Annotated in this window: 54 protein-coding genes and 1 tRNA gene (1 of these 55 cut by a window edge); 3 read left to right on the forward strand and 52 right to left on the reverse strand. The window is 69.2% G+C overall.

The genetic code is table 11. The features are described from left to right. Window positions 1–554, forward strand: the 3' portion of a protein-coding gene (gene acs, locus ACLHG5_RS04250; protein ID WP_411318409.1) for an acetate--CoA ligase. The gene continues 1501 nt to the left of window position 1, outside the view; 554 of the gene's 2055 nt are visible here — the last part of the coding sequence; the start codon falls outside the window, past its left edge; its stop codon occupies window positions 552–554. A 28-nt stretch (window positions 555–582) separates the two neighbouring features. Here the strand turns inward: acs and ACLHG5_RS04255 are convergent, their stop codons facing one another. The 5 genes from ACLHG5_RS04255 to polA are packed head-to-tail and all read right to left on the reverse strand — an operon-like array spanning window position 583 to window position 7157. Continuing rightward, window positions 583–1944 (reverse strand): LLM class flavin-dependent oxidoreductase, encoded by a 1362-nt coding sequence (locus ACLHG5_RS04255; RefSeq protein WP_411315440.1) that lies wholly within the window; start codon window positions 1942–1944, stop codon window positions 583–585. A gap of 59 nt (window positions 1945–2003) precedes the next feature. Further along, on the reverse strand, window positions 2004–3686 hold the full coding sequence (locus tag ACLHG5_RS04260; protein WP_411317955.1) for a DUF885 domain-containing protein: 1683 nt from the start codon (window positions 3684–3686) through the stop codon (window positions 2004–2006). A gap of 52 nt (window positions 3687–3738) precedes the next feature. Next, window positions 3739–4008 (reverse strand): HPr family phosphocarrier protein, encoded by a 270-nt coding sequence (locus ACLHG5_RS04265; RefSeq protein ID WP_411317956.1) that lies wholly within the window; start codon window positions 4006–4008, stop codon window positions 3739–3741. 31 nt (window positions 4009–4039) lie between these two features. After that, window positions 4040–4501 carry a PTS sugar transporter subunit IIA gene (locus tag ACLHG5_RS04270; protein ID WP_411317957.1) on the reverse strand — a complete coding sequence of 154 codons (462 nt, stop codon included), beginning with the start codon at window positions 4499–4501 and terminating at the stop codon, window positions 4040–4042. Continuing rightward, window positions 4485–7157, reverse strand: coding sequence for a DNA polymerase I (gene polA / locus ACLHG5_RS04275; RefSeq protein ID WP_411317958.1), 2673 nt, complete (start codon window positions 7155–7157; stop codon window positions 4485–4487). Before polA ends, ACLHG5_RS04270 begins: the two co-directional genes overlap by 17 nt. Window positions 7158–7208: 51 nt before the next feature. Here polA and ACLHG5_RS04280 point away from each other — a divergent pair, with 51 nt between their 5' ends. Beyond that, entirely contained in the window at window positions 7209–7637 is a 429-nt protein-coding gene (locus ACLHG5_RS04280; RefSeq protein WP_411315435.1) for a hotdog fold thioesterase, read from the forward strand. Window positions 7638–7793: 156 nt separating this feature from the next. Here the strand turns inward: ACLHG5_RS04280 and ACLHG5_RS04285 are convergent, their stop codons facing one another. Beyond that, entirely contained in the window at window positions 7794–8399 is a 606-nt protein-coding gene (locus ACLHG5_RS04285; protein ID WP_411315434.1) for an ANTAR domain-containing response regulator, read from the reverse strand. A 38-nt stretch (window positions 8400–8437) separates the two neighbouring features. On the opposite strand from ACLHG5_RS04285, the gene ACLHG5_RS04290 reads away from it, so the two are divergent. Then, a tRNA-Leu gene (locus tag ACLHG5_RS04290) sits at window positions 8438–8520 on the forward strand. A gap of 67 nt (window positions 8521–8587) precedes the next feature. Here the strand turns inward: ACLHG5_RS04290 and ACLHG5_RS04295 are convergent. The 46 genes from ACLHG5_RS04295 to rpsD all read right to left on the reverse strand — a co-directional run bounded on the left by ACLHG5_RS04295 (window position 8588) and on the right by rpsD (window position 57324). Next, window positions 8588–8740 carry a hypothetical protein gene (locus tag ACLHG5_RS04295; protein WP_411315433.1) on the reverse strand — a complete coding sequence of 51 codons (153 nt, stop codon included), beginning with the start codon at window positions 8738–8740 and terminating at the stop codon, window positions 8588–8590. A 5-nt stretch (window positions 8741–8745) separates the two neighbouring features. Beyond that, window positions 8746–10188 (reverse strand): pyruvate kinase, encoded by a 1443-nt coding sequence (pyk, locus tag ACLHG5_RS04300; protein WP_411315432.1) that lies wholly within the window; start codon window positions 10186–10188, stop codon window positions 8746–8748. A 79-nt stretch (window positions 10189–10267) separates the two neighbouring features. After that, window positions 10268–11722, reverse strand: coding sequence for a glutamate synthase subunit beta (locus ACLHG5_RS04305; protein ID WP_411315431.1), 1455 nt, complete (start codon window positions 11720–11722; stop codon window positions 10268–10270). Then, window positions 11715–16292 carry a glutamate synthase large subunit gene (gltB, locus tag ACLHG5_RS04310; protein ID WP_411317959.1) on the reverse strand — a complete coding sequence of 1526 codons (4578 nt, stop codon included), beginning with the start codon at window positions 16290–16292 and terminating at the stop codon, window positions 11715–11717. The genes ACLHG5_RS04305 and gltB overlap by 8 nt, the downstream gene beginning before the upstream one ends. Before the next feature lie 118 nt (window positions 16293–16410). Next, window positions 16411–17505, reverse strand: coding sequence for a prolipoprotein diacylglyceryl transferase (gene lgt, locus ACLHG5_RS04315; RefSeq protein WP_411317960.1), 1095 nt, complete (start codon window positions 17503–17505; stop codon window positions 16411–16413). 43 nt (window positions 17506–17548) lie between these two features. Beyond that, on the reverse strand, window positions 17549–18343 hold the full coding sequence (gene trpA, locus ACLHG5_RS04320; RefSeq protein ID WP_411315428.1) for a tryptophan synthase subunit alpha: 795 nt from the start codon (window positions 18341–18343) through the stop codon (window positions 17549–17551). Beyond that, window positions 18343–19557 (reverse strand): tryptophan synthase subunit beta, encoded by a 1215-nt coding sequence (gene trpB / locus ACLHG5_RS04325; protein WP_411315427.1) that lies wholly within the window; start codon window positions 19555–19557, stop codon window positions 18343–18345. The genes trpA and trpB overlap by 1 nt, the downstream gene beginning before the upstream one ends. After that, a complete protein-coding gene (gene trpC / locus ACLHG5_RS04330) occupies window positions 19554–20327 on the reverse strand; it encodes an indole-3-glycerol phosphate synthase TrpC (RefSeq protein WP_411317961.1) in 774 nt (257 codons plus the stop codon). Before trpC ends, trpB begins: the two co-directional genes overlap by 4 nt. Before the next feature lie 4 nt (window positions 20328–20331). After that, window positions 20332–20562 (reverse strand): DUF6704 family protein, encoded by a 231-nt coding sequence (locus ACLHG5_RS04335; RefSeq protein ID WP_411315425.1) that lies wholly within the window; start codon window positions 20560–20562, stop codon window positions 20332–20334. Between the two features lie 36 nt (window positions 20563–20598). After that, a complete protein-coding gene (locus ACLHG5_RS04340) occupies window positions 20599–21345 on the reverse strand; it encodes a Trp biosynthesis-associated membrane protein (RefSeq protein WP_411315424.1) in 747 nt (248 codons plus the stop codon). Further along, complete coding sequence (locus ACLHG5_RS04345; protein WP_411315423.1) at window positions 21342–22865, reverse strand: anthranilate synthase component I; 1524 nt, start codon at window positions 22863–22865, stop codon at window positions 21342–21344. The genes ACLHG5_RS04340 and ACLHG5_RS04345 overlap by 4 nt, the downstream gene beginning before the upstream one ends. Then, window positions 22858–23223: a phosphoribosyl-AMP cyclohydrolase gene (gene hisI, locus ACLHG5_RS04350; protein WP_411315422.1), complete on the reverse strand. Its 366-nt coding sequence runs from the start codon at window positions 23221–23223 to the stop codon at window positions 22858–22860. Before hisI ends, ACLHG5_RS04345 begins: the two co-directional genes overlap by 8 nt. Before the next feature lie 6 nt (window positions 23224–23229). Then, complete coding sequence (gene hisF / locus ACLHG5_RS04355; protein WP_411315421.1) at window positions 23230–23991, reverse strand: imidazole glycerol phosphate synthase subunit HisF; 762 nt, start codon at window positions 23989–23991, stop codon at window positions 23230–23232. Between the two features lies 1 nt (window position 23992). Beyond that, a complete protein-coding gene (hisG, locus tag ACLHG5_RS04360) occupies window positions 23993–24832 on the reverse strand; it encodes an ATP phosphoribosyltransferase (RefSeq protein ID WP_411315420.1) in 840 nt (279 codons plus the stop codon). Between the two features lie 96 nt (window positions 24833–24928). After that, window positions 24929–25192 carry a phosphoribosyl-ATP diphosphatase gene (locus tag ACLHG5_RS04365; protein ID WP_411315419.1) on the reverse strand — a complete coding sequence of 88 codons (264 nt, stop codon included), beginning with the start codon at window positions 25190–25192 and terminating at the stop codon, window positions 24929–24931. A gap of 91 nt (window positions 25193–25283) precedes the next feature. Then, the gene (locus ACLHG5_RS04370; RefSeq protein WP_411315418.1) at window positions 25284–25652 is read right to left on the reverse strand and encodes an FKBP-type peptidyl-prolyl cis-trans isomerase; all 369 of its coding nucleotides are present in this window, start codon (window positions 25650–25652) and stop codon (window positions 25284–25286) included. After that, the gene (gene rpe / locus ACLHG5_RS04375; RefSeq protein WP_411315417.1) at window positions 25649–26326 is read right to left on the reverse strand and encodes a ribulose-phosphate 3-epimerase; all 678 of its coding nucleotides are present in this window, start codon (window positions 26324–26326) and stop codon (window positions 25649–25651) included. The genes ACLHG5_RS04370 and rpe overlap by 4 nt, the downstream gene beginning before the upstream one ends. Window positions 26327–26375: 49 nt before the next feature. Then, the gene (locus ACLHG5_RS04380; protein WP_411317962.1) at window positions 26376–27830 is read right to left on the reverse strand and encodes an RsmB/NOP family class I SAM-dependent RNA methyltransferase; all 1455 of its coding nucleotides are present in this window, start codon (window positions 27828–27830) and stop codon (window positions 26376–26378) included. Then, a complete protein-coding gene (fmt, locus tag ACLHG5_RS04385; RefSeq protein ID WP_411318410.1) occupies window positions 27827–28762 on the reverse strand; it encodes a methionyl-tRNA formyltransferase in 936 nt (311 codons plus the stop codon). The genes ACLHG5_RS04380 and fmt overlap by 4 nt, the downstream gene beginning before the upstream one ends. A gap of 112 nt (window positions 28763–28874) precedes the next feature. Continuing rightward, complete coding sequence (locus ACLHG5_RS04390) at window positions 28875–30908, reverse strand: primosomal protein N' (protein WP_411318411.1); 2034 nt, start codon at window positions 30906–30908, stop codon at window positions 28875–28877. 32 nt (window positions 30909–30940) lie between these two features. Next, on the reverse strand, window positions 30941–32146 hold the full coding sequence (gene metK, locus ACLHG5_RS04395; RefSeq protein ID WP_411315414.1) for a methionine adenosyltransferase: 1206 nt from the start codon (window positions 32144–32146) through the stop codon (window positions 30941–30943). A gap of 39 nt (window positions 32147–32185) precedes the next feature. Then, window positions 32186–33415, reverse strand: a complete 1230-nt coding sequence (gene coaBC / locus ACLHG5_RS04400; protein ID WP_411317963.1) for a bifunctional phosphopantothenoylcysteine decarboxylase/phosphopantothenate--cysteine ligase CoaBC — start codon at window positions 33413–33415, stop codon at window positions 32186–32188. A 20-nt stretch (window positions 33416–33435) separates the two neighbouring features. Beyond that, the gene (rpoZ, locus tag ACLHG5_RS04405) at window positions 33436–33693 is read right to left on the reverse strand and encodes a DNA-directed RNA polymerase subunit omega (RefSeq protein ID WP_411315412.1); all 258 of its coding nucleotides are present in this window, start codon (window positions 33691–33693) and stop codon (window positions 33436–33438) included. Between the two features lie 90 nt (window positions 33694–33783). Next, on the reverse strand, window positions 33784–34713 hold the full coding sequence (gmk, locus tag ACLHG5_RS04410) for a guanylate kinase (protein ID WP_411315411.1): 930 nt from the start codon (window positions 34711–34713) through the stop codon (window positions 33784–33786). Continuing rightward, complete coding sequence (pyrF, locus tag ACLHG5_RS04415; protein WP_411317964.1) at window positions 34710–35591, reverse strand: orotidine-5'-phosphate decarboxylase; 882 nt, start codon at window positions 35589–35591, stop codon at window positions 34710–34712. Before pyrF ends, gmk begins: the two co-directional genes overlap by 4 nt. A 2-nt stretch (window positions 35592–35593) precedes the next feature. Further along, complete coding sequence (carB, locus tag ACLHG5_RS04420) at window positions 35594–38896, reverse strand: carbamoyl-phosphate synthase large subunit (protein ID WP_411317965.1); 3303 nt, start codon at window positions 38894–38896, stop codon at window positions 35594–35596. Further along, window positions 38896–40044 carry a glutamine-hydrolyzing carbamoyl-phosphate synthase small subunit gene (gene carA / locus ACLHG5_RS04425; RefSeq protein WP_411317966.1) on the reverse strand — a complete coding sequence of 383 codons (1149 nt, stop codon included), beginning with the start codon at window positions 40042–40044 and terminating at the stop codon, window positions 38896–38898. Before carA ends, carB begins: the two co-directional genes overlap by 1 nt. Then, window positions 40041–40559: a hypothetical protein gene (locus ACLHG5_RS04430; RefSeq protein WP_411315407.1), complete on the reverse strand. Its 519-nt coding sequence runs from the start codon at window positions 40557–40559 to the stop codon at window positions 40041–40043. The genes carA and ACLHG5_RS04430 overlap by 4 nt, the downstream gene beginning before the upstream one ends. Beyond that, a complete protein-coding gene (locus tag ACLHG5_RS04435; RefSeq protein WP_411317967.1) occupies window positions 40552–41889 on the reverse strand; it encodes a dihydroorotase in 1338 nt (445 codons plus the stop codon). The genes ACLHG5_RS04430 and ACLHG5_RS04435 overlap by 8 nt, the downstream gene beginning before the upstream one ends. Further along, the gene (locus ACLHG5_RS04440) at window positions 41886–42839 is read right to left on the reverse strand and encodes an aspartate carbamoyltransferase catalytic subunit (RefSeq protein ID WP_411315405.1); all 954 of its coding nucleotides are present in this window, start codon (window positions 42837–42839) and stop codon (window positions 41886–41888) included. Before ACLHG5_RS04440 ends, ACLHG5_RS04435 begins: the two co-directional genes overlap by 4 nt. Window positions 42840–42858: 19 nt before the next feature. Continuing rightward, the gene (pyrR, locus tag ACLHG5_RS04445; protein WP_411315404.1) at window positions 42859–43401 is read right to left on the reverse strand and encodes a bifunctional pyr operon transcriptional regulator/uracil phosphoribosyltransferase PyrR; all 543 of its coding nucleotides are present in this window, start codon (window positions 43399–43401) and stop codon (window positions 42859–42861) included. Window positions 43402–43555: 154 nt separating this feature from the next. After that, window positions 43556–44389: an ABC transporter permease gene (locus tag ACLHG5_RS04450; RefSeq protein WP_411318412.1), complete on the reverse strand. Its 834-nt coding sequence runs from the start codon at window positions 44387–44389 to the stop codon at window positions 43556–43558. 98 nt (window positions 44390–44487) lie between these two features. Then, window positions 44488–45525: an aliphatic sulfonate ABC transporter substrate-binding protein gene (locus ACLHG5_RS04455; protein ID WP_411317968.1), complete on the reverse strand. Its 1038-nt coding sequence runs from the start codon at window positions 45523–45525 to the stop codon at window positions 44488–44490. Further along, window positions 45522–46391: an ABC transporter ATP-binding protein gene (locus tag ACLHG5_RS04460; RefSeq protein WP_411315402.1), complete on the reverse strand. Its 870-nt coding sequence runs from the start codon at window positions 46389–46391 to the stop codon at window positions 45522–45524. The genes ACLHG5_RS04455 and ACLHG5_RS04460 overlap by 4 nt, the downstream gene beginning before the upstream one ends. A gap of 99 nt (window positions 46392–46490) precedes the next feature. Next, window positions 46491–46910, reverse strand: coding sequence for a transcription antitermination factor NusB (nusB, locus tag ACLHG5_RS04465; protein WP_411317969.1), 420 nt, complete (start codon window positions 46908–46910; stop codon window positions 46491–46493). Continuing rightward, window positions 46910–47473 (reverse strand): elongation factor P, encoded by a 564-nt coding sequence (gene efp / locus ACLHG5_RS04470; RefSeq protein ID WP_411315400.1) that lies wholly within the window; start codon window positions 47471–47473, stop codon window positions 46910–46912. The genes nusB and efp overlap by 1 nt, the downstream gene beginning before the upstream one ends. An 83-nt stretch (window positions 47474–47556) precedes the next feature. Beyond that, complete coding sequence (locus tag ACLHG5_RS04475) at window positions 47557–47991, reverse strand: type II 3-dehydroquinate dehydratase (RefSeq protein WP_411317970.1); 435 nt, start codon at window positions 47989–47991, stop codon at window positions 47557–47559. A gap of 21 nt (window positions 47992–48012) precedes the next feature. Beyond that, the gene (gene aroB, locus ACLHG5_RS04480) at window positions 48013–49089 is read right to left on the reverse strand and encodes a 3-dehydroquinate synthase (protein WP_411317971.1); all 1077 of its coding nucleotides are present in this window, start codon (window positions 49087–49089) and stop codon (window positions 48013–48015) included. Further along, window positions 49086–49640 (reverse strand): shikimate kinase, encoded by a 555-nt coding sequence (locus ACLHG5_RS04485; RefSeq protein ID WP_411315397.1) that lies wholly within the window; start codon window positions 49638–49640, stop codon window positions 49086–49088. Before ACLHG5_RS04485 ends, aroB begins: the two co-directional genes overlap by 4 nt. Further along, the gene (gene aroC / locus ACLHG5_RS04490) at window positions 49637–50860 is read right to left on the reverse strand and encodes a chorismate synthase (protein ID WP_411315396.1); all 1224 of its coding nucleotides are present in this window, start codon (window positions 50858–50860) and stop codon (window positions 49637–49639) included. The genes ACLHG5_RS04485 and aroC overlap by 4 nt, the downstream gene beginning before the upstream one ends. A 36-nt stretch (window positions 50861–50896) precedes the next feature. Continuing rightward, on the reverse strand, window positions 50897–51718 hold the full coding sequence (locus ACLHG5_RS04495) for a shikimate dehydrogenase (protein WP_411315395.1): 822 nt from the start codon (window positions 51716–51718) through the stop codon (window positions 50897–50899). A 34-nt stretch (window positions 51719–51752) separates the two neighbouring features. Next, on the reverse strand, window positions 51753–53105 hold the full coding sequence (gene mltG / locus ACLHG5_RS04500) for an endolytic transglycosylase MltG (RefSeq protein WP_411317972.1): 1353 nt from the start codon (window positions 53103–53105) through the stop codon (window positions 51753–51755). A gap of 3 nt (window positions 53106–53108) precedes the next feature. Continuing rightward, window positions 53109–53573 carry a Holliday junction resolvase RuvX gene (ruvX, locus tag ACLHG5_RS04505; protein WP_411315393.1) on the reverse strand — a complete coding sequence of 155 codons (465 nt, stop codon included), beginning with the start codon at window positions 53571–53573 and terminating at the stop codon, window positions 53109–53111. Between the two features lie 3 nt (window positions 53574–53576). Next, window positions 53577–56237: an alanine--tRNA ligase gene (alaS, locus tag ACLHG5_RS04510; protein WP_411317973.1), complete on the reverse strand. Its 2661-nt coding sequence runs from the start codon at window positions 56235–56237 to the stop codon at window positions 53577–53579. An 87-nt stretch (window positions 56238–56324) separates the two neighbouring features. After that, window positions 56325–56561, reverse strand: coding sequence for a hypothetical protein (locus ACLHG5_RS04515; RefSeq protein ID WP_411315391.1), 237 nt, complete (start codon window positions 56559–56561; stop codon window positions 56325–56327). A gap of 133 nt (window positions 56562–56694) precedes the next feature. Beyond that, complete coding sequence (gene rpsD / locus ACLHG5_RS04520; RefSeq protein WP_411315390.1) at window positions 56695–57324, reverse strand: 30S ribosomal protein S4; 630 nt, start codon at window positions 57322–57324, stop codon at window positions 56695–56697. Between the last annotated feature and the right edge of the window lie 163 nt (window positions 57325–57487).

The raw sequence follows: 57487 nt of genomic DNA on the forward strand, positions 1-57487 counted from the left end.
ACCGCAGTGCCTACTGGGAGCGGTTCGCCGAGCAGGGGTTCTTTCTCGCGGGCGACGCCGCGGCCTACGACGCCGACGGCGACATCCGGTTGCTGGGTCGCGTCGACGACGTCATCAATGTTTCTGGACACCGCCTCTCGACGATCGAGATCGAGTCGGCTCTCGTCGCCCACCCGCTCATCGCCGAAGCCGCCGTCGTCGGCGTGCCCGATGCGACGACGGGTCAGGCGATAGCGGCGTTCGTCGTGCCGACCGTCGCCGCTCAGGGCGGGGGGCGCGGAGTGGATGTCGACGACAGCGCGCAGTGGGTCGAGGTGGGTGCGGGGCTCGCGACGACACTGCGCGACCACGTGGCGACGGCGATCGGCCCGATCGCGAAACCGAAGCGGGTCGTCGCCGTTCCCGACCTCCCCAAGACGCGCTCGGGCAAGATCATGCGGAGGCTTCTCGTCGACGCCGTCGCGGGGCGCCCGCTCGGCGACGTCACATCACTGCAGGACGACACGGTCGTGCCGCGCATCCTGCGCATCCTCGAGCCGTCCGACGGCGCCTGAGCGGCGCCTGAGCGGCCCCGGCCGGCCGTCAGAGGTTGGCGCCGCCGCGGTAGCGGGCACCCTCGTGCGTGTCGGGGAGCCGGTCGTGGCCGAACAGGCGGCCGCGCAGGGTCGGTGACTCGTAGCTCGTGCGGTAGAGGCCGCGGCGCTGGAGTTCGGGCACGACGTGCTCGACGAAATCCTCGATCGTTCCGGGGGTGACGAACTGCCGGAGGTTGAAGCCGTCGAGTCCCGTGGCGCCGACCCACCCCTCGATGGCATCGGCGATGTCGGCTCCCGTGCCGACGGCGAAGAAGGGGCCGCGGTCGAATCGCGTGACCTCGCGCAGGGCGTCGCCGACCGTCGCTCCGGGGGCGTACCGCTTCGTCGTCGACGCGTCGCGCGACGAGGGCGGGAGGATGTCGTCGATGAGGGTCTCGGGAGCGTGGGCGGCCAGATCGATCCCGCTGCCTCCCCCCGCGTGCGCGAGATATCCCTCGGCGCTCGCGAGAGCCTCGTACTCCCGCGCCTTGCGGTCCGCGGCGGCTCGCGTCGCACCCGGGATGATGACCGCACTCGCGAGGGTGCGCACGGCATCGGGCCCGCGGCCGGCCTCCTGCGCCTGCTCCCGGATGTCGGTCACCGTCGCCGCGAAGTCCTCGAGGCTCGACCCTCCGACGAACACCGCCTCGGCGTGCTTCGCCGCGAACGCGCGCCCGGTCGGCGAGCTGCCCGCCTGATAGATGACGGGGGTGCGCTGCACCGACGGCTCCGAGAGGTGCGGCCCCGCGACGCGGAAGTACTCCCCCGCATGGTCGATGCGGCGCACCCTGTCGGGATCGGTGTATCCGGAGTCACTGTCGCGCACGACCGCGTCGTCGTCCCACGAGCCCTCCCACAGTTTGTAGAGCACGTCGAGGTATTCGTGGGCCCGCGCGTAGCGCTGCGCGTGGTCGAGCTCGTCGTCGAGCCCGAAATTGCGTGCGGCGTTCGGCAGGTACGACGTCACGACGTTCCAGCCGAACCGGCCCTTCGTGAGGTGGTCGAGGGTCGACGCGCGGCGCGCGAACGCGAACGGGGGCTCGTAGGTCGTCGAGAACGTCGCGACGAAACCGAGGTTCTCGGTCACCGCGGCCATCGCGGGGATGACGAGCAGGGGGTCGTTGTTGGGAATCTGCACGGCCTCCGTGAGGGCGGGGGCGATCGAATCGCGGTAGCCGTCGTAGGCGCCGATGACGTCCGCGAGGAACACCGAGTCGAAGAGGCCGGCCTCGAGCAGCGTGGCCTGGTTCTGCCAGAACTCGAGGTCGGTGTAGCGGTGCCGCGTGTTCGCGGGGTGCCGCCACAGTCCGTGCGAGATGTGGCCCACGGTGTTCATTTCGAAGAGGTTGAAGCTCAGGGGACGTGACATCCCAGAAGGCTAACCCGGCCGCCGCGACCCTCCCGTGGATGCGACGCAGTGTTGCACTCTCAGCCGAGCACGGCCGCCCTCAGGGTGTCGAGACCGACCCCGCCGATGTCGAGTGCGCGCTTGTGGAAGGCGCGGATATCGAAATCCGCCCCCTCACGGCGGGCCGACTCGTCGCGCAACTGCTCCCAGATGCGCTGACCGACCTTGTACGACGGCGCCTGGCCCGGCCAGCCGAGGTAGCGGTTGACCTCGAACCTCACGAACTCCGGGCTCATGTTCACGTTCTCGCCGAGGAATCCGAACGCGTGCTCGCCCGTCCACCGCCCCGAACCGTCGGGGAGGGTCTTCTCGAGGTGCACGCCGATGTCGAGCACGACGCGAGCCGCGCGCATCCGCTGTCCGTCGAGCATTCCGAGGCGGTCGGCCGGATCGTCGAGGTAGCCGAGTTCCTGCATGAGGCGCTCGGCGTAGAGGGCCCACCCTTCGGCGTGACCCGAGGTGCCCGCCGTGCGCCGCCAGGTGTTGAGCTGCGCCTTGTTGAAGGTCGCCTGTCCGATCTGCAGGTGATGGCCCGGCACGCCCTCGTGGTAGACCGTCGTGAGCTCGCGCCACGTGTCGAACTCGGTCACGCCCTCGGGCACACTCCACCACATGCGGCCGGCCCGCGAGAAGTCGTCGGTGGGCCCGGTGTAGTAGATGCCGCCCTCCTGGGTCGGGGCGATCATGCACTCGAGGCGCCGGACGGCCTCGGGGATGTCGAAGTGGCTCCGCGACAGCTCCTCGACCGCGCGATCGCTCGTCTCCTGCATCCAGCGCTGCAGGGCGTCGGTGCCGTGCAGTTTGCGGCTCTCGTCGGCGTCGAGGAACGCGATCGCCTCGGCGACGGAGGCCCCGGGCACGATCTCCCTCGCGATGGACTCCTGCTCGGCGACCATGCGTGCGAGCTCGTCGATGCCCCACTCGTAGGTCTCGTCGAGGTCGACGGTCGCGCCGAGGAAATCCCTCGAGGCGAGCTCGTAGATCTCTCGGCCGACGGCATCCCTCGAGGGCGCGTGCGGGGCGAGTTCCTCGCGCAAGAACTCGGCGAGCTGCTCGTATGCGCCCGCGGCGGCAGCGGCACCGCGATCGAGGTCGGCCCGCAGAGACACGGGCAGGTCGCCCTCGGGTGTCGACGCCCCGGAGGCGAGGCTCGCGAAGAACCCGGTCGGGGCGGCGTGCTTCTGGGCCTGCACGATGATCTCGCGCACCTGCCGGAGCGCCGGCACGGTGCCGTCGGCGATGCCCGAGCGGAGCGTGTCGAGATATCCGCTCATCGCGCCGGGGAGGTTCGACAGTCGGGAGGCGACGTGGCCCCAGTCCTCGGGCGTGTCGGTCGGCATGAGGTCGAAGACGTCGCGCAACTCCTGCGCGGGCGAAGCGATGACGTTGAGGTCGCGCTTCGCGAACCCCGCCTCGTGCTTGTCGACCGCGAGACGCAACTCGCGCTCGAGGTCCATCTTGGTGATGCGGTCGACCTCGTCGACGGGAGCTTCGGCTTCGGTGCGCGCGAGGGTTCTCGAGACCGCGGCGACGGCCGCCTCCGCACCCGCGGGCGAGTAGTCGGAGTACTCCCCCTCGCGCCCCGGTCGACCGAGGTAGACCCGGAACTCCGGGAAGAGGTCGAGTTGCGTGTCGACCCAGTCTTCGGCGATCGCGTCGATCGGGGTGGGGTCGCGGGGGTCGGACGGGAGCGGAGCAGTCATCGGTCCAGCATATTTGCGCGTCACCGCGCCGTTCGGCGTCGACGCGAGAGACTCAGAGGGCGTCGAGGTCCGACGAGAGCAGCTCGGCGAGGGTGTCGAGCGCGGCATCCGCCCCGGGCTCGTCCGATTCGAGCACCACGGTCTCCCCGTGATCGATTCCGAGGGCGAGAACCGCGAGGATGCTCGCGGCGTTGGCCGTGCGCCCCGACTCGGCCGTGATGAGCACCGTGACACCGGTCTCGGCGGCCGCTCGGCTGAACAGGGAGGCGGGGCGGGCGTGCAACCCGATCGCCGATCGGATGACGACGGTTCGCTGCGGCATGACGGCCCCCTCGCTCGTGAGTGTGTCCACCCTAATCACTCTCCCGGAGGGCGTGCGCGGCCGCGGCGACATCGGGCGCCGCCCGCAGCTCGTCGGCACGCCCCGGAACGAGGAGAACCGACGCGAGTCTGCTCACGAGACCGACGTGTCCGCGCCCTCGCGCCGCGATCCCGATGGCGACGGTCACGCTCTCGCCGTTCCAGTCGAGAGGCTCGGCGAACGTCACGAGTGCGAGCGCGTCGAGCGCGACGTCTCCGCGCGACGCGAGCGTCGCGTGCGGGAAGGCGATGCCGTCGCCGACGAACGTCGACACGCTCTCCTCGCGAGCGAGCATCGCGTCGAGGTAGCTCTCCTCGACCGCGCCCGCCTTCACGAGCAGACCGCCGACCTCGCGGATGGCGCTCTCGACGTCGCGCGCCGACGAATGGAGCACGACGGAGTCGGCACCGAGGAGGTCGACGAGCGGCGACGCGGGATCAGTGTGCTGCGGCATCCCAGTCCGTTCCTGTTCCGAGCTGGACCTCGAGGGGCACGGTGAGGTCGGCGGCCGACCCCATGCGCGTGCGGACGACCTCGCTCAGATCGTCGAGCTCGCCCTCGGCGACCTCGAAGACGAGCTCGTCGTGCACCTGGAGGAGCATGCGCGACGCCATGCCCCGGGTCGCGATGTCGTCGGCGATGCCGAGCATCGCGATCTTCATGATGTCGGCTGCGGAACCCTGGATGGGCGCGTTGAGGGCCGCGCGCTCGGCATTCTCCCTCAGCACGCGGTTCGACGAGTTGAGGTCGCCGAAAGGCCGACGTCTGCCGAAGATCGTCTCGGTGTATCCGTCGACCTTCGCCTTCGCGACGACGTCGCGGAGATAGTCGCGCACGGCACCGAAGCGCGAGAAGTAGTCGGTCATGAGCTGCTTCGCCTCGGCACTCTCGATGCGCAATTGCTTCGAGAGCCCGAACGCACTCAAGCCGTAGGCGAGGCCGTACGACATCGCCTTGACCTTGTTGCGCATGGCCGGAGTGACGTCGGCGGGCTCGACGCCGAAGATGCGCGAACCGACGAACCGGTGCAGGTCCTCCCCCTCGTTGAAGGCGAGGATGAGCCCCTCGTCTCCCGAGAGGTGGGCCATGATGCGCATCTCGATCTGCGAGTAGTCGGCCGTCAGGAGGGTGTCGAACTCGGCACCGTGCACGAACGACGACCGGATGCGGCGACCGACCTCGTTGCGGATGGGGATGTTCTGCAGGTTGGGGTCGGTCGACGAGATGCGACCCGTGCTCGTGCCGGTCTGCTCGTAGCTCGTGTGGATGCGGCCGTCGCTCGCGATCGACTTCTCGAGGGTCTCGATGATCTGACGCAGCTTCGTGGCGTCGCGGTGCTTGAGCAGGAGGTCGAGGAACGGGTGGGGGTTCTGCTCCTGCAGATCGGCGAGGGAGGCGGCATCCGTCGAGAACCCGGTCTTGTTGGCACGCGTCTTCGGCATGCCGAGCTCGTCGAAGAGCACCTGCTGCAACTGTTTCGGAGACCCGAGGTTGACCTCGCGGCCGATCTCGGCGAACGCCGCTGTCGCGAGCGACGACGCCGTCTCGGCGAGCTCGGTCGATTGGGCGGCGAGGATGGCCGCGTCGACGGTGACCCCCGTGAGCTCCATCGTCGCGAGCACCGGAACGATCGGGAGCTCGATCCGCTCGAGAACCGCGAGAGACGAGTCGAGCTTCTCGCGCAGGTAGGCCGCGACCCGCACGACGAACCACGCCTCGGTCGCGAGGCTCGCGGGCTCCGCCTCGGGCACGAGCTGATTGGGGTCGGATGTCGGCATCGTCTCGCCGAGGAAGTCGTAGACCTGCGTCGTGAGGGTGTGCGCCGACCCTCCCGGACGGATGAGCCACGCCGCGATCTTCGTGTCGAAAGCGATGCCCGCGAGAGGTAGTCCGGCTCGAGTGAGGGTCTTGAGGTCGGACTTCGAGTCGAAGAAGTACTTGGGGGCGTCGCTCGCGAGCCACTCCTCGAGAGCGGTGTAGTCGGGCCGACCCGCGGCCCACGGCACGAACACCGAGTCGGTCTCCGACGCGATCCCGATGCCCGTGAGGCCGTCGGGGCCGTTCTCGAGCCGCACGCCGAGCGCCGTCGTGCCGGAGGCGGTCGCCGCGGTGAGCCAGTGCGCGAGTTCCTCGTCGACGAGGGTGCGCACGCCCGGTGCCGAGACGCCGACCGAGGTCGCAGCGGATTCGGCGGCGGCATCCCCGCCCTCGTCGGTCGCGGCGCCGTAGATCTTGAGCACGCGATCGAGGAGCGTCTTGAACTGCAGCTTGGCGAAGACCTCGCGCACCGCCGCCTCGTCGATCGGACGCCGCTCGAGATCGGCGGGGCCGACCGGCAGCTCGACGTCGCACAGCAAGTGGTTGAGCTTGCGATTGCGGATCGCGCGGTCCTTCTGCTCGCGGAGCTTCTCCCCCACGACGCCCTTGATCTCGTCGGCGTGCTCGAGCACACCGTCGAGGCTGCCGAACTGGGTGATCCACTTGACCGCGGTCTTCTCGCCGACCTTGTCGATGCCGATGAGGTTGTCGCTCGTCTCCCCGACGAGGGCTGCGACATCCGGGTACTGGTGGGGTTCGATCGCGTAGCGCTCGAACACGGCGTCGCGGTCGTAGCGCTTGAGCTCCGACACCCCGCGCGCGTTCGGGTAGAGCAGGGTGACGTCGTCGTTGACCATCTGGATGGCGTCTCGGTCGCCCGAGACGACGAGCACGCGATAGCCGTCGTGCGCGCCCTGCGTCGCGAGGGTCGCGAGGATGTCGTCGGCCTCGTAGTCCTCCTTCGTCACGGTCGTGATGCGCATGGCCTTGAGGGCCTCCTCGAGGAGCGGGATCTGCCCGACGAACTCGGGGGGCGTCTCGCCGCGTGTGCCCTTGTATTCGGGGTACTCCCGCGTGCGAAAGGAGTAGCGCGAGATGTCGAAGGCGACGGCGAGGTGCGTCGGCTTCTCTTTCTGGAGCAGGTTGATGAGCATCGCGATGAACCCGTGGATCGCGTTGGTGTGCTGACCCTCGCGGTTCTGGAAGCTGTCGACGGGCAAGGCGTAGAAGGCTCGGAACGCGAGCGAATGGCCGTCGATGATGAGCAGAGTAGGCTTTTCGTTGTCCGACACGCTGTCAGCCTAATCGGGCCCGCCGACACCCCGACGACGCGAAAGTGCCCCATGACTGTTTTTCCGGAGGGCTTGGACGCCGAGCTCGTCGCCCGCCTCATCGACTCGGAGGGCGGGGCTCTCGCTCGCAAGATGGGCATCGATTTCGTCGAGCTCTCGGCGGAGAGATCCGTCGCGCGGATGCCCGTCGAGGGCAACACTCAAGTCATCGGGCTCTTGCACGGCGGGGCCCACGTCGTGCTCGCCGAGACCCTCGGGTCGGTGTCGTCGGCCATCCACGCCGGACCGGGCCGCTACGCCGTCGGGATCGAGATCAACGCGACCCACAGCCGCTCCATCAGCGAGGGCTGGGTCACCGCGACGTGCACGGCGCTCGTGCTCGGTCGCACCCTCGCGACGCACGAGATCGTCATGACCGATGAGGCCGGCCGCCGCCTCTCGACGGTCCGCATGACGAACATGCTCCGCGACGCGACTTGACCGGCCTCCCGCCGTCTCGCCGTCTCGCCGCCCGCGCCGCCGCCACACCCGCCCCGACAGTACGTCGTTTCCGCGAGCGAACGTCGGATCCGACGTACGCTCGCGGAAACGACGTACTGTGGGGCGGCGCCGGGTGCGGCAGAGGGAGGGGGCGCGCTACTTCTTGGCGGAGAGCTGGTCGATGATCGACTGCGCGACGTCGTGCATCGTGAGCCGGCGGTCCATCGACGCCTTCTGGATCCAGCGGAACGCCTCGGGCTCGGTGAAGCCCATCTTCTCGTTGAGCAGGCCTTTGGCGCGGTCGACGAGCTTGCGGGTCTCGAAGCGCTCGACGAGGTCGGCGACCTCGGCCTCGAGCGTGATGATCTGCGTGTAGCGGCTCAGCGCGATCTCGATTGCGGGGAGCAGGTCGTTCGGGGTGAAGGGCTTGACGACGTAGGCGAGAGCACCGGCCTCGCTCGCGCGCTCCACGAGCTCCTTCTGGCTGAACGCCGTGAGGAGCACGACGGGCGCGATGTGGTTCTTGGTGAGTCGCTCGGCCGCGGAGATGCCGTCGAGCTGCGGCATCTTGACGTCCATGATGACGAGGTCGGGGCGTAGTTCGGTGGCGAGGGCGACAGCGGTCTCGCCGTCTCCCGCCTCACCGACGACCTCGAAGCCGTTGTCGCGGAGGGTCTCGACGATGTCGAGGCGGATGAGGGATTCGTCCTCGGCCACGACGACGCGGCGGGGAGCTTGGGGAGCGGAATCCTGGTCGGTCATGCCTAAACCCTACGGTATTCTGAACGCTGTCGTTGTGCGCCGGATTGGCGGAATGGCAGACGCGGAGCACTCAAAATGCTTTGTTCGAGAGGACGTGTGGGTTCAAGTCCCACATCCGGCACGACAGAACGAGAAGGGCCCCTGCACACGCGTGCAGGGGCCCTTCTCGTCTCCACCGTCGACCGGGGTCAGGCTTTGCCCGGCCGGACGGCGGCGTCGTCGCGCCAGTCGACGCGCGTGGTGCCGTCGTCTTTCGTCGTGACGTCGACGCGAGGCGCGGCGTCGTCCTCCGTCGATTTCGGCGCGGTCGTCAGCTGGTCGTGACGCTCGTCGTCGTTCACGCTCGTCACGCCTCGTACGCCGGAGCGACGGCGTTGCGCGCGTCGCCGACCCGGTGGACGCGGATGTCGTTCGTCGAACCGGAGACCCCGGGAGGGGACCCAGAGATGACGACGACCTTGTCTCCGACCTCGGCGAGGCCGTTGTCGAGGAGCGCGTCGTCGACCTGGTGGTACATCGCGTCGGTGTGCGTGACGCGCTCCCCGAGGAACGACTCGATGCCCCACGTGAGAGCCATGCGGCGACGGATCGCGGCGTCGGGGGTGAACGCCTTCATCGGGATGTTGAAGCGCAAGCGCGACATGCGGCGAGCCGAGTCGCCCGACTCGGTGAACACGCACACGTACTTCGCCTCGACGAAGTCGGCGACCTCGGCCGCGGCGAGGGTGATCGCGCCACCCTGGGTGCGCGGCTTGGTGCCGAGCGCCGGAATGCGCTCGAGGCCGTGGTCCTCGGTCGACTCGACGATGCGCGCCATGGTCTGCACCGTGATGACGGGGTACTTGCCCACGCTCGTCTCACCGCTCAGCATCACGGCGTCGGCACCGTCGAGAACGGCGTTGGCGACGTCGGATGTCTCGGCGCGGGTCGGGATGGGGCTCGAGATCATCGACTCGAGCATCTGCGTCGCGACGATGACCGGCTTGGCCATGCGGCGCGAGAGCTCGACGGCGCGCTTCTGCACGATCGGCACGGCTTCGAGCGGGAGCTCGACGCCGAGGTCGCCGCGCGCGACCATGATGCCGTCGAACGCGTCGATGATGGCCTCGAGGTTGTCGACGGCCTGCGGCTTCTCGATCTTGGCGATGACGGGAACGCGGCGCCCCACCTCGGCCATGATCTCGTGCACGCGCGTGACATCGTCGGCGTCGCGCACGAACGAGAGCGCGATGTAGTCGGCACCGAGCTCGAGGCCCCAGCGGAGGTCCGCCTCGTCTTTCTCACTCAGAGCCGGAACACTCACGGCGACTCCGGGGAGGTTGATGCCCTTGTTGTTCGAGACGGTTCCCGCGACGACGACCTCGGTGTTGACGGTCGTGGCGTCGCTCGAGAGAACGCGCAGCTTGACCTTGCCGTCGTCGATGAGGAGGAAGTCACCCTCGGCGACATCCGCGGGGAGACCCTTGAAGGTGGTGCCGCAGACATCCTTGTTTCCGAGGATGTCGTCGGTCGTGATCGAGAACCTGTCACCGACGGCGAGGTCGTGCGGTCCGTCGGAGAACTTGCCGAGACGGATCTTCGGACCCTGGAGGTCGACGAGCACGGCGACGGCGCGACCCGAGTCCTCGGCGGCCCGACGCACGTTCGCGTAGACCTCTTCGTGCACGTCGTAACTTCCGTGACTGAGGTTCATGCGCGCGAGATCCACTCCCGCGTCGATGATCGCTCGGATGCTGTCATAGCTCGACGTTGCCGGACCGAGAGTGGCGACTATCTTTGCGCGTCTCATTGATTCCTTCTGGGTTGTCGGTTCTGGGGTGTTCGAGGAGGTCGTCATCGGGTTTCGATGCGCCGTGGAAACTATAGGACTAAAGCGCGAGCGCGCGATCCGTCGGGCGCACGGGCGCGGGGAGCTCGGTGTCGCCCTCGAGGTAGCGGTCGACCGCTGCCGCGACGGCTCGACCTTCGGCGATCGCCCACACGATGAGCGATTGCCCGCGACCGGCGTCGCCCGCAGCGAAGACTCCGGCTTCGCCGGTCTGGTAGTCGCCGTCGCGCGCGACATTGCCGCGCTCGAGGGGCAACCGGAGCTGCTCGGTGAGGAGCTCGCCCTCCGTGCCCGTGAAGCCCAGGGCGAGGAGCACGAGGTCGGCCGGGATCTCCCGCTCGGTGCCCGCCTTGGGCACGCGGCGACCGTCGATGTACTCGGTCTCGGCGACGCGGATGGCGCGCACCTCGCCGTTGTCGTTGGCGAGGAACTCGACGGTCGACGCGAGGAACATGCGCTCCCCGCCCTCCTCGTGAGCGCTCGTGACCTCGAAGAGGTTGGGCATCATCGGCCACGGTTGGTCTTCGGTGCGCTCGGTCGGCGGTTGCACGCCGATGGCGAGGTTGGTGACCGACAGGGCGCCCTGGCGGTGCGCCGTGCCGATGCAGTCCGCTCCCGTGTCGCCGCCGCCGAGCACGACGACGTGCTTGCCGTCTGAGGTGATCTGGTCGACGATCGAGTCGCCCGCTCCCGCACGGTTCTGCTGCACGAGGTACTCCATCGCGAAGTGCACTCCCGACAGGTCGCGGCCCGGGATCGGCAGGTCGCGCGGGACGAGCGCGCCCGTCGCGACGACGACCGCGTCGTAGCGCGCCCGCAGGTCGGGCCACGTGATGTCGACGCCGATCGTGACACCGGCGCGGAACCTCGTGCCCTCGGCCTGCATCTGGCGCAATCGCGACTCGAGGTGCTTCTTCTCCATCTTGAAGTCGGGGATGCCGTAGCGGAGGAGTCCGCCGATGCGGTCGTCGCGCTCGAAGACGGCGACGGTGTGGCCGGCACGCGTGAGCTGCTGCGCCGCCGCGAGGCCCGCGGGCCCCGACCCGACGACGGCGACCGTCTTGCCGGTGAGTCGCTCGGGAGGGTGCGGTTCGACCCAGTCGTTGGCGAACGCCTGGTCGATGATCGAGACCTCGACCTGCTTGATCGTCACGGCGGGCTGGTTGATGCCGAGCACGCACGAGCTCTCGCAGGGGGCGGGGCACAGTCGCCCCGTGAACTCCGGGAAATTGTTGGTCGCGTGCAGACGCTCGATGGCCTGGCGACCTTCCCCGCGCCACATGAGGTCGTTCCACTCGGGGATGAGGTTGCCGAGCGGGCACCCCTGGTGACAGAACGGGATGCCGCAGTCCATGCAGCGTCCCGCCTGCTTGCGCACGGTCGCGGTGTCGCCCTGCTCGTAGACCTCTTTCCAGTCCATGAGCCGCAGCGCCACGGGTCGCCTCGGGGGCAGCTCGCGTTCGGTCGTCTTCAGGAATCCCTTGGGATCAGCCACCGGTCACCTCCATGATGCGTTCCCACACGACGTCGCCGTCGGGGTCGAGTCCTTCTTCGATGGCCGACGCTCTCGTCTCGAGAACGGCGGCGTAGTCGCGCGGGACGACTTTGACGAACTGCTCGACGGTCTCGGTGAAGCTCGCGAGCATCCGCTCGGCGAGCTTCGACCCGGTCTCGGCGACGTGGCGCTCGAGGAGGTCGTGCAGCATCTCGGCGTCGGCGGCGCCGAGGGGGTGCAGAACGAGTTCTCCCGTCGCGAGCGAGTCGGGGTTGACCCTGTCGCTCTCGAGAGCGTGGATGTATGCGGTGCCTCCCGACATCCCTGCACCGAGGTTCCGCCCCGTCGATCCGAGGATGACCGCGAGCCCCCCGGTCATGTATTCGAGGGCGTGATCACCCACCCCCTCGACGACGGCGGTCGCTCCGGAGTTGCGCACGAGGAACCGCTCACCGACGATGCCGCGGATGAACATCGTGCCGCGCGTCGCGCCGTAGCCGATGACATTGCCCGCGATGACATTGTCTTCGGCGGGGAAGACGCTCGCCGCGTTCGGTCGCACGACGATGTCGCCGCCCGAGAGGCCTTTGCCGACGTAGTCGTTGGAGTCTCCCTCGAGCCTCAGGGTGATTCCCGCGGGGAGGAACGCGCCGAGAGACTGACCGGCGGAACCCCGCAGGGTGATGTCGATCGTGCCCGCGGGCAGTCCGTTCTCTCCGTAGCGCTTCGTGACCTCGTGGCCGAGCATCGTTCCGACGGCGCGCTCCGTGTTGCGGATGGGCAGGTCGATCGACACGGGTGAGGCGTGGTCGAGAGCGTCGGCGCTCCGCGCGATGAGCTCGACATCGAAGTGCTCGTCGAGCTCGTGGTCTTGAGCGACGAGGTGCCTGAGCGGTGCGTCCGCGGCGAATTCCGGTCCCTGGAGGATGGGGGTGAGGTCGAGGCCGTCGGCTTTCCAGTGCTCGATGGCACGTTCGACGCCGAGGAACTCTTTGTGTCCGATCGCCTCGTCGAGTGAGCGGAAGCCGAGCTCGGCGAGGTACTCGCGCACCTCTTGCGCGAGGAACTCGAAGAAGTTGACGACGAACTCCGGCTTGCCCGTGAACCGCTCGCGCAGCTCGGGGTTCTGCGTCGCCACGCCGACGGGGCACGTGTCGAGGTGGCACACGCGCATGAGGATGCAGCCCGAGACGACGAGGGGCGCCGTTGCGAAGCCATACTCCTCGGCCCCGAGGAGGGCGGCGACGATGACGTCGCGCCCCGTCTTCATCTGCCCGTCGACCTGCACGACGACGCGCTCGCGCATGCCGTTGAGCATGAGCGTCTGCTGGGTCTCGGCGAGACCGAGCTCCCACGGTGTCCCCGCGTGCTTGAGCGAGTTGAGGGGGCTCGCGCCCGTTCCGCCGTCATGTCCGGAGACGAGCACGACGTCGGCGAGAGCTTTGGTGACTCCCGCGGCGACGGCGCCGATCCCCTTCTGGCTCACGAGCTTGACGTGCACTCGCGCCGCGGGGTTCGCGCGCTTGAGGTCGAAGATGAGCTGCTTGAGGTCTTCGATCGAGTAGATGTCGTGGTGCGGGGGCGGGCTGATGAGCCCGACGCCCGCGGTCGCGTGCCGCGTGCGCGCGATCCACGGGTAGACCTTGTTCGGCGGAAGCTGTCCGCCCTCGCCGGGCTTCGCCCCCTGCGCCATCTTGATCTGGATGTCGGTGGAGTGCGTGAGGTACATGCTCGTGACGCCGAAGCGGCCGGAGGCGACCTGCTTGATGGCGCTGCGACGCTCGGGGTCGAGCAAGCGCGCGGTGTCTTCGCCGCCCTCCCCCGTGTTGCTCTTGCCGCCGAGCTTGTTCATGGCGATCGCGAGCGTCTCGTGCGCCTCGGGGCTGATGGAGCCGTAGCTCATCGCCCCCGTCGAGAAGCGCTTGACGATGGCCGACACGGGCTCGACCTCGTCGATCGGCACGGCGGGACGCACTCCCGTGCGGAGCTTCAAGAGACCGCGGAGGGTCATGAGGTTCTCGGCCTGGTCGTCGACGAGCTTCGTGTAGTCGCGGAAGATGTCGTAGCGGCGCGCGCGTGTGGAGTGCTGCAGACGGAAGACCGTGTCGGGGTTGAAGAGGTGCGGCGGCCCTTCGCGACGCCACTGGTATTCGCCGCCGATCGCGAGTCGCTCGTGCGCGTGGCTCGAGCCGTCTTCGGGGTAGGCCGCGTCGTGTCGAGCGGCACTCTCGGCCGCGATGACGTCGATGCCGACACCGCCGAGGAGGCTCGACGTTCCCGTGAAGTACTGGTCGACGAACGCCTGGTCGAGACCGACGGCCTCGAAGGTCTGGGCGCCGGCGTAGGAACCGACGACCGAGATGCCCATCTTCGACATGATCTTGAGCACGCCCTTGCCGAGCGCCTTGATGAGGTTGCGCACCGCGGCTTCGGGCGTGATGCCCGTGAGCATTCCGCTGCGCACGAGCTGCTCGGCGCTCTCCATCGCGAGGTAGGGGTTGACCGCCGAGGCGCCGTAGCCGATGAGGAGGGCGACGTGGTGCACCTCGCGCACGTCTCCCGCTTCGACGATGATGCCGACCTTCATGCGGTTGCGCTTGCGGATGAGGTGGTGGTGCACGGCCGCGAGCATGAGCAGCGAGGGCACGGGGGCGAAGTCTTTGTTCGAGTCGCGGTCCGAGAGCACGATGAACGTGCTGCCGTTCTCGATCGCGTCGTCAACTTCGGCGCACATCTCGTCCATGCGGTTCTGCATCGCGAGGGGCCCCTGGTCGACACGGTAGAGACCGCGCACGGTCGTCGTCGTGCGGCTGCCCGGATGCGGGTCGATGTGTTGGATCTTGGCGAGTTCGTCGTTGTCGATCACGGGGAAGTCGAGGATCACCTGGCGGGCATGCTCGGGGGTCGCCTCGAGGAGGTTGCGCTCGGGGCCGACACCGACCGTGAGCGACGTGACGACTTCTTCTCGGATCGAGTCGAGCGGCGGGTTCGTCACTTGCGCGAACGCCTGCGTGAAGTAGTCGAAGAGCAACCGGGGTCGCTTCGAGAGCACGGCGATCGGGGTGTCCGACCCCATCGCTCCGATCGGCTCGGCACCCTTGGCCGCCATCGGCTGGAGGAGGATGCGCACCTCTTCCTCGGTGTAGCCGAAGGTGCGCTGGCGTCTCGTGACCGACGCGGGGGTGTGCACGATGTGCTCGCGCTCGGGGAGGTCGCGCAGGTTGATGCGCTCGCTCTCGAGCCACTCCCCCCACGGCTCGGATGTCGCGATCTCGGTCTTGATCTCGTCGTCTTCGATGATGCGGCCGGCCTCGGTGTCGACGACGAACATCCTGCCCGGGCGCAGCCGACCCTTGCGCACGACGCGAGCGGGGTCGATGTCGAGAACGCCGATCTCGCTCGCGAGCACGACGAGTCCGTCGTCGGTCACGAGGTAGCGGCCGGGCCGGAGGCCGTTGCGATCGAGGGTCGCACCGACAATGCTGCCGTCGGTGAAGACGAGGGCGGCGGGGCCGTCCCACGGCTCCATGAGCATCGAGTGGTACTCGTAGAAGTCGCGGCGGGTCGAGTCGATGCCGACCTGGTTCTCGTAGGCCTCGGGGACCATCATCATCATCGCGTGCGGCAGCGACCTGCCGGCGAGATTGAGCAGTTCGACGACTTCGTCGAACGAGGCGGAGTCGCTCGCGCCCGGGGTGTTGATCGGCAGGAGCGCGTCGATGTCGCCGAGCACGTCGGAGCTCAGTTGCGACTCGCGCGCGCGCATCCAGTTGCGGTTGCCCTGCACGGTGTTGATCTCACCGTTGTGCGCGACCATGCGGAACGGCTGCGCGAGGGGCCACGACGGGAAGGTGTTGGTCGAGTAGCGCGAGTGCACGAGGGCGAGTCGCGACGCGAACCTCTCGTCCGAGAGGTCGGGGTAGAACGGCTCGAGCTGCAGCGTCGTGACCATGCCCTTGTAGACGATCGTGCGGCACGAGAGCGAGGGGAAGTAGACCTCGGTCTCGCGCTCGGCGCGCTTGCGCACGCGGTAGGTCTGGCGATCGAGGCGGATGCCCGAGAGACGGGCGCCGTCGGCATCCGAGTGGGCGCTCTGCACGAAGAGCTGCTCGAATGCGGGCATCGCGGCACGCGCGAGCTTGCCGACCTCGTCGGCGCGCACGGGGACCTCGCGCCATCCGAGGATCTCGAGGGCCTCCTCGCGCGCGATCTCCTCGATGCGCGCTTTCACGGAAGCGCGATCCGCCTCGTCGCGGGGAAGGAACGCGGTGCCGACGGCGTAGGAGCCCGACTCGGGAATGGGGAATTCGGTGACCGCCCGGAAGAAGTCGTCGGGGATCTGCGTGACGATGCCGGCGCCGTCACCCGTGCCCGCGTCTGAACCGATCGCTCCGCGGTGCTCGAGGTTGCGCAGGGCACCAAGGGCCGCGTCGATGATGTCGTGGCCCGCGGTGCCGCGCAGTGTCGCGACCATGGCGAGACCGCACGCGTCGCGCTCGTTGTCGGGGTTGTACAACCCGGATGCCGCAGGCGCACCGCCGAAGCGGGAGAAAGGAGGCGAAAGAGCCATCGGGAACCGTCCTCGAGAGGGAGAAGTCGAATGGGACGTCGTCGGCCCGGGGAGCGGCTACCGAGGAGGGAGCGCGCAGTGTGCGGCTGAATCGAGGAGAAGTCGTACCGACCTCGAGCTACTTTTTCGCACCGCCGCCGCTTGTGGCGGAGGGGGGTGCTGCACTCGACCCGACCATCGCTGGGGCGCTGTCGCCATCACTGTTGCTGTCGTCAGCGGTATCGGAGTAGGTGTCCTCCGAGTCTAACCCAGCCTCGGGCTTCCACTCGCGACCGGGCAGGTAGGCGCTCGGCTCTGCTCCGGGGTGCCGGCGACCCTGGATGATGATGATGAGCAAGCCGACGACGATCGCGGCGAAGGCAGCCCACACATTGACCCTGACGCCGAGGATGATCTCGCTCGGGTCGATGCGGATCGACTCGAACACCGCGCGACCGAGGCCGTACCAGACGAGGTAGAGGCCGAGCAGGCGGCCCCACTGCAGGCGCGGGGCGAGCGGCTCGATGCGCGTCGACGTGATCGAGTCGACCGTCGTCTTGATACGCGCGAACTTGCGCTCCGCGAGGAGGAGCACGGCGACGCCGGCGAGGTTCCAGACGATCTCGTAGAGGAACGTCGGGTGGAAGAGTGTGTCATCGGGGAGACCCGCGGGGAACGCCCCGTTCGGCTGATCGATCTCGAGACCCCACGGGAGGTCGGTGGGCACGCCGTAGAGCTCCTGGTTGAACCAGTTGCCGAGCCTGCCGAACGCCTGCGCGAGCAGCAGGCCGGGGGCGAGAGCATCCGCGTAGGTCCAGAACCGCAGACCCACGAGGCGGCACCCGATGAACACACCGAGTGCCCCACCGAGGAGGGCTCCGAAGATCGCGATGCCGCCGTCCCAGATGGCGATGACTGCCCACGGGTCGGCGCCCGCGAAGAAGTAGTCGTCTGGGTGGGTGAGCACGTGGTAGATCCGGGCGCCGATGACGCCGAAGATGAGCGCGAAGAACGCCACATCGAGGGTGACTCCGGGTTCAGCTCCGCGGCGGTTGAGACGGGCGTTCGTGAGCAGCGCTGCCGCGAAGATTCCGATCAGAATGCAGATCGCATAAGAACGGATCGGGAGGTCGAAGGTCACCCAGCTGAGACCGAGGTCGCGGAGGACATCGCCGAGGTCGACAAGGACCCGCCATTCGAGGCCGGGACTGGGGATGCTTGCGGGTGCGAACACGTACTCGGTGCCTTTCTGAAGGGGGAAGCCGCAGGAGGCTGTGTTAGAGCCTAGTACCGGCGGAGAGCGCGGCTGCCGCGTCGGCGAGACCGGACACTCCCCCGTCGGTGAGGGCCTTCACGAGGAGCGAACCCACGATCGCGCCGTCGGCGTATTCGAGAACCTCGCGCACCTGGTCGGCGGTCGAGATGCCGATTCCGACGCACGTGCTCGTCGCGCCGGCGTCGCGCAGTCGGCCGACGAGCGAGCGAGCCGCGGTGTCGACATCCGTGCGTGCCCCCGTGATCCCCATCGTCGAGACGGCGTAGACGAATCCTCGGCTCAGCTCGACCGCGCGGGAGAGCCGCGTCTCGGTCGACGACGGCGCCGCGAGGAAGATGCGGTCGAGTCCCGTGCGTTCGGACGCGGAGAGCCACGACCCGGCCTCGTCGGGGATGAGGTCGGGAGTGATGACGCCCGCTCCCCCGGCCGACACGAGGTCGTCGGCGAAGCGGTCGACGCCGTATTGCACGATCGGGTTCCAATAGCTCATGAAGACCACGGGAACGTCGACCCGAGCGGTGATCGCCGACATCGCCTCGAAGCCGTGCGCGAGCTTGAACCCGCCCGCGAGGGCGACCTGGGTCGCCGCCTGGATGACGGGACCGTCCATGACGGGGTCGGAGTACGGGAGTCCGAGCTCGATGACGTCGACACCGTTCTCGGCGAGGGCGACAGCCGCGTCGACGCTCGTCTGGAGGTTCGGATACCCCGCGGGGAGGTAACCGACGAGGGCGCCGCTGCCGGCAGCCGTGCGGCGGGCGATCGCCGCCTCGACGGGGCTCGTGGTTTCGCTCATCAGACCTGCTCCGCGTCGTCGTCGAGAACACCGAAGTAGTTGCCCGCGGTGACCATGTCTTTGTCTCCGCGGCCGCTGAGGTTCACGAGGATGACGGCGTCGGGACCGAGCTGCTTTCCGAGTTCGAGCGTGCCCGCGAGGGCGTGGGCGGTCTCGATCGCGGGGATGATGCCCTCGGTGCGCGCGAGGAGACGGAGGGCGCTCATCGCCGCGGTATCGGTGACGGGCACGTACTGGGCGCGGCCGATGTCGGCGAGCCACGCGTGCTCGGGTCCCACACCCGGGTAGTCGAGGCCGGCAGAGATCGAGTGCGATTCGACGGTCTGGCCGTCTTCGTCTTGGAGGAGGTAGCTCCGCGCCCCGTGGAGCACGCCGGGGCGCCCCTTCGTGATGGTCGCCGCGTGCCTCTCGGTCTCGGCCCCGTCTCCCGCGGCCTCGTAGCCGACGAGCGCGACGTCGGGGTCGTCGAGGAACGCGTGGAAGATGCCCATCGCGTTCGATCCGCCGCCGACGCACGCCGTGACGGCGTCGGGGAGGCGCCCCGTGAGGGCGAGCACTTGTTCCCGCGCCTCTTCGCCGATGATCTTGTGGAAGTCGCGCACCATGACCGGGAAGGGGTGGGGGCCCGCGACGGTGCCGAGCAGGTAGTGGGTGGTCTCGACGTTGGCGACCCAGTCGCGCAGAGCGTCGTTGATCGCGTCTTTGAGCGTGCGCGATCCGGTCTCGACGGGGATGACCTCGGCCCCGAGCAAGCGCATCCTCGCGACGTTAAGCGCTTGCCGCTCGGTGTCGACCGCACCCATGTAGACGACGCACTCCATGCCGAAGAGGGCGGCGGCGGTCGCTGTCGCGACGCCGTGCTGGCCCGCCCCGGTCTCGGCGATGAGCCGGGTCTTGCCGAGCTTGCGCGCGAGCAGCGCTTGTCCGAGCACGTTGTTGATCTTGTGCGACCCCGTGTGGTTGAGATCTTCCCGCTTGAGTAGGATGCGCGCGCCACCGGCGTGCTCGGCGAAGCGCGTCACCTCGGTGATGAGCGAGGGTCGACCCGTGTAGGTCGCGTGTAGAGCCGTGAGTTCGGCTTGGAACTCGGGGTCGGTCTTGGCGGTCTTGTACGCCGCGTCGAGTTCGTCGAGGGCCTCGACGAGGGATTCGGGAACGAAGCGGCCTCCGTATTCGCCGAAGTAGGGTCCGATCTCGTCGCGCAGGGTCGTCATGATGCCGCCAAAAATTGTCGAAGGGTGGAGATGGGGTCGCCCGTTACGAGCGCCTCACCCACGAGCACGATATCGGCGCCCGCTGAGCGGTACCTCGCGACATCGTCTGCGGTCTTGACCGCCGACTCGGCGACCTTGACGACTCCCGCCGGAATGAGGTCGACGAGCGTCGCGAAGAGGTCGCGATCGAGCTCGAAGGTGCGCAGGTCGCGAGCGTTGACGCCCACGATCGACGCGCCGAGATCCCGGGCGCGCGCGATCTCGTCGGCACTGTGGGTCTCGACGAGCACGGCCATGCCGAGCGATGTCGCGAGCGCGTGGAGTTCGACGAGGGTCTCCTGATCGAGCGCCGCGACGATGAGGAGGATGAGATCGGCACCCGCCGCCCTCGCCTCGAACACCTGGTAGGGCTCGGCGATGAAATCCTTGCGCAGAACGGGGAGAGCCACCGCGGCGCGCACGGCCTCGAGGTCGTCGAGGGAACCGGAGAACCGGCGTTGCTCGGTGAGCACGCTGATGGCACTCGCTCCGCCGGTCTCGTATGCGCGACCGAGCGAGGCGGGGTCGACGATGTCGGCGAGAGCACCGCGAGACGGACTCGCCCGCTTGATCTCGGCGATGATCTTGACGGCGTCCGCCGGGGCGAGAGCAGCGAGCGCGTCGACGGGGGCGTCACGCTCGAGAGCGGCGCGCTCGACGTCGGCGAGAGGGCGCGTCGAGCGACGCTCCGCAGCGTCCTCGAGGGCTCCTGCGGTGAGGTCGGCGAGCACCGGGTCAGCGTGCCTTCGACAGAGCGCGGTCTCCACCGACGCCGTAGCCGAGGCGCGCGAGAATGAGACCGACGATGAGGCCCACGATGACGAGACCGGCCGAGGCCCAGACGAGCCAGGCGATCGAGAAGAAGAACGCGACGGTTCCGACGCTGAAAGCCACGAGCATGATGACTACGGCCGTCCATGCCGCAGGCGAATTGCCGTGGCCTGGTTCGGAATTGTCGTGGCTCATAGTGCTCCAGTGGTTCGGTGGTGGCGTCAGTCGAGTCTAGCGTGCGGTGGGGTCGCCGCCGTCGCTCAGGGCGTCCCAGTCGGCGACCGAGTCGGAGCCGCGGTCAGCGGTTGGCTCGGCGTCCGCGGCATCCGTCGTCGCGGCGGCACGCGCACCGCTCGCGCGTGTCGCACCCGTCGTGTTCGCGGAGGAGACATCCGCGGTGGCGGTGTCGATCGCCGTGTCGCTGTCGGCGGCGTCGGCACCGTGGTCGGCATTCTCCACGGGAACGAGCCCCGCGGTCTGGTACTTGCGCGACGACCCCGGCCACGAGCGACTCGTCACAAGGATGCCGACGCCGATCCCGACGCTCGCGATGCCGAGAGCGAGCGTGATGAACGGCCAGGGCGTGTTCGACACGCTCTCGACGAGGCTCGCGACCGAGGCGTCGCCCGTGACACCCGTGAGCTCGGTGACGGGTGCGGAGACGGCGCCGACGGGGTCGCCGGTCGCCGCGAGGCTCGAGGCGATGACGGCGACGCCGAGAAGGGCGTGGAGTACCCCGAGCACGAGCCGGAACGCGGGGCCCGCGATCGAGAGTGCGCCCGCGAGGGCGAGACCGGCGAGCCCGAGAGCGGCGAGTCCCCCGGCCGCCGAGTCTCCTGCGGCGGCGATCGAGGTGTCGACCTGCGCAGCGTCGACGAGCCGCACGGTGAACCACACCTGGGTCCACGAGATGAGCGTGAGCGCGTTGACGGCGAGAACCGCGAGGAGCGCCGTCGACTTGAGCCGGCGCGGGGTCACGGGGTCACCCGGGTCATGGCGTTCGCGACGGCGATGGCCCGGAGCGGAGCGGCGGCCTTGTTCTGGGTCTCCTGCTGCTCGGCGACGGGATCGGAGTCGGCGACGAGCCCCGCCCCCGCTTGAACCCGGGCGATGCCTCCCGCGATCGTCGCGGTGCGGATGGCGATCGCGAGATCGACGTCGCCCGCGAAATCGAAGTAACCCACGACTCCCCCGTAGAGGCCGCGCTGCGCGACCTCGAGTTCGTCGATGATCTGCAGGGCACGGGGCTTGGGTGCGCCCGACAGTGTGCCGGCGGGGAAGGTCGCGGTGAAGACATCCACGCCCGTGACGCCGGGCCGGATGTCGCCCTCGACCGACGAGACGAGGTGCATGATGTGGCTGAACCGCTCGACGTGCATGAACTCCGTCACATCGACAGACCCGGGAACGCAGACCTTCAGGAGGTCGTTGCGCGCGAGGTCGACGAGCATGAGGTGTTCGGCGCGCTCCTTGGGGTCGTTCTCGAGCGCGTCGGCGAGGGCCTGGTCGTGTTCGGGTGTCGTTCCGCGGGGCTTCGACCCCGCGATGGGGTGCATGTGCACGCGCCCCTCGTCGACCTTCACGAGGGCCTCGGGCGACGAGCCGACGATCCAGTACGGCTCGCCCTCGGGGTCTTCGAGCGCGAGGAAGTACATGTACGGGCTCGGATTGAGCGTGCGCAAGACCCGGTAGACGTCGATCGGTTCGGCGGTGAGCTCGTGGTCGAACCGCTGCGAGATGACGACCTGGAAGACGTCGCCGTCGACGATGAACCGCTTCGATCGTTCGACCGCCGCCCGGTATTCGTCGGGCGTGATGCGTGGGCGCGGTGACGGCGACGTCTCGAGGTCGAGGTCGGCGAGCCACGCCTCCGACGGTGCACCGAGGGCGGTCTGCATCGCGTCGAGGTCGGATTGCGCGGCGTTCCACAGCGCGTCGTCGGTCTCGTGGCCGTCGTTGAGGGCGGCCGCGATGAGCAGAACCGACCCGGTGCGGTGGTCGACGACGACGAGTCGCGAGACGAAGCTCATCGCTTGACCCGGCATGACGAAGTCGGCGGGAGGGGCGTCGGGCAGTCTCTCGATCTGCCGGATCGCCTCCCACCCGATGAATCCGACGAGACCGCCCGTGAGCGGCGGGTGGCCGTCGATCTTGGGCGTCTTCCAGCGCTCGTGCGCGTGCGCGATGGCGTCGAGGGGCCGCGTCGGAAAATCGTCTCCGAGGGCACGCTCGACGGGCAGGCCGTAGTCGATCCACGTGGCCTCGCCGGCGACCTGGGTCAGAACGCCGAAGCTCGAGACGCCGATGAAGGAGAATCGCGACCAGATGCCGCCCTGTTCGGCGGACTCGAGGAGGAACGTGCCCGCTTCGCCCTTCGCGAGCTTGCGATAGATGCCCACGGGGGTCTCGCCGTCACCGTAGAGCTCCCGGATGACGGGGACGACCCGGTGGTCGCCGAGCAACCGGTCGAACTGCTCGCGCGTGGTCGTGTCACGCATCGCGGAACCCCACGACGGGCTCGAGAGGATCGACGTCGAAGCACGCGTGCGCGCCCGTGTGGCACGCGGCGCCGACCTGGTCGACGGTCACGAGCACCGTGTCGGCGTCGCAATCGAGTGCGGCCGTCTTGACGAATTGGGCGTGACCCGAGGTGTCTCCCTTGCGCCAGTACTCCGACCGCGATCTCGACCAGAACGTCACGCGGCCCTCGGTGAGCGTGCGTCGCAACGCTTCGGCATCCATGTAGCCGAGCATGAGCACCTCCTTCGAGTCCCACTGCTGCACGATCGCGGGCATGAGGCCGTCGCGACCGAACACGGCGCGGGCGAGAACTGCTTCGACGCTGGGGGCGACCATGGCGACCTACCTCGTGATGAGGCCCGCGGCTGCGAGCTCGTGTTTGATGTCGCCGACCGTCAGGTCGGCGTCGTGGAAGACGGATGCCGCGAGCAGCGCGTCAGCGCCGGCCTTGATCGCGGGGGCGAAGTGTTCGAGGGCCCCCGCGCCTCCCGAGGCGATCACGGGCACCGAACTGATCTCACGCATCGCCGTGATGAGCTCGAGGTCGAAGCCGTTCTTCGTGCCGTCGGCGTCGATCGAGTTGACGAGGAGCTCGCCGGCACCGCGCTCGACGGCTTCGCGTGCCCACTCGAGGGCGTCGAGGGTCGTCTCGGTGCGGCCGCCGTGGGTCGTCACGACGAACCCGCTCGCCGTCGACGGGGCGCGCTTGACGTCGAGGGAGAGCACGAGAGCCTGAGCTCCGAAGCGATCCGCGATCTCGTCGAGGAGACCGGGGCGCGCGATCGCCGCGCTGTTGACGCCGATCTTGTCTGCTCCGTGCCCCTGGAGCTTGGCGACATCCTCGACGGAGCGCACTCCCCCGCCGACGGTGAGCGGGATGAAGACCTGTTCGGCCGTCGACTGCACGACGTCGTACATCGTCGCGCGCTCGTCGACCGTCGCCGTGACATCGAGGAAGGTGATCTCGTCCGCGCCCTGCTCGAAGTACCGGCGGGCGAGTTCGACGGGGTCGCCCGCGTCGCGGAGGTTGACGAAGTTGACTCCCTTGACGACTCGACCGGCGGCGACGTCGAGGCACGGGATGACGCGGACGGCGAGGGTCACGTCAGATCCTCGCGGCGTGGATCGAGCTCACGAGGATCGCTCGGGCACCGAGGTCGTAGAGCTTGTCCATGACCTCGTTCGTGTCGACGCGCGCGATCATCACGCGCACGGCGACCCAGTCGGCGTCGCGGAGGGGCGAGACCGTCGGGGACTCGAGCCCCGGCGTGATGGCCGACGCCGCGTCGACGAGCTCGACGGGGAGGTCGTAGTCGAGGAGAACGTATTGGCGCGCGACGAGCACGCCCTGCAGCCGACGGTGCAAGACCTCGATGCCGGGGTGCACGGTCGCTCCGCTCACGAGCACCGCGGTCGACTCGAGGATCACGGGGCCGAAGATCTCGAGCCCCTGCGCGCGCAGGGTCGAACCGGTCGAGACGACGTCGGCGACGGCATCCGCGACGCCGAGCTTGACGGCGGATTCGACGGCGCCGTCGAGGTTGACGAGCTCGGCCGTGACGCCGTGGCGCTCGAGGAACGCTCCGACGAGGCCCGGATAGCTCGTGGCGACCCGGATGCCCGCGAGATCGCCGAGCTCGGAGAAGCGGCCGGCGGGGCCGGCGAACCGGAACGTCGAGTCGCCGAAGTCGAGCGCGGCGGTCTCCCGAGCGGCGGAACCCGAGTCGAGGAGCAGGTCTCGCCCGGTGATTCCGACGTCGAGGGCGCCCGAACCCACGTAGGTCGCGATGTCGCGGGGGCGCAGGTAGAAGAACTCGACCTCGTTGCGCGGGTCGACGGCGTTGAGCGCGCGAGGGTCACGCCGGCCGGTGTACCCGGCCTCGGCGAGCATGTCGTGGGCGGTCTCGGCGAGAGACCCCTTGTTGGGCACTGCGATGCGGAGCATGGTTCTTCTCACTCGCCCGAGGTGGACGGGTAGCGGCGGGAGGGGCGGTCGGCGGTCGCGACGCCGACGGTCGGAACGACGGTGACGACGCGGGGCCTACAGATGTCGGTAGACATCCGCGGGGGTCAGCCCTTTCGCGAGCATGAGCACCTGGAGGTGGTAGAGCAATTGCGAGATCTCCGCCGCCGTCTCGTCGGTCGACTCGTACTCCGCGGCCATCCAGACCTCGGCGGCCTCCTCGACGATCTTCTTGCCGATGGTGTGCACTCCGCCATCGAGTTCGGCGACGGTGCGCGAGCCCTCGGGCCGGGCCGCGGCTTTGCCTGCGAGCTCCTCGAACAGGGCGTCGAACGTCTTCACAGGGTCAAGGGTACCGCTCGCGGAAGGCCAGGTCTCCGTCGCCCCGCGCGGCGCGGGGCGACGGAGACCGAAGGCTCGTCGTCGCGAGGTCTCAGCGCACGCCGAGGAGGTCGATGACGAAGATGAGGGTGCGCCCGCTCAAGCGGTGGCCTCCGCCCGCCGGTCCGTAGGCGAGTGCGGGAGGGACGATGAGCTGGCGACGTCCGCCGACCTTCATGCCGGGGATGCCCTGCTGCCATCCGGCGATGAGCTGCGCGAGCGGGAAGACGATGGACTGGCCGCGGTTCCACGACGAATCGAACTCCTCCCCGGTGGCGAACTCGACGCCGAGGTAGTGGACGTCGACGGTCGCGCCGGGCTCGGCGGTCTCGCCCGTGCCCTCCTCGATGTCGACGATGACGAGTTCGGTGGGCTCGTCGCCCTCGTAGAAGTCGATCTCTGGCTTGGTCTTGTCAGTCATTTCTCCATCCAAGCATGACTGTGTCGCTCGGCCGACTCCCGCAGGAGCGCGATGCGCGCCGCGGGGTCGTCGAACGCGAAGACGGCGGATCCGGCCACGAACGTCGTCGCCCCCGACTCCGCGGCGATACCGATCGTGTTCTCGTCGATGCCCCCGTCGACCTGGAGCCACACGTCGAGTCCGTGCCGCGCCACCTCGGTCGCGAGGGTGCGGAGCTTGGGCATCGTGCCCTCCATGAACGATTGCCCTCCGAATCCGGGCTCGACCGTCATGACGAGCACCTGATCGAACTCGGCGAGGATGTCGAGGTAGGGCTCGACGGGAGTGTCGGGTTTGAGCGCGATCCCCGCGCGAGCGCCGATGTCGCGCAAGCGCCTCGCGAGGGCGACGGCGTCTGTCGCGGCTTCGGCGTGGAAGGTGACCGAGAACGCGCCGGTCTCGGCGTAGCCCGGTGCCCACCGGTCGGCGTCGGAGATCATCAGGTGGATGTCGAGCGGGATCGGTGACACAGCCTGCAGTCTCTCGACCATCTGCGTGCCGAACGTGAGGTTCGGCACGAAGTGGTTGTCCATGACGTCGACGTGCACGAGGTCGGCGCTCGCGATGGTCGTGACATCGCGCTCGAGGTTGACGAAGTCGGCGGCGAGGATGCTCGGGTTGATTCGGACGGCCATGGTCCGAGCCTAAACGCGACTCGACGTCTCGCGTCGCGTCGCCCGCCGACTACGCGGTCTTCTCGAGGAGGCAGATGAACATCGCGTCGGTGCCGTGTCGGTGGGGCCACAACTGCACCGATCCCGGAGACGTGCCGAGGTCGAGCGGCTCGGTCGTGACACCGCGGAGGACGTCGGCCGTGTCGAGCCGTCGCACCGTGCCGTTGCTCCGCGAGACCGCCCCGTCGACGATCGCGCGCGACTCGGCGAGGTGGGGGGAGCACGTGACGTAGGCGACGATGCCGCCGGGCTTGACGGCGTCGAGCGCCGAGGCGAGCAACCGCGACTGGAGCGGCGCGAGGTCGGCGACATCCTTCGGTTGTTTGCGCCAGCGGGCCTCCGGGCGCCTCCGCAACGCTCCGAGTCCCGTGCACGGTGCGTCGACGAGCACACGGTCGTAGCTCCCGGCTCGGTCTCGGCCGACCTCGGTTCCGTCGCCGACCGTCACCGTCGGGGGATGCTCGAGTGCCGCGACGGCTTTGCGCACGAGTTCCGCTCGAGCGGGAACGAGTTCGTTCGCGTCGACGGTCGCTCCCGCGGCAGCGGCTTCGGCGCCGAGGAGCGCGGTCTTGCCCCCCGGCCCGGCGCACAGGTCGAGCCACACCTCCCCCGGCTCGACGGGCCGCGCGCGCGTGAGGGCGAGCGCGGCGAGCTGGGAGCCCTCGTCTTGCACGCGCGCGCGGCCCGCGGCGACGGGAGGCCACGTGGCAGGATCTCCCCCCTCGATGATCGCGCCGTAGGGCGAATACGGTGCGCGCCGTGTTCTCGGCAGCTCGTCGACACTCGAGAGCCCCGGGAGGGCGACGAGATTCACGCGCGGAGCGGTGTTGTCGGCCTCGAGCAGATCGTCGAGCTCGATCTCGCGCCCCTCCGCCGAGAGCGCGCGGCGGAAGGCACGCACGATCCACACGGGGTGGGAGTGCTCGAGGGCGAGTCGTTCGTCGTCGCTCCGCGCGGACTCCATGACCCGGTCGTGCCAATCGAGAGGGTCGGTGCGCGTGATGGTGCGCAGCACTCCGTTCACGAAGCCCGTGACGGATGCCGACCCCACCGATCGCGCGAGAGCGACGGCCTCGTCGACGGCCGCGTGCGGTGCGACACGCATCGACAGGAGCTGGTGCACGGCGAGTCTCAGAACGTCGAGCACGGGCGGGTCGATGCGGGAGACGTCGCGGCCCGCGGCGATCGCGATGACGGCGTCGTAGTAACTCTGCCGGCGCAGCGTGCCGTAGGTGAGCTCGGTCGCGAGGGCGGCGTCGGCGGTGCCGAGTTTCGCCCGCTCGAGTTTCACGGGCAGAAGGAGGTTGGCGTAGGCATCCGACTCCCCCACGGCGCGGATGACGTCGAAGGCGATGCGTCGCGCGGGTTGCACCGAGGATCCCCCGCGCGGGGTCGCCGCGCCGCGGCCCGGTGCCGCACGACGTGCGGGCTCGCGACCCGCGCGGCGGTCGGTGGGGCCGCTCACGAGGCGACCTCCGGAATGTCGCTCCCGCGACCGCGCCACCAGTCCGCTGCGGCCATGACACGTTTTCCGGCCGGGTGCACGCGCACGAGTTCGAGGGGGTGGGTCGCCGTGCCGACGAGCACCGCGCGACCGACGAGGGCGAAGCGACCGGGTTCGAGCGCGGCCGCGTCGCGAGCGAGTGCCGCCTCGGCGACGCCGAGTTTGACGGTGCCGAGTCGGGCGTCGACGAGCTCGGTGAAGGCGCCCGGTTCGGGAGTGACGCCGCGGATGCGATCGAACACTTCCCGGGCGGGCCTCGCCCAGTCGATGCGTGCGTCGTCGAGGGTGAGCTTGGGAGCGAGGGTGACGTCGCCGCGCTGCTCCTCCGGGCGTGCGTCGCCCGAGGCCAGGAGATCGACGACGCGCGTCAGCAGGTGCGCTCCGTCGACGGCGAGGGAGTCGAGGAGGTGGCCAGCGGTCTCGTGTGCCCCGATGGGCGCGGTGAGCGAGCCGTAGATGTCGCCCGCGTCGAGTTCGGGCACGAGATGGAAGACCGTCGCGCCGGTGAGGTCGTCTCCCGCCATGATGGCGCGTTGCACGGGGGCCGCCCCGCGCCAGCGCGGGAGCAGCGAGAAGTGCAGGTTGATCCACCCGAGTCGCGGCGTCGAGAGGAGGGGCTCGCGCACGAGCCCGCCGTACGCCACGATGACCCCGAGGTCGGGGCGCAACTCCTCGATCTCGCGAGTGGTGTCCTCGTCGAGACGGTCGGTGCGGATGACCGGCACACCGAGCCTCCCGGCCGCGTCGGCCACCTCGGTCGGGGTGAGCACGCGCTTGCGACCCCGCGGGGAATCCGCGCGAGTGACGACGGCCGCGACGTCGTGTCGCGATGCGACGAGAGCCTCGAGGCTCGGCACCGCCGCGGCGGGACTGCCCGCGAACACGAGACGCAGTGGAGGACTCACCGCGGTGTCGTTCTCGACGGGCTGACCGTCGTCGCGACGATCGTCGCGACTCGCGCTCGGGGGTGTACTGCTCGGCACTCGACTCATCTCGACGGGGTGGTCATTCGGCGAACGGCTCGATGTCGTCGAGCCGGACTTTCAGTGTAGGGAGGGTCACGGGTCGAGGGCCGCGCGGCACCGGCTTGCGCCGCGACGTCGCCGCCGTGATGACCGCCGCCCGCAGGGCGGTCGCGACCTCGCGCCCCGAGCGGAACTCGAAACGGATGATCGCGCGCACGACACCCTCGGAGGTCTCGACGGGCCCGAGCACGTCGAGACCCTCGATGCCCGCGACCGTCGCGACGGCCTTCTCGACCGCGGCAGTCACTCCCGTGACCGTCGCGACCCGCACAGCGGGGGGAAATCGCAATCTCCGCCGGTCTGCGAGTTCGGTCGAAGCGTATGCCGCGGGGCGCCAGGTCGCCATCGTCGACGCGAGGGGTCCCCCGACGCCCACGAGCACGACGGGGCTCCCGGGCGCGGCAAGAGCCGCGGCGTTGGTCCACCACCGCAAGCAGTCCTCGCCGACGCGGAGGCTCTCGCGCGCGAGCATCCGCTCTCCGTCGAGCAGGAGCACCGCGCGGTATCCGCCGTCGGCGAGCGGCTCGGCTCCGCGGGTCGCGACGACGAGCGCGGGACCGTCGTCGACGCGGAGCACGGGGTGGGTGCCGTCGGCGACGATGACGCGAACCCCGGGAAAGGCGCGGCCGAGTTCGTCTGCCGTGCGGACCGAACCCTGACCGACGTCGGTCATCGTCGTGCCTTCGCACACCGGGCACACCCAGTCGGCGGCGAGCTTGCCGCACAGCGAGCACGCGGGGACGGCGCCCGATCGTGACCTCGACAGCGCACCATCGCATCGCGTGCAGCGGGCGGCGGCCGAGCAGGTCGCGCACGCCGTGCGCGGGGAGTATCCGGGCCGAGCGACCTGCACGAGCACGGGGCCGTGCTCGAGGGCGGCTCGCGCTTCGCGCCACGCCGTCGAGGGGATGCGCGCCATGGCCGCGAACCGGTCGGTCGACGACTGCTGCGCCGTCGGCACGACCCTGGGCGAGTAGGTGCGAGCCGCCGAGAGCACCGAGAGGAACCCGAGCTCGACGAGCCTCTGCACCTCGGTCGTGCGCGAGTGACTGAGGAACCAGAGGCCGCATCCCGCTTGCTCGCTGCGCACGAGGGCGGCGTCCCGCGAGTGCACGTAGGGGCTCAGCGGCTCGGAGTGCAGAGGGTCGCCGTCGTCGACGACGATCATGAGACCGAGTCTGGGCGCCGCGGCGTAGACCGCGGATCGATTGCCGACGACGACGATCGCCTCGTCGTCGAGACCCGCGAGGTGCGCTCGATACCGGTGCGGGTTCGACTGGCGCGCATCGATCCGCACGACGCGGTGAGCCGCGACCTCGTCGGCGAGGGCGGCCTCGAGCTGCTCCTGGTCGCGATAGTCGGGCACGCACACGATGGCGCTCTCGCCGCGCGCGAGTGTCTCGGCGGCGGCCGCCGCCGCCGTTCGCGCCCACGCTCCCACCCAGACGCCGCCGCGCAGTCGCTCGGGTCTCGGCACGGCGTCGACGGCGTAGCGAGCCCCGCGCGCGAGAGCGGTCTCGCGATCGGCGGGGGCATAGCTCTCGAGCCCGGGCCTCGACTCTTCGCCGGGAGCGCGTTCACGCACGCCCGGCGCCGCCTCGCCCGGCGCCGCCTCGTCTGTCGACACCTCGCCTGTCGCGTCTGTCGACACCTCGCCGTCATCGGTGTCGTCCGCGCGCGCGAGCCACGCCTTCTCGACGCGCACCTGGCGCTTCGGCACGGCGAGTCGCACGACGTCGCTCGCGGTGCCCGCGGCCCGATCGGCGACGGCGCGCGCGAGCGCCCACACGTCGGGGGTGAGAACGGGCACGCTCGAGACGACCGCGTCGAGTTCGCTCAGCGTGCCGGCGTAGTCGCCGGGCGGCCCGATCTCGACGACGAAACCGTCGGCGATGCGCCCGGCAGACCGCACGGGCACGCGAACCCGCACGCCCACGGCCACGTCTGCGGTGAGCGACTCGGGAATCGCGTAGTCGAAGAGTCGATCGAGCTGCGGAACGGTCGAATCGATCATGACCCGCGCGACGTCAGCGGGCCCGGGCACGGTCAGAGCCCGGCGGCGCTGCGGAGGTCGTCGACCCTGTCGAGGCGCTCCCACGTGAAGTCGGGCAGCTCGCGCCCGAAGTGCCCGTAGGTGGAGGTCTGCGTGTAGATCGGCCGCAAGAGGTCGAGATCACGAATGATCGCGGCGGGACGCAGATCGAAGACGTCGGAGATGGCGCTCGTGATCGCATCGTCGCTCACCGCGCCGGTGCCGAAGGTCTCGACGTAGAGACCCACGGGGGTCGCTCGCCCGATCGCGTAGGCGACCTGCACCTCGAGGCGATCGGCGAGGCCCGCCGCGACCGCGTTCTTGGCGACCCACCTCATGGCGTAGGCGGCCGAACGGTCGACCTTCGAGGGGTCTTTGCCGCTGAATGCTCCCCCACCGTGGCGGCTCGCGCCCCCGTAGGTGTCGACGATGATCTTGCGGCCGGTGAGACCCGCGTCACCCTTGGGGCCGCCGATCTCGAACCGACCGGTCGGGTTGATGAGCATGCGGGTCTCGCGCGAGTCGAGGTCGACGCTCTCGAGCACCGGACGGATGACGAGGCGCTCGACCTCCTCGGCGAGTTCGGCGTCGCTCACCGAGGGCGAGTGCTGCGTCGAGAGCACGACGGTCTCGACCGTGCGCGGCACGAGCCCCTCGTATCCGATCGTCACCTGGGTCTTGCCGTCGGGGCGCAAGAAGTCGACGAGCTTCTCCCGGCGCACGGTCGCGAGGCGTTCGGCGATGCGGTGGGCGATCCAGATGGGGATCGGCATGAGCTCGGGAGTCTCGCGCGTCGCGAACCCGAACATGAGGCCCTGGTCTCCCGCACCCTGAGCGTTGAGCGCGTCGGCGTCACCCGTGCGGGCTTCGAGCGCACGATCGACCCCCTGGGCTATGTCGGGCGATTGCGCGCCGATCGAGACCGTGACGCCGCAATTGCGGCCGTCGAAGCTCACCTCCGACGAGTCGTAGCCGATCGAGGTGATGCGATCGCGCACGAGGGTCGGAATGTCGACGTAGCCGGAGGTCGTGACCTCGCCCGCGACGTGGACGAGCCCCGTCGTCACGAGCGTCTCGACGGCGACACGACTCGTCGGGTCTTCGGCGAGGAGGGCGTCGAGGATGCCGTCGGAGATCTGGTCGCAGATCTTGTCCGGATGACCCTCGGTGACTGATTCGGAGGTGAACAGGCGCAAACCTGAGGGAGTCGACGTGCTCATGGGTGCCCCGCTAGTCGTGGTGTCGGTCGAAGGAACTGCTCACTGCGACGTCGGACGGACCAACAGGTCGAGGATGCGATGGGCGACGGTCGACTTGCTCCCTGCCGCCGTCTTCACTATATCTCCGGCCGAATCGACGACGACGACGTCGTTGTCGGGCAGGGAGAAACCGGAGGTCCACCCGACCCTGTTGACGACGAGATAGTCGCTCCCCTTGCGCGCGATCTTCGCACGAGCGAGGGCGAGCAGTGCTTCGTAGTCCGACTCGGTTTCGGCCCCGAACCCGACGATGATCTGGTCGGGTCGCTTCGAGGCCGCGAGGTCGCTGAGGATGTCGGGGTTGCGCACGAGATCGAGGGTCAGCGACTCCCCCTGGTCCTCTTTCTTGATCTTGCCCTCGGCGACGAACCGCGGTCGGTAGTCGGCGACGGCGGCCGTCATGATGACGGTGTCGTGGCCGGGCGCCTGCTCGTTCACCGCCTCCGCGAGGTCGGCGGTCGAGACGACCTCGACGGTTTGCACCCCGGGGGGTGGGGCGACCTCGAGGTTCGCTCCGATGAGGGTCACGGTCGCCCCGCGCGCGGCGGCGGCCGCAGCGAGGGCGACGCCCTGGCGTCCGCTCGACCTGTTGCCGAGGAACCGCACGGGATCGAGCGCTTCGCGAGTGCCGCCCGCGGTCACGAGGATGCGACGCCCCTCGAGATCGCGAGGCGCCAGGGCGAGCAGCACGGCCGCGACGATCTCGTCGGGTTCCGACATCCGCCCGGCTCCGCTGTCGCTTCCCGTGAGTTGTCCCACTCCGGGGCCGACGATCGTCATGCCCCTCTCGCGCAGTCTCGCGACGTTGGCCACGGTCGCGGCGTTACCCCACATCTCGGTGTGCATCGCCGGAGCGAGCACGACGGGGGCCGTGCTCGCGAGCACGGTGTTGCCGAGCAGGTCGTCGGCGATGCCTGCCGCGAGCTTCGCGATCGTGTTCGCGGTCGCGGGAGCGATGACGATGACGTCGGCGCTCTGCCCGATCGAGACGTGCCGCACCTCGGACACGCCCTCGTAGAGGTCGACGTTCACGGGGTTGCGGCTGATCGCCTCGAGCGTCGGCTTGCCGACGAAACGCAGCGCCGCCTCGGTCGCGATGACCGAGACGTCGTGGCCGAGCAACACGAGCGAGCGGATGACGCTCACAGCCTTGTAGGCCGCAATGCCCCCCGTGACCCCGACGACGATCGTGCGCGCGCCCCCGGTGGGGTCGGTGCGCGACGAAGACATGCGGGTGTGCGGCTGTCGGACTACTCGGCGATGGGCTTCGCGGTGAGCTTGTCTTCGTTGATCTCGTGGAGCGCGACGGAGAGCGGCTTGTCGTCGATCGTCGAGTCGACGAGCGGTCCGACGTTGTCGAACAGGCTTCCCTCGTGGAGGTCGGCGTAGTAGTCGTTGATCTGGCGCGCACGCTTCGAGGCGAAGATCACGAGGGCGTACTTCGAGTCGACCTTGGTGAGCAGTTCGTCGATGGGCGGATCGATGATGCCTTTTGCCTTGTCGGCCATGAGTGCTCCTGTGCGGTAGTGAATTTCAGTGGTGAGAACGGGGCGATGTGCGGGCCTGAGAGGGGCCGGTCCTGGCCGGGCCAGACCGCATCATCCGAAGTCGTGGGCCGAGATGTCCGGGCCCTGAACCATCAAGTCTACGACTTCTTGTGCCGCGGTGCTGACGTCGCCGTTCACGACACGGTGGTCGAACTCGTCTTGCGCGGCCAATTCGACCTTCGCGGTCTCGAGTCGCCTGCGTTGCTCCTCGGCGGATTCGGTGCCGCGCCCGATGAGCCGGCGCACGAGTTCGTCCCACGTGGGCGGAAGCAGGAACACGAGGACGGCCGAGGGCATCGCCGCCTTCACTTGGCGCGCACCCTGGATGTCGATCTCGAGGAGCACGCTCTTGCCGCTCGCGAGGGCCTCGAGCACGGGGGTGCGGGGAGTGCCGTAGCGGTAGGCGTTGTGCACGGTCGCCCACTCGAGCATGTCGTCGCTCGCGACGAGCCTGTCGAACTCGGCGTCGTCGACGAAGAAGTAGTTGACGCCGTCGACCTCGCCGGGGCGCGGGGCACGCGTCGTGGCCGAGACCGAGAGGTGCACGTCGGGGTGGTTCTCGCGGATGAAGGTCGAGACGGTCCCCTTGCCGACGGCGGTGGGGCCCGCGAGCACGACGAGTCGATTGGCGCCCGCGGGGGTCGACGCTCCCTCGCGAGTCGTGAGCCACTCCCGGAGCCGAGCGCGCTGACGCGTTCCGAGACCGCCGAGTCGCTTCGAGTCCGCGATGCGGAGTTCGGCCATCACTCGCGCGACGCGCGTCGGGCCCATGCTCGGAACACTCAGGAGGAGATCGCGGGCGCGGAGACCGGATTCGGCGGAGGGCGGGTCACTCTCCAGACCCGCGGTGTCGAGCACGTCGACGGCGGACCGTCGGCGCGAGGCGACATCGTTCTTGATCGTGGCTCGAGCTCGGCGGGCGGCGACGGCGGCGCGGGATGCCGCCGCGCGGTCGACGTCGGGAGGGGTCGGGCGGGTCACAGCGTGACCTCGGTCGCGGCACGAGCGATCGTGTCGGCGAGGGCGTCGGGTCCCGCGCTCAGCAGACCGCGCGATCCGTTGACGATGGTCGCGCGCGCGGCGGCACCATAGATCGCGGGGAGGTCGGCGACATCCGCGCCCTGGTGTCCGAAACCGGGAGCGAGCACGGGGGTCGACGGCTCTCCCCCGAGCGTGTCGGGGTCGATGCCGAGAGAGCGGATGTCGACGGTCGCCCCGAGCACGAGGCCGACGCTCGCGATCGACCCCGGCCCGGCCGTCGCCTCGGCGGCGTTCCACTGGAGCACGTCGTCGACGATCGCCCTCGAGACGGTCGAGCCCGAGCGTGGACCGTGGGCGACGATGGCGGACTGGATGTCGCGCGACTCGGGATTCGACGTCGCGCCGAGCACGAAGAGGCCCTTGCCGTGCTCGCGAGCGAGGGCGAGGGGCGCGTCGAGCGACCCGAAACCCTGGAAGGCGCTCACCGTCATGGCGTCGGACTCGAGAGGCGACCCGGCGCTCAACCACGCCTCTCCGTAGGCCTCGACGCTCGACCCGACATCGCCGCGCTTGACGTCGGCGATCACGACGAGACCGCGCTCGCGAGCAGCCCCGATCACGACCTCGAGGGCGGCGAAGCCCGCGGACCCGTGTCGTTCGAAGAACGCAGCCTGGGGCTTGACGATGCCCGCCGAGCCCACCGCTGCCTCGACGACCGCGAGACCGAAGCTCTCGAGGCCCGCCGCGGAGTCGGGGAGCGACCAGGCGTCGAGGAGGTAGGGGTGCGGGTCGATCCCGACACAGAGCCGACCGTGGGAGCGGAGCGCATCGGCGAGGCGGCCGCCGAACGTCGGCGCGCCCGGCTCCGCATTCGACACCGTCACAGGCTCGCCGCCCGGCGCTCGGCGTACTCCTGCAGCGACGTCACCTCGAAGCCCTGCTGGATGGCTTCGAACGACGCGACCGCCGCGCTCAACTGCGCGATCGTCGTGAAGAGGGGCTTGTCCGCGGCGACGGCGGCGGCACGGATCTCGTAGCCGTCGGCGCGAGCGCTGCGTCCGCTCGGCGTGTTGATGACGACATCCACGCGCTCCTCGTTGATGAGCTCGACGATCGAGGGTCCCGAGGCGTCGTGCGACTCGCCGTCATCGGTGCTGCCGTACTTGCGCACGACCGTCGCGCGGATGCCGTTGCGGCCGAGGATCTCGGCGGTACCGAGAGTCGCGAGGATCTCGAACCCGAGCTGCTGCAAGCGCAGCACGGGCAGGATGATCGCGCGCTTGTCACGATCGGCGACCGAGACGAACACGGCGCCGCTCGACGGCAGGCCCCCGTATGCCGCTTCCTGGCTCTTCGCGAACGCCTTCGGAAAGTTCGAGTCGATGCCCATGACCTCGCCGGTCGAGCGCATCTCCGGTCCAAGCACGGAGTCGACGATCTGGCCGTCTTTCGTGCGGAACCTCTTGAAGGGCAGCACGGCCTCCTTGACCGCGACGGGCGAGTCGAGCGGCACGTGCGCGCCGTCGACCGCCGGGAGCAGTCCGCTCGCGACGAGGTCGCGGATGCTCTCGCCGACCATGATGCGCGCGGCCGCCTTCGCGAGCGGGATCCCGAGCGCCTTCGACACGAAGGGCACCGTGCGCGAGGCGCGCGGGTTGGCCTCGAGCACGTAGAGCACGCCGGCACCGATCGCGAACTGCACGTTGAGCAGACCGCGCACGCCGATGCCGCGGGCGATCGCGAGCGTCGCCTCCTGCACCCGGGCGATCTGGTCGCGACCGAGGGTCACGGGAGGAAGGGTGCAGCTCGAGTCGCCCGAGTGGATGCCCGCCTCCTCGATGTGCTCCATCACTCCGCCGACGTAGAGTTCTTCGCCGTCGAACAGGGCGTCGATGTCGATCTCCACCGCGTCGTCGAGGAACCGGTCGACGAGGAGAGGGTGGGACGCGTCGATGATCCCCTGATCGGCCATGCGGTCGAAGTAGTCCTCGAGCGAGGGGGTGTCGTAGACGATCTCCATACCGCGACCGCCGAGCACGAACGACGGACGCACGAGCACGGGGTACCCGATCTCCTCGGCGATCGTGACCGCACCGTCGACCTCGATGGCCGTGCCGTTGCGCGGAGCGACGAGCCCCGCGGCGTCGAGGATGCCCGAGAACAGCCCGCGCTCCTCGGCGAGGTCGATCGCCGCGGGGCTCGTGCCGAGGATCGGGATGCCCTCGGCCTCGAGTCCCTTCGCGAGACCGAGTGCCGTCTGGCCGCCCAATTGCACGACGACACCGACGAGCTCACCGCTCCGGCTCTCGGCGTGGATGATCTCGAGCACGTCTTCGAGCGTGAGCGGCTCGAAGTAGAGACGATCGGAGGTGTCGTAGTCGGTCGACACGGTCTCGGGGTTGCAGTTGATCATGATCGTCTCGAAGCCCGCCTCCGCGAGAGTGAACGACGCGTGCACGCACGAGTAATCGAATTCGATGCCCTGACCGATGCGGTTCGGGCCCGAACCGAGGATGACGACCTTGCGGCGGTCGCTCGGCGCGACCTCGGTCTCCTGCTCGTAGCTCGAGTAGTGGTACGGCGTGAGCGCGGGGAACTCCCCCGCACACGTGTCGACCGTTTTGAAGACGGGGCGCACTCCGGCGGTCCACCGCGCGTTGCGCACCGCAGCCTCGGGGATGCCGCGCAACTGCCCGATCTGGGTGTCGCTGAAGCCGTGCTCCTTCGCGAGCCTGAGGGTGTTCTCGTCGAGCTCCTCCGCCGTGCGAACGGTCTCGGCGACCTCGTTGATGAGCACGATCTGGTCGATGAACCACGGGTCGATGCCGGTGGCCTCGTGCACGTCGGCGATCGACGCTCCCGATCGGAGTGCCTGCTGCACGGTGACGATGCGACCGTCGGTCGGAACCGCGGCGACCGCGAGCAGCTCCTCGGTCGAGCGCGACTCCTCACCCCAGTGGAAGCTCGACCCGCGCTTCTCGAGCGAGCGGAGCGCCTTCTGCAGAGCGGTCGAATAGTTGCGCGCGATCGCCATCGCCTCGCCGACCGACTTCATGGTCGTCGTGAGGGTCGGGTCGGCGGCCGGGAACTTCTCGAACGCGAACCGGGGCACCTTGACGACGACGTAGTCGAGGGTCGGCTCGAAGCTCGCGGGGGTGACCTTGGTGATGTCGTTGGGGATCTCGTCGAGGCGGTAGCCGATCGCGAGCTTCGCCGCGATCTTCGCGATCGGGAAGCCCGTGGCTTTCGACGCGAGGGCGCTCGAGCGCGAGACGCGGGGGTTCATCTCGATGACGATTATGCGGCCGTCTTTCGGATCGACGGCGAACTGGATGTTGCATCCGCCCGTGTCGACGCCGACGGCGCGGATGATGTCGATCGAGATGTCGCGGAGCTTCTGGTACTCGCGGTCGGTCAGCGTGAGCGCCGGCGCGACCGTGATGGAGTCGCCCGTGTGCACGCCGACGGGGTCGACGTTCTCGATCGAACACACGACGACGGTGTTGTCCGCCGTGTCGCGCATGAGCTCGAGCTCGTACTCCTTCCACCCGAGGATCGACTCCTCGAGCAGCACCTCGGTCGTGGGGCTCTGGTGCAGACCGTCGGTGACCATGCGCACGAGCTCCTCGCGCGTGTAGGCGAAGCCCGAGCCGAGCCCGCCCATGGTGAACGAGGGGCGGATCACGAGGGGGTAGCCGAGCTCCTCGGCGAAACCGACGGCGTCGTCGACGGTCGTCGCGATGAACGACTTCGCGACGTCGGCGCCGCACGCGACGACGAGCTCCTTGAAGATCTGACGGTCCTCGCCCTTCTGGATCGCCTCGAAGTTCGCGCCGATGAGCTCGACGTCGTACTTCTCGAGGATGCCGTGCTCGTGGAGCTGGATCGCCGCGTTGAGGGCGGTCTGGCCTCCGAGGGTCGGGAGCACCGCATCCGGTCGCTCCTTGGCGATGATCGTCTCGATGACCTCCCACGTGATCGGCTCGACGTAGGTCGCGTCGGCGAAGCCGGGGTCGGTCATGATCGTCGCGGGGTTCGAGTTGATGAGGATGACCCTCACCCCCTCCTCGCGCAACACGCGGCACGCCTGGGTGCCGGAGTAGTCGAACTCGGCGGCCTGGCCGATGACGATCGGGCCCGACCCGATCACGAGCACACTGCGGATGTCGTCGCGTTTGGGCATCAGTTGGCGTCCTTCTTCGTCTTGCTGGCCACGACCATGTCGCGGAACCGGTCGAACAGGTAGTTGGCATCGTGCGGCCCCGCGGCCGCCTCGGGGTGGTACTGCACCGAGAACGCGGGGATGTCGAGGGCGTTGAGTCCCTCGACGACGTTGTCGTTGAGGTTGACGTGGCTCACCTCGACGCGGCCGAATCCCGCGGGAGAGGATGTCGGCTCGCCGACGGGGGCGTCGACGGCGAAGCCGTGGTTGTGCGAGGTGATCTCGACACGACCCGTGACGGTGTCGATGACGGGCTGGTTGATGCCGCGGTGGCCGAACGGGAGCTTGTACGTGTCGAATCCGAGGGCGCGACCGAACAGCTGATTGCCGAAGCAGATTCCGAAGAACGGGAGACCCTCGCGCAGCACAGCCTGGAGCAGCTCGACGTGGGCGTCGCTCGCGGCCGGGTCACCCGGGCCGTTCGAGTAGAAGACGGCGTCGGGCTGCAGCTCGAGCACGCGCTCGCGAGTGACCGACTGCGGGAGCACGTGCACGTCGAAACCGCGCGCCGACAGGTAGCCGAGCGTCGAGTCCTTGACTCCGAGGTCGAGCACGGCGACGGACCCGAGCCTCTCCCCCTCGGCCTCGATCGTGTACTCCTCGTCGACCGACACGGATGCCGAGAGATTGAGCCCCGTCATGTCGTCGCCCGACGCGACGATGCGGGACTGCTCGTCGGGGTCGATCGCGAAAGCGTCGCCCGAGAAGATGCCCGCGCGCATCGAACCGACGTCACGCAACCGGCGCGTGAGGGCGCGGGTGTCGACGCCGCTGATGCCGACGATGCCGTCGGCGACGAGCTGATCGTCGAGGCTGCCGCGCGAGCGGAAGTTCGAGACGACGCGCGAGGGGTCGCGAGCCACGAAGCCGTTGACCCAGATGCGGCGCGACTCGGTGTCCTCGTCGTTGACGCCCGTATTGCCGATGTGGGGCGCGGTCATGACCACGATCTGGCCGGCGTAGCTCGGGTCGGTGAGGGTCTCCTGGTAGCCCGTCATCCCCGTCGCGAAGACCGCTTCGCCGAGGGTCGTGCCGCGAGCACCCCACGCGCGTCCAGTGAATCGGGTGCCGTCTTCGAGCACGAGCACGGCCGGATCGGTCGTCGTCACTTCTCCTCGTTCCTGGCGCCCTCGGGCGCCGACATGATGGTCTTGATGGTGTCGATGAGTTCGGTGGGGTCGTCGGGGTCGGCGACCCGCAGGAAGCTGTCGACCGCGGTGTCGCCGAGCGTCCAGCTCACGCGCACGAGACCGCCGCGTTCGACGACGCGGTCGATCGTCCACGTCGACCTGCCGACCGCCGAGATGTCGGCGGCGGGGAGGAACGCCGCGTTCTCGCCCGGGATGGCGAGCACCACTCCCGCGTCGGTGACGGTCACGCGCGCGCGAGCGCGGAAACCGAGCCCCCGCACGGCGATGCGGTCGAGGGGTGAATCGCTCACCGTCGTCGCGACGTAGAACACCTCGAGCGACAGCAGCTCGGCTCCGGGATCGGCGGGAACGGATGCGGGCTGCGGGAGGGTCGCCTGCCGACGCTGCCTCGCGCGCCACCCGAGCACCATGAGACCGAGCAGCACCACGAGCAGCACGATCACGGCGACGGCGGGGGTGACGCGATCATCCATTCGTCGACCTCGCCGCTCTCGCGGCCGAAGCCACGGTCTCGGCATCGACGAGAGCGCCGTCGACGACCGTCGGGTAGCCGGAGCGGAACGTGTGCACGACCCGGCCGGGGAGCTCGGTGCCGAGGAACGGCGAATTGGTTCCCTTGCCGCGGAGGTCGTCGAGCCCGAGGGTGCGCGAGGCGACCGGATCGACGAGGGCGATGTTCGCGAGCGCACCCACAGCGATGCCGTCGGCGTATCCCGCGACGCGGCCGATCTCGGCCGGCACGCGCGAGAGCACGCGCGAGACGTCGCTCCACGAGAGCAGACCGGTGTCGACCATCGTCGACTGCACGACCGAGAGTGCGGTCTCGAGCCCGACCATGCCCATCGAGGCGGCACCCCACTCGCACTCCTTCGACTCGGTCGGGTGCGGAGCGTGGTCGGTCGCGACGATGTCGATGGTGCCGTCGGCGAGCCCGGCGCGCAGCGCCTCGACGTCTTCGGCGCGGCGCAGCGGCGGGTTGACCTTGAAGCGCGCGTCGTAGCTGCGCACGAGCTCATCGGTGAGCAGGAGGTGGTGGGGAGTGACCTCGGCGGTCACCCGGATGCCGCGCGCCTTCGCCCAGCGCACGACCTCGACCGAGCCCGCCGTCGACACGTGGCACACGTGGAGGCGCGCACCGACGTGGTGGGCGAGCAGAACGTCACGCGCGATGATCGCCTCCTCGGCGACCGCCGGCCAGCCGGCGAGACCGAGCTCGCCGCTCACGACACCCTCGTTCATCTGCGCGCCCTCGGTGAGCCGCGGCTCTTGAGCGTGCTGGGCGACGACGCCCCCGAACGTCGAGACGTATTCGAGGGCCCGACGCATGAGCAGAGCGTCGGAGACGCACTTGCCGTCGTCGCTGAAGACGCTCACCCGCGCGCGGCTCTCGGCCATCGCCCCGATCTCCGCGAGCTCCCGCCCCAGAAGACCGACCGTCACCGCGCCGACCGGCCGCACCGTGACGTAGCCGGCGGCGTCACCGAGAGAACGCACTTGCTCGACGACCCCCGCGGTGTCGGCGACGGGTGCGGTGTTCGCCATCGCGTGCACCGCGGTGAAACCGCCCGCGGCGGCCGCGCGCGAACCCGAGAGCACCGTCTCGCTCTGCTCGAAACCCGGTTCGCGCAAGTGGGTGTGCAGGTCGACGAGTCCCGGGAGTGCCACGAGCCCGTCGGCGTCCACGACGGTCGCCGCGGCATCCGTGAGACCCGACCCCATCTCGGCGACGACCCCGTCGCGGATGAGGATGTCGACGCGAGACCCGTCGTCGAGGGTCGCCGCCCTCAGAACACAACTCGTCATGACAGTCCTTCCCGTTCACCTGCGAGCACGAGATAGAGCACAGCCATCCGCACCGAGACACCGTTGGTCACCTGGTCGAGCACCGTCGATCGCGCGGAATCCGCTGCGCGAGACGAGATCTCCAGACCGCGATTCATCGGGCCGGGGTGCATCACCATGCTATCGGCCGGCAGTCTGTCGAATCGCACGTCGTCGAGGCCCCAGCGCCTCGCATACTCGTGCTCGTTCGGGAAGAACGCGCCCGACATCCGCTCCGACTGGATGCGCAGCATCATGACGACGTCGGGGCCCGCATCGACCGCGGCGTCGAGGTCGGAGCCGACCGTCACGGGCCAGCTCGACACACCCACGGGCGTGAGGGTCGCGGGCGCGACGAGGTGCACGTGGGCGCCGAGGGTCGAGAGCAACCACGCGTTCGAGCGCGCGACCCTCGAGTGCAGGATGTCTCCGACGATCGTCACGCTCACCCCGTCGAGATCGCGCCCGCGCGAGCCCGCCCCGTGCAGGCGTCGGCGGATCGTGAAAGCGTCGAGCAGGCCCTGCGTCGGGTGCTCGTGGGTGCCGTCACCCGCGTTGACGATGCCGGCCTCGATCCACGAGCTGTCGGCGAGCACGTGGGGTGCTCCCGACGACGGGTGCCGGATGACGACGGCGTCGGCACCGATCGCCGCGAGGGTCTGCGCGGTGTCTTTGAGGCTCTCGCCCTTCGACACGCTCGACCCCTTGGCGCTGAAGTTGATGACGTCGGCGCTCAAGCGTTTCGCGGCCGCCTCGAACGAGATGCGAGTGCGCGTCGAGTCCTCGAAGAACAGGTTGACCACGGTGCGGCCGCGCAGGGTCGGCAGTTTGGGCACCTCGCGCGAGCGGACATCCGCCATGTCCTCGGCGATGTCGAGGATGCGGATGGCGGTCTCGCGGTCGAGGTCGCGTGTGCTGAGCAGGTGCTTCATCGGATGCTCCCGTCGAACGTCATGACTCGATGCTCACGAATTCGTCGCCGTCGACCTCGGCGAGTCGCACGAAGATGCGCTCGTCGCGAGCGGACGGGAGGTTCTTTCCCACGAAGTCGGGGCGGATGGGCAACTCGCGGTGCCCGCGGTCGACGAGCACCGCGAGGCGCACGGCGCGCGGCCTGCCGAGGTCGCTCAGGGCGTCGAGGGCGGCGCGGATGGTGCGCCCCGAGTAGAGCACGTCGTCGACGAGCACGACGGTCGCGCCGTCGATGCCGCCGGGAGGGAGGTCGGTCGGCGCCGGGGTGCGCACGGGGCCCTTCGCGAGGTCGTCGCGGTACATCGTCACGTCGAGGGCGCCGAGGGGAACGGGCGCACCGAGGATGCGGGAGACCTCGCGCGCGATGCGCTGGGCGAGCACGACCCCGCGGGTCGGGATGCCGAGGATGACGAGGCGGTCGTTGCCGTCGGCGATGCCGGGAACGGATTCCACGATCTCGTGGGAGATGCGCGTGAGCGCACGGGCGATGTCAGCTTGCTGGAGCACGGTTCTGCCGGGCAATCTGACCTCCTTCCTCGCCTCGCAGGACGAAAATTAAAGGATGTCGAACCCCTGAACTATACCCCGCCCCCACTCGACACAATTTCCGCGAGCGTGCGCCGGATCTGGCGCACGCTCGCGGAAATTGTGTTCTGTGGGGCGGGGTTTGAGGGGGCTAGGTGAAGCGGCGCAGCAAGTACCTCTCGACGAGGCCGATGAGCGCGTCTGTCGCCTTGCCGAGCACGGCGAGGAGGATGATCGCGAGGAAGATGCGATCGAGTCTGCCGTTGTTCTGGGAGTCGGCGAGCAGGAACCCGAGCCCCATCGACGATGCGATGAGTTCCGCCGCGACGAGGAACAGCCAGGATTGCGCGAGCGCGAGGCGCAGGCCCGACACGACCGTGGGGATGACGGCCGGCAGTTGAACGCGCGCGAGGAGCGCGACGCGGCCGAGACCGTATGCACGCCCGACCTCGACGATGTGCGGGTCGACGTGGCGGAGAGCGCCCGCGACGGTCGTGTAGACGGGAAAGAGCGCCCCGATCGCGATGAGGGCGACCTTGGAGTCCTCGTTGATGCCGATGTAGAGGATGAGCAACGGAACCCACGCGAGCGAGGGCACGGCCCGGAACCCGCCGATGGTCGGCGCGAGCAATACGCTCGCCCAGCGGGAGAGACCGACGATCGAGCCGAGCACGAGGCCCGCGACCGATCCGACGATGAACCCGAGGAGCACGCGCTGCGTCGAGATCGCGACGTACTGGCCGAGCAGCCCCTGCTGGGCGAGGTCGATGCCCGCAAGCCACACGTCGGGCGGTGACGGCAGGCGAAAGGAGGGGACGATGCCGGATGCCGACACCGCCCACCAGAGGCCGAGCAGCGCGAGCGGAAGCACTCCGCCGAGGAGGGCGAGGGAGGCCCCTCTCGATCGTGACTCCCCCGCCCTCGGTCGGCGGCGACCCGTCGCAGTACCGGCGGCCGAATAACCCAGGGCAGAGCTGTACTGCAGGAGCGACCCCGGCTCGGACCCGCGACCGGCCGACCGCTCGTGACCGTCGGACTCGACGCGGTCGCCTCGCGTCGACACTCCCGCGCCTCCCCCGCCGGTCACAGGGAGCCCGGGTCGGCGCTCTCGGCGAAGGTCGGCTCGAAGAGCGCGTCGAGCGCGTCGTCGATGAGGCCCTGGCTGGCGACATCCCCGGAGTCGACGAAGATCGGGCCGACGATCTCGAGAACGTCGCGCTGAGCCTCTCCCGGCACGGGGTCGATGTCGAGAGCGGTGCGGTCGACGAGGGTCGTCGTCGCGATGTCGATGTCGATCCCTGCCACCTCGGCGAGGATCGCCGCGGTGTCGTCGGGGTTGTCGATGGCCCACTGACGGGCTTTCTCGTAGGCGTCGACGACGAGCTGGGCGAGGTCGGGGTGATCGGTCACGAACTCCTCGGTCGCGTTGAGGAAGCCGTAGCTGTTGAAGTCGATGTTGTCGTAGATGATCTCCGACCCGGCGCTTTCCACGCTCGTCGTGAGCAGAGGGTCGAGCCCCGACCACGCGTCGACGCTGCCCGACTCGAGCGCGCTCTTGCCGTCGGCATGCTGGAGGTTCTGCACGTCGACGTCGTCGAGGCTCAGTCCCGCTTCTTCGAGCGACTGCAGGAGGAAGAAGTAGGGGTCGGTGCCTTTCGTCGCGGCGATCGACCGGCCGGCGAGGTCACTCACCTCGGTGATGTCCGATCCTTCGGGCACGACGAGGGCCGACCAGTTGGGCTGCGAGTAGATGTCGATCGTCTGGATGGGCGAGCCGTTCGACTTCGCGAGCAGGGCCGCGGACCCCGCGGTCGATCCGACATCCACGGCTCCGGCGCGCAGCGCCTCGTTGGCCTTGTTCGATCCGGCGGATTGCACCCACGTGACCTCGACGTCGTCGCCGAGCGCGTCTTCGAGCCACCCCTCCTCGCGGATGATGAGGCTCAGCGGGTTGTAGGTCGCGAAGTCGAGGGTGAGGGTGTCGCTCGACCATCCCTCGCTTTCCGCCGCGGAGGCCGGTCGGTCGGTCGCCGACCCCTCCCCGGCGACACACCCGCTCAGAGCGAGTGCACCGACGGCGGCAGTGGCGGTGGCGAGCAGGAGGCGGGAGCGGTGCGTCATCGGAGGTCCTCTGTCGGTTGCGGCTGTGGCTGGGTGGGGATCGTGGCGCCGTGGTGGCGGTGGCTCTCGACGCCGAGCCCCTCGAGCAGTTCACCGCGCAGGGCGGCGAGTTCGGCGTCCGCTCGATCGCGGGGGCGAGCGCCGGGAACGGTCAGGACGCGGCGGATGCTCGCACCTCTCCCGGTTCCGTCGTCGCCGAGCAGCACGACCCGGTCGGCGAGGTAGAGCGCTTCGTCGACGTCGTGCGTCACGAGGAGGATCGTCGCGCGCTCGACCGAGTGCACGTCGAGCAGGAGGTCTTGCATCTTGAGTCTCGTGAGCGCGTCGAGGGCGCCGAAGGGCTCATCGAGAACGAGCACTCCGGGGTTGCGCGCGAGGGCTCGGGCGAGCGAGGCGCGTTGCGCCATGCCGCCGGACACCTGGCGGGGGCGCAAGCGTGTGGCCGAGGTGAGGCCGACGAGGTCGAGGAGCTCGGTCACGCGCGCTGCGCCGTCGACCCGGTCGGATGTGCGCGGCAGACCGAGGGCGACGTTGCGCTCGATGGTGCGCCACGGAAGGAGTCGCGGCTCTTGGAAGGCGACGGCGCAGCGCTCGTCGATTCCGGCGACCGCGCGGCCCCCGATGGCGACGTCGCCGCTCGTCGGCGCGTCGAGTCCGCTCACGAGGCGCAGGAGCGTCGATTTGCCGCACCCGGAGGGGCCGATGAGGGCGACGATCTCCCCGGCCTCGATCTCGAGGTCGACGTCGTGCAGCACGGCGCGGTCGTCGACCGAGCGGTCGGTGCTCGAGAAAGTGCGGCCGACGCCGCGCACGCTCACCCCGAGTGCGGGGATGCGCTCGGAGACGGGGGTCGCGGGGAGGGACATGCAGCGAATGTAGCGGCGCCCTCGGGGGCTCCGACAATCACTGCGTAACGCGACGACACACTGCGGCACCGTCGTGCACCGCGCGACGGATGAGGAGCGTCAGACCGCTGTCGTCGGCGTGGAGATGCGCGCGAGCAGTCCGTTGACGAACTTGCCCGAGTCTTCGGTGCTGAACTCGCGAGCCTGACCGACGGCCTCCGAGATCGCGACTCCCGCGGGGATCTCGTCGTTGAAGAGCAGTTCCCAGATGCCGATGCGGATGATCGCGCGATCGACGACGGGCATGCGTGCGAGGGTCCACCCTTGCGCATAGGTCTCGATGAGTTCATCGATCTCGTCGCCGTGCTCGACGACGCCGTTGACGATCTCGCGCGCGTAGTTCCACGACTCCGAGCGTTCCGGCTCGGTGAGGGCGCGAGCGGCAGCCTCGGCGAGGGCGTCGTTGATGCTCGTGCCGCGCACATCCGCACCGTAGAGCACGTCGAGCGCGCGCTTGCGCGCTTTGGAGCGAGCGCTCACTAGTCGTTCACGCGGCCGAGGTAGCTGCCGTCTCGCGTGTCGACCTTGACCCGCACGCCCTGCTCGAGGAAGAGCGGAACCTGGATCTGCGCGCCGGTCTCCACGGTCGCGGGTTTGGTGCCGCCCGTCGAGCGGTCGCCCTGCAGACCGGGCTCGGTGTACGTGATCTCGAGAACGACGGATGCCGGCAGCTCGACGTAGAGCGGGTCACCGTTGTGCAGTGCGACCGTCGCGTTCTGGTTCTCGAGGAGGTAGTTCGCGGCGTCGCCGACGACGACCGACGAGAGGGTGATCTGGTCGTAGTCGCTCACGTCCATGAAGACGAACCCGTCGCCGTCGCGGTAGAGGTACTGGAAGTCGCGACGGTCGACCGTCTCGGTCTCGATCTTCGCGCCCGCGTTGAAGGTGCGGTCGACGGTCTTGCCCGTCATGACGTTCTTGACCTTGGTGCGCACGAACGCGCCGCCCTTGCCCGGCTTGACGTGCTGGAACTCGATCACGGTCCAGAGCTGGCCGTCCATGTTGAGAACGACGCCGTTCTTGATGTCAGCGGTAGAGGCCATGGGATCGATGTTCCGTTTCGTGTGGTGTTCGGTGCAGAGGGTGAGCTTGGGGGCGCGACGGCGCCGGGGGTCGAGTTTACCGGCTATCCGAGCCGTGACCGAATGAGCTCGAGCGCGAGGCGGTAGGAGTCGAAGCCGAACCCGGCGATGACGCCCGTCGCGACTCCGGAGATGACGCTCGTGTGGCGGAACTCCTCCCGCGCGTGGGGGTTGGAGATGTGCACCTCGACGAGCAGGAGCCCCGACGACGTGACGATCGCCGCGGCATCCCGCAGGGCGTAGGAGTAGTGCGTGAACGCCGCGGGGTTGAGCACGACGGGGGTGCGGGCGTCGACGGCGTCGTGGAGCCATCCGATGAGCTCTGACTCGGAGTTGGTCTGCCGCACGTCGACGTCGAGGCCGTCGATGTCTGCGAGTTCGGTCGCGAGGTCGTCGAGCGTGGCCGAACCGTAGACATCGGGCTCCCGCGTGCCGAGGCGATTGAGGTTGGGGCCGTTGACGACGAGGACGCGGTTCACGGCTCCGAGCCTATCGGCCCGTCAGACACCGACCTCTTGGTAGGCGGCGAAGAGGAGGCTCTGATCGGGGCCCTGCAGCACGGTCGGCTTGGCGACGTCGTCGAGAACGATGAATCGCAGCATGCTCCCCCGCGCCTTCTTGTCTCGCTGCATCGCGCCGAGGAGGGTGTTCCACCGACCGATCGGGTAGTCGGTCGGCAACTGCAGCGAGGTGAGGATGCTGCGGTGCCGGTCGACGACCTCGTCGGAGAGTCGGCCCGTGAGCCTCGCGAGCTCGGCCGCGTAGACCATTCCGATGGCGACGGCCGCGCCGTGCCGCCACTGGAAGCGTTCCGCGTACTCGACGGCGTGCCCGAGGGTGTGACCGTAATTGAGCATCTCCCGCACACCGCGGTCGGTGAGGTCCTCCCCCACGACGCGCGCCTTGATCGCGACCGAGAGTTCGACGAGCCGGCGGAACTCGTCGGTCGTCGAGTCGGTCGCGCGGTCGACATCCGCCTCGATGATGTCGAGGATCTCGGGCTCGGCGATGAACCCGTACTTCACGACCTCTCCGAATCCGGCGAGGATCTCCATCTGACTGAGCCCCTGCAGAACGTCGAGATCGATGACGACACCGCGCGGCGGGTAGAAGGCGCCGACGAGGTTCTTGCCCTCGTTCGTGTTGATACCCGTCTTGCCGCCGATCGCGGCGTCGACCATGCCCAGGAGCGTCGTCGGCACGGTGACGAGGGTGACGCCGCGCAACCACGTCGCCGCGACGAAACCCGCGAGGTCGGTGACCGCTCCCCCGCCGAAGCCGATCACGGCGTCGGTGCGCGTGAAGTCGGACTGCCCCATCACTTGCCAGCAGAACGCCGCGACCTCGACGCGCTTGCCCGCTTCGGCGTCGGGCACTTCGGCGAGGATGACCTCGAAGCGGTCGAGGAGGCTCTCGCGCAACGCCGTCGCTTTCGCGCCGAGGGTCGAGGGGTGCACGATGAGCACCTTCTCGACTCCCGCACCGAGTTGGTCGGCGACGGAGTCGAGGATTCCGCGGCCGATGAGCACGTCGTAGGGGGCCGAGCCGCCCACGGTGATCGTCGTCGTGTCGGTCATGGTGTGTCGTCCGTTCGTCGTGTCTCGTCGGCTCGTCGGGTGCGCACCCAGTCGGCGATCTCGTTCGCGATCGCATCGACGGGGCGCGACGAGGTGTCCCACGAGCGCGAGGCGAGGCTCTCGTAGGTGGCGCGGCGGGCCTCGACGAGGTCGCGCCACGCGTCGACCCCGCCTTGCTTGAGCAGCGGGCGGTTGACGCCGATGCGGTTCGCCACGGCTTCGGCGCTCACCGTCATGAGCGCGACGGGCAGCCCCTCGAGATCGGCGCGCGTGCGCTCGTCGAGCACGGCCCCTCCGCCGAGCGAGACCACGGCGCTCTCGCGGAGCGCCTTCGCGACCTCGATCCTCTCGATTGCGCGGAAGTGCTCTTCGCCGCGCGCCGAGAAGATCCCCGCGATCGGGCCGTACCTCTGCACGATGCGCCGATCGGTGTCGATGAACGGCGAGCCGAGCACGCGCGCGATGCGCTTTCCGATGCGGGTCTTGCCCGCGCCCGGTGCGCCGATCACGACGAGCAGGGGGCGCCCGTCGGGCGTCGACGCGGCCGTCACGCTCGGGGGTCGGTTGCAGTCGGGTCGCTCGAGGGCGCGGTCGTGAGGGCGTCGGGGATCGAGGCGAGGTAGGCGTCGAGGTTGCGTCGGGTCTCGCCGAGCGAGTCCCCTCCGAACTTCTCGAGCATGGCGTCGGCGAGCACGAGGGCGACCATCGCCTCGGCGACGACACCCGAGGCCGGGACGGCGCACACATCCGACCTCTGGTGGTGCGCTTCGGCTGCGGCGCCCGTCGCGACGTCGACCGTGCGGAGGGCGTGCGGAACCGTGGCGATGGGCTTCATCCCCGCGTGCACGCGCAAGACCGTGCCCGTGCTCATGCCGCCCTCGGTGCCGCCGGCGCGATCGGTGAGCCTCGTGATGCCGTCGGCGCCGTGCACGAGTTCGTCATGGGCCACCGATCCGCGGCGAGTGGTCGTGAGAAAGCCGTCGCCGACCTCGACACCCTTGATCGCCTGGATGCCCATGAGCGCGCCCGCGAGTCGCGAGTCGAGTCGGCGGTCCCAGTGGGTGTACGAGCCGAGTCCCGGCGGAAGGCCGTAGGCGAGAACCTCGACGATGCCTCCGAGGGTGTCGCCGTCGTCGTGCGCCCGGTCGACTTCGGCGACCATGAGAGCGGATGTCTCGGGGTGAGCGCAGCGCAGCGGGTCGGCGTCGAGCGCATCGACCTGCTCGGGCGTGGGGAGCGGGGCGCCGTCGGGCACGCGCACGGGCCCGATCGAGAGGGTGTGGCTCACGAGTTCGACGCCGAGTCCCCGCAGGAACGCCCGAGCGACGGCGCCGAGGGCGACCCGCGCTGCGGTCTCGCGGGCACTCGCGCGCTCGAGAACATTGCGCGCCTCGGGGAAGTCGTATTTCTGCATTCCGACGAGGTCGGCGTGGCCCGGGCGGGGTCGCGTGAGTGCGGCACCGCGCCCCTTGGGCAGGGTCTCGAGGTCGACGGGAGACGCGCTCATGACGTCGACCCAGCGCGGCCACTCGGTGTTGCCGATGCGGAGCGCGACGGGGCTCCCCATGGTCGCGCCGAATCGCACTCCACCGGAGATGTCGAGGGCGTCCTCCTCGAACTTCATGCGCGCGCCGCGGCCGTAGCCGAGCTTGCGTCTCGCGAGGTCGGCGCGGATGTCGTCGAGGCTCACGGGCACTCCCGCGGGGAGCCCCTCGAGGATCGCCACGAGTTCGGGGCCGTGCGATTCTCCTGCGGTGAGCCAACGAAGCATAGAGAGAATCCTTTCACAGCCGGAGGTCGACCGAGCTCAGTGCGCGGCGTTCGCCGGCCCGTCGAGGTCCACGCTCGCGCGCATCGCGGCGAGAACGCTCGGCTCGTCGGTGACCGAGAGCGTCGGATCGCCCGAGACGAACACGCGCACTTGCCCGAGAGCCTGAGCGACGAGCATCTCGAGCCCCGAGATCACGGGTCGACCGGCGCGTGACCAGGTCGACGCGAGCGCGCTCGGCCACGGGTCGTAGGCGACGTCGAAGAGCGTCGACGATCGGATGTGCGCGTCCGCGACGGGCCACGGCAGGCTCGTGCCCCCGGGGAGCGTCGAGACCACGAGCGTCGGCTCTCCGGCGGGTGGGGTCGCGAGGTCGGTCACGGTCACGTCGAGACCGATCCGCTCGGCGATCACCGCGAGGGGCGCGGCCCTCTCGGGGGCCCGTGCCGCGACGACGACCCGCGCCGCGCCGAGCTCACCGAGAGCGACGATGAGCGACCCCGCGGTCGCGCCCGACCCGAGCACGAGCACGTCGGAGACGTCGGTCGAGCCCAGGGCCGACACGATGCCGAAGACGTCGGTGTTCATGCCGTGGATGCCGTTCTCGCCGAAGACCACGGTGTTCGCCGCGCCCGTGAGGGCGGCGACCTCGTCGAGGCTGTCGAGAACGGGCACGACGTCGCGCTTGAGTGGCATTGTGAGAGAGAGCCCGCGCCACGCCGGGGTCCTCGACGTCACGAATCCGGCGATGCCGCTCGCATCCATGTCGATGCGCTCGTACGACCAGTCGACTCCGAGCTCGCGGTAGGCGGCGAGCTGCAGGTCGGGAGACTTCGAGTGGGCGATCGGGTGTCCGAGCACGGCGAGTCTGTTCGAGAGCGCGCGCGGTCGGACCTCACGCACAGTTGGGGCTCTGCGTCTCCGCGCACCAGGCCTGCAGCTGGTTCACCGCGGTGTTGTGCTCGTCGAGCGTCGAGGTGAACACGGTCTCCCCCGTGTCGAGGTTGACGGTCACGAAGTAGACCCAGGGTCCGTCGACGGGGTCGATGGCCGCGTCGATCGCGAGGTCGCCCGGGGCGCCGATCGGCCCCACGGGGAGGCCCGTGATGACGTAGGTGTTGTACGGGTTGTCGTCGCCACGCTCGGCGTCCGAGGTGAAGACCGACTGGTCTTGACGCTCGCCGTAGGCGTCCGCGTATCCGTAGTGCGAGGTCGAGTCGAACTGCAGGGGCATGTCGACGTCGAGTCGATTCTGGATGACCCGCGACACCTTGTAGAAGTCGTCGGGGTTCGCCCCCGCCTCCCGCTGGATGAGCGAGGCGATCGTGAGCACGCGGTGCCGGTCGTCCGGCGCGACGCTCGCGGCGTCGAGCGATTGGAACGTGCGGTCGACGAGAACAGTGATGATGTCGGTCGCCGTGAGACCGGGTTCGAAGGTGTAGGACGCCGGGAAGAGGTAGCCCTCGATGTTCGGCGCCTCGGCACTGATGCCGTAGGCCGTCGGGTCGGCGATGGCGGCCTCGAAGTCGGCGAGCGGGATGCCCGTCGACTCGGCGAGGGTCTCGAGGATCTGGTCGGTGCTGAGCCCCTCCTGGAAGAGGGCCTCGACGACGATGCGATTGTCGGGGTCCTGAAGGGCCTCGAGGGCGGCGTCTGCGCTCATCTTGCTCTTGAGCGTGTAGCTCCCGATCTGGAACGAGATCGACGGGTCGGCGAGCAGCAGATCGTAGAAGGCGTCGTAGCTCATCGTGACGTCGGCGTCGGCGAGGGTCTGCGCGATATCCGATCCGACCTGACCCTCCGTGATGGCGACGACGACCTCGCCGGTCCCCTCACCGGTGTAGTCGTTGGGCTCCTCCCAGCCGAGCACTTCGCGCACCTGGGGCTCGAACGCGAAGAACGCGGCCGTGGCGCCGAGGCCCGTCACGAGGAGCATGGCGAGCGGAATCCAGAGCCACGCGAGACTGCGTCGTCGCGAGCGCGTCGGTGAGGCCAAGGTCGAGGTCGACGCTGTCGCCGACGAGTTGTCTCGTGCACGCCGCTCGCGCGGTGCCCGGCGCGAGCGGGATGCCGTCGGCGGGGGTGTCACCTCGCCTCGCTTGAGCAGCGACTCCGAGCGCGGTGACCGCTTCGCCCGTCCCGCGTCCCCGGTGTCGACAGCGCCGGAGCCGGGGGCGCCCTCGGCGTTCGCGTCGGCGGGACCTGGCTGGGAGGAGAAGAGGTCGTCCCACTCGGGATCTCGGGGCACTAGTCACATTCCTTCGTCGGGGGTGACCACGGTGCCGGGAGCTCGTCCGCTGGACCGTTCGTGATCGAGGGCATGTTGCAGAATTATAACGGCGGCGACCTGGTCGACGATCGACCGCGAGTTCTTGGCCGTGCGTCCCGCCCCCCGCAGGGCCTGGTGCGCGGAGACCGTCGACAGCCTCTCGTCGACGAGGCGCACGTCGATCGCGGGTGCGGCGAGGGCGAGCGCGAGAGCGAAGGCGCGCGCGTCGGCGGTCGACGCGGTGTCGTTTCCACTCAGCGCGATCGGGAGACCCACGACGATCTCGGTCACCTCGAGCTCGGCCGCGTGCGCGAGGATCGTCGCGATGTCACCCGTGCCCCGCGCGACCGTCTCGACAGGGAGCGCGAGCATGCCGTGCAGGTCGCTGCGCGCGACGCCGATGCGGGTCGTGCCCACATCGACGCCGAGGCGCACTCCGGATCGCACGCGCTAGTTCTCGAGTCCCCGCGTGATGGCGGTGAGGGCCTGGGGGATGGCGGATGCATCCGACCCTCCGCCCTGGGCGAGATCGTCTTTGCCGCCTCCCCCGCCGCCGAGCACCTTGGCGGCGTCCTTCGCAAGCACACCGGCTCGCACTCCCCGAGCGCGCGAGGCGTCGTTGGTCGCGACGATGACGGCGGGCTTCCCTGCGACGACGCTCGCGAGAGCGACGACGGCCGGGTCGGTTCCGAGCCGTGAGCGCACCGATTGCACGAGACTGCGGAGGTCGTCTGTCGACGCGAGCTCCCCGACGTCGAGGGCGACGACGGTCAGCTCGCCCGCCCGGGTCGCCGATTCGACGATCGACGGCACCCGTTGCACGAGGGCGGCGGACTCGAACTCGGCGATCTTCTTCTCGGCCGACTTGAGGCTCGCGATGAGTTCGGCGATGCGGTCGGGGAGCATCTCGCGCGGCGTCTTGAGGCTCGACGTCAGCTCGGAGACGATCGCGCGCTCGGCGGCGAGGTCGCGGAAGGCGTCGACCCCGACGAGAGACTCGATGCGACGATTGGACGATCCGACCGACGACTCGGAGACGAGGTTGACGAGTCCGACCTCGGCGCTGCGACCGACATGGGTTCCTCCGCACAGTTCGCGTGACCACGCGCCGCCGATCTCGACGACCCGCACGCGTTCACCGTACTTCTCACCGAAGAGCGCCATCGCGCCGAGCGCTTTCGCCTCGTCGAGCGACATGACGCGGGTCGTGACCTCGTAGTTCTGCCGCACGGCGTTGTTCGAGATCTCCTCGATCTCGCTCTTCGTCTCGGGGGAGAGCGCGCCGGTCCAGTTGAAGTCGAGGCGCAGGTAGCCCGCGCGGTTGTACGACCCCGACTGGTGGGCCTGGGATCCGAGGGTGTCGCGCAGCGCCGCGTGAACGAGGTGGGTCGCGGTATGCGCCCCCGTGGCGCCGCGGCCCCACTCCTGGTCGACGACGGATGTCGCGGCCGCACCGACGGCGACCTCCCCCGAGCGCACCTGCACCTTGTGACTGATGAGGCCCGCGACGGGTCGCTGCACGTCGAGCACCTCGAGGTCGAAGCCCGTTCCGACGATCGACCCCGCGTCGGCCTCCTGTCCACCGGACTCGGGGTACAGGGCCGTCTCGGTGAGGATGACCTCGGCGATGTCGCCGGCGACGGCGGAGTCGACCGAGGTGCCGTCGACGATGATGCCGAGCACGGTCGACTCGGCGGCGAGGTCGTCGTAGCCGCGGAACACGGTCTCGCCGCCGGCGCGGAAGGCGCTGTAGACCGAGAGGTCGGCGAGGAGCGTCTTCTTGGCCTTGGCGTCGGCCTTGGCCTTCGTGCGCTGCTCGAGCATGAGCGCGTCGAACGCCGACCTGTCGACCGTGAGGCCCGCTTCCTCGGCCATCTCGAGCGTCAGGTCGATCGGGAAGCCGAAGGTGTCATGGAGGAGGAACGCGGTGTCTCCCGCGAGCGTCGTCGCGCCGGCATCCGCGGTCTTCGCGACCGCGAGGTCGAGGATCGTCGTTCCGCTCGCGAGGGTGCGCAGGAAGGTCTCTTCCTCGGCGTAGGCGAGGCGGGAGATGCGGTCGTAGTCGGTCTCGACCTCGGGGTACGCCGCCTTCATGGCGTCGCGAGACGCGGGGAAGAGCTCGGTGAAGGTCGCGGTGTCGACCCCGAGCAAGCGCATCGCGCGCACGCTGCGTCGCAAGAGCCGACGGAGGATGTAACCCCGGCCCTCGTTCGACGGCGTCACGCCGTCGCTCATGAGCATGAGGGCGGAGCGCACGTGGTCGGCGACCACGCGCATGCGCACGTCGTCGTCGTGGTCGGCGCCGTAGCGTCGCCCCGAGAGGGCGGCAGCGCGGTCGAGCACGGGGCGCACCTGGTCGATCTCGTAGATGTTCTCGACACCCTGCTTGAGAAAGGCGACGCGCTCGAGGCCCATCCCCGTGTCGATGTTCTTGCTCGGGAGTTCGCCGAGGATCTCGAAGTCGTGCGCGCCGATCGAGGCGCCGCGCAACCACTGCATGAACACGAGGTTCCAGATCTCGATGTAGCGGTTGTCGTCGGCGGCGGGACCGCCCTCGCGGCCGTACGCGGGCCCGCGGTCGAAGAACACCTCGGAGTCGGGACCGGCCGGCCCCCCGGGTGTCCCCATCGACCAGTAGTTGTCGGCCTTGCCCATCCGCTGGATGCGGTGCTCCGGAAGACCCGCGATCTCCCGCCAGTGGCGAGCCGCATCGTCGTCGTCCTCGTGCACGGTGACCCAGAGGTCCTTCTCGGCGAAGCCGAAGCCGCCGTCGGCCTCGGACGTCGTCAGGAGCTCCCACGCGTAGGAGATGGCCTGCTCTTTGAAGTAGTCGCCGAACGAGAAGTTGCCGTTCATCTGGAAGAACGTGCCGTGCCTCGTCGTCTTGCCGACCTCCTCGATGTCGAGGGTGCGGATGCACTTCTGCACACTCGTCGCGCGTGTGTACGGCGCGGGGACGAGCCCCGTGAGGTACGGCACGAAGGGCACCATGCCGGCGACGGTGAAGAGGAGGGTCGGATCGTCGCTCACGAGCGACGCCGACGGCACGACCGTGTGCTCGCGATCGGCGAAGTAGTCGAGCCAGCGGCGGCGGATGTCAGCGGTCTGCATGGTGTCCCGGAGTGAAAGGGGATCGCGACGGCGCGAACACGCCGGAGGATCGGATGAGTGGGGTGGGTGGGGTGGGTGAGAGGGAGGTCAGCGGCGCGGCGCAGAGGCGTCGGCGGCGTCGGCGGCAGCGTCGGCGATGTCATCGACGGCGTCACGGAGTTCGGCTTCGCGCGAGCGGTAGCCGTCGACGACGGCATCACGGAAGGCTGTCGTCGTGGCATCGACGTCGGCGAAGAACGCCCGACCCGCCGGCGTCTTGTTGATCCGATGCGCGGCGGCGAAGCCGAGCACGACCCCGATCAAGACCAAGAGTGCGCTCTTCATGAGGTGTGTCCTTCAATCGTGGCTAACGGTGCGCCGACCAGCTTACTGGCCGACTCTTGAGCGTCGCTCGAGCCCCTTAACGACAGCGAGAGCGGGCTGCCCGAAGGCAACCCGCTCTCGCACGGTGGTCGGATCAGCGAGCCGCGTAGTACTCGACGACGAGCTGGACTTCACACGTCACGGGCACTTCGGCACGCTTCGGGCGACGCACGAGGCGCGCCTGGAGCTTGTCGATCTCCACCTCGAGGTACGCGGGCACCTTGGGGAGCACGTCCTGGTGCGCGCCGGCGGCGGCGACCTGGAAAGGCTCCATGCCCTCGCTGCGGGCGTGCACGTGGATGAGCTGGCCCTCCTTGACGCGGAACGACGGGCGGTCGACGCGCTGTCCGTCGACGAGGATGTGGCGGTGCACGATGAGCTGGCGAGCCTGCGCGGTCGTGCGAGCGATTCCCGCGCGAACGACGAGAGCGTCGAGGCGCATCTCGAGGAGCTCGACGAGGTTCTCACCCGTCAGGCCCTTGGCGCGGCGAGCTTCCTCGAACGCGATCTTGAGCTGCGCTTCGCGGATGCCGTACTGGGCACGCAGACGCTGCTTCTCGCGAAGACGCACGGCGTAGTCGGAGTCGGTCTTGCGCTTGGTGCGGCCGTGCTCACCCGGAGCGTACGGACGCTTCTCGAGGTACTTGGCTGCCTTCGGCGTGAGGGCGATGCCCAGCGCGCGCGAGAGACGGGTCTTGCTACGAGTACGTGACTTAGTAGACACGGTTTCCTTTCGGTACAGAGATCATCGGTCTTCAGCAGGCTCCCGGGCACGCGAGTGCGTCTCGGGAAAATAGAAGAGGGATGTGCCGCGGGTACCGTCCGGCTAAAGAACGCTTCCCATTCAGAAGGACCGAAGCAGCAGCCGTGCGCGAAAGTCCCCTGTA

The organism is Marisediminicola sp. LYQ85 (assembly GCF_046600695.1).
Classification (GTDB): domain Bacteria; phylum Actinomycetota; class Actinomycetes; order Actinomycetales; family Microbacteriaceae; genus Marisediminicola.

What these genes read in the sequence shown, in the direction of transcription:
- ACLHG5_RS04280 (WP_411315435.1), top strand. Translation starts at nt 7,209, where the DNA reads ATGACTGTTTTTCCGGAGGGCTTGGACGCCGAGCTCGTCGCCCGCCTC.
- ACLHG5_RS04440 (WP_411315405.1), bottom strand. Translation starts at nt 42,839, where the DNA reads ATGAAGCACCTGCTCAGCACACGCGACCTCGACCGCGAGACCGCCATC.
- gltB (WP_411317959.1), bottom strand. Translation starts at nt 16,292, where the DNA reads ATGGCTCTTTCGCCTCCTTTCTCCCGCTTCGGCGGTGCGCCTGCGGCA.
- hisG (WP_411315420.1), bottom strand. Translation starts at nt 24,832, where the DNA reads ATGCTCCGCATCGCAGTGCCCAACAAGGGGTCTCTCGCCGAGACCGCC.
- ACLHG5_RS04285 (WP_411315434.1), bottom strand. Translation starts at nt 8,399, where the DNA reads ATGACCGACCAGGATTCCGCTCCCCAAGCTCCCCGCCGCGTCGTCGTG.
- ACLHG5_RS04390 (WP_411318411.1), bottom strand. Translation starts at nt 30,908, where the DNA reads ATGATCGATTCGACCGTTCCGCAGCTCGATCGACTCTTCGACTACGCG.
- ACLHG5_RS04255 (WP_411315440.1), bottom strand. Translation starts at nt 1,944, where the DNA reads ATGTCACGTCCCCTGAGCTTCAACCTCTTCGAAATGAACACCGTGGGC.
- ACLHG5_RS04430 (WP_411315407.1), bottom strand. Translation starts at nt 40,559, where the DNA reads ATGGATGATCGCGTCACCCCCGCCGTCGCCGTGATCGTGCTGCTCGTG.
- ACLHG5_RS04460 (WP_411315402.1), bottom strand. Translation starts at nt 46,391, where the DNA reads ATGTCCCTCCCCGCGACCCCCGTCTCCGAGCGCATCCCCGCACTCGGG.
- rpe (WP_411315417.1), bottom strand. Translation starts at nt 26,326, where the DNA reads ATGGCCGTCCGAATCAACCCGAGCATCCTCGCCGCCGACTTCGTCAAC.
- metK (WP_411315414.1), bottom strand. Translation starts at nt 32,146, where the DNA reads ATGAGCACGTCGACTCCCTCAGGTTTGCGCCTGTTCACCTCCGAATCA.
- coaBC (WP_411317963.1), bottom strand. Translation starts at nt 33,415, where the DNA reads ATGTCTTCGTCGCGCACCGACCCCACCGGGGGCGCGCGCACGATCGTC.
- ACLHG5_RS04260 (WP_411317955.1), bottom strand. Translation starts at nt 3,686, where the DNA reads ATGACTGCTCCGCTCCCGTCCGACCCCCGCGACCCCACCCCGATCGAC.
- ACLHG5_RS04345 (WP_411315423.1), bottom strand. Translation starts at nt 22,865, where the DNA reads ATGCGTGACACGACCACGCGCGAGCAGTTCGACCGGTTGCTCGGCGAC.
- ACLHG5_RS04455 (WP_411317968.1), bottom strand. Translation starts at nt 45,525, where the DNA reads ATGACGCACCGCTCCCGCCTCCTGCTCGCCACCGCCACTGCCGCCGTC.
- alaS (WP_411317973.1), bottom strand. Translation starts at nt 56,237, where the DNA reads ATGCAGACCGCTGACATCCGCCGCCGCTGGCTCGACTACTTCGCCGAT.
- ACLHG5_RS04370 (WP_411315418.1), bottom strand. Translation starts at nt 25,652, where the DNA reads ATGACTGACAAGACCAAGCCAGAGATCGACTTCTACGAGGGCGACGAG.
- ACLHG5_RS04270 (WP_411317957.1), bottom strand. Translation starts at nt 4,501, where the DNA reads ATGCCGCAGCACACTGATCCCGCGTCGCCGCTCGTCGACCTCCTCGGT.
- carB (WP_411317965.1), bottom strand. Translation starts at nt 38,896, where the DNA reads ATGCCCAAACGCGACGACATCCGCAGTGTGCTCGTGATCGGGTCGGGC.
- pyk (WP_411315432.1), bottom strand. Translation starts at nt 10,188, where the DNA reads ATGAGACGCGCAAAGATAGTCGCCACTCTCGGTCCGGCAACGTCGAGC.
- ACLHG5_RS04435 (WP_411317967.1), bottom strand. Translation starts at nt 41,889, where the DNA reads ATGACGAGTTGTGTTCTGAGGGCGGCGACCCTCGACGACGGGTCTCGC.
- aroC (WP_411315396.1), bottom strand. Translation starts at nt 50,860, where the DNA reads ATGCTTCGTTGGCTCACCGCAGGAGAATCGCACGGCCCCGAACTCGTG.
- ACLHG5_RS04265 (WP_411317956.1), bottom strand. Translation starts at nt 4,008, where the DNA reads ATGCCGCAGCGAACCGTCGTCATCCGATCGGCGATCGGGTTGCACGCC.
- ACLHG5_RS04335 (WP_411315425.1), bottom strand. Translation starts at nt 20,562, where the DNA reads ATGAGCCACGACAATTCCGAACCAGGCCACGGCAATTCGCCTGCGGCA.
- trpB (WP_411315427.1), bottom strand. Translation starts at nt 19,557, where the DNA reads ATGACGACCCTGCGCGACGAGATCGGACCCTACTTCGGCGAATACGGA.
- hisI (WP_411315422.1), bottom strand. Translation starts at nt 23,223, where the DNA reads ATGGTCGCCCCCAGCGTCGAAGCAGTTCTCGCCCGCGCCGTGTTCGGT.
- aroB (WP_411317971.1), bottom strand. Translation starts at nt 49,089, where the DNA reads ATGACCGACACGACGACGATCACCGTGGGCGGCTCGGCCCCCTACGAC.
- ACLHG5_RS04515 (WP_411315391.1), bottom strand. Translation starts at nt 56,561, where the DNA reads ATGAAGAGCGCACTCTTGGTCTTGATCGGGGTCGTGCTCGGCTTCGCC.
- trpA (WP_411315428.1), bottom strand. Translation starts at nt 18,343, where the DNA reads ATGAGCGAAACCACGAGCCCCGTCGAGGCGGCGATCGCCCGCCGCACG.
- rpoZ (WP_411315412.1), bottom strand. Translation starts at nt 33,693, where the DNA reads ATGGCCGACAAGGCAAAAGGCATCATCGATCCGCCCATCGACGAACTG.
- efp (WP_411315400.1), bottom strand. Translation starts at nt 47,473, where the DNA reads ATGGCCTCTACCGCTGACATCAAGAACGGCGTCGTTCTCAACATGGAC.